The sequence below is a fragment of the Chryseobacterium sp. HNCC26DJ241 genome, from assembly GCF_057180505.1.
The window spans coordinates 57,672-115,342 of the sequence record NZ_JBXUGL010000002.1; the positions used below are offsets into that span (position 1 = coordinate 57,672).

Sequence of the window (57,671 nt, forward strand, 5' to 3'; positions counted from 1 at the left end):
AGTGGCTAAACTTACCAATGAACAAAATTTTGACAAACTATTTCTGATTGGGGAAGAAATTACGCAATATCAACATCTTTTTTTATCTGAAACCTACACTTTCGATAATACCAATCAATTTATTGAAAGTCAGCAAATAAATCAAATTGAAAATTCTTTAGTTTTATTAAAAGGAGCAAGAAAATTCGAGATAGAAAAAATAAAAAACTACCTTGAACTCCAAAAACATGATACTGTTCTGGAAATTAATTTAAATGCTATTTTGCACAACATCAACATTCATAAATCTTTGCTGAAACCTGAAACCAAAATGATGGCAATGGTAAAAGCATTTTCTTATGGATTGGGAGGTTACGAGATTGCAGAATTTTTGCAACATCATCACATTGATTATCTTGCCGTTGCTTATGCAGACGAAGGTGTAGATTTAAGAAAAAATGGAATCACTACTCCAATTTTGGTGATGAATCCGGAACAACACAGCTACAATATTGTGATAGATTATAATCTGGAACCTGAAATTTATAGTTTTCGAGTTTTGGATCTTTTTTGTGAGCAACTAAAATTGAAAGGTTTTGATGGAAAATATCCAATTCACATAAAATTGGAAACCGGAATGCATCGTCTTGGTTTTAAGGAAAATGAAATAAATGATCTAATCCAAAAGTTGAATACCTATCCAGTAAAAGTAAAATCAGTTTTCAGCCATTTGTCTACAGCAGATGTTCCCGAAGAAAAGGAATATGTTTTAGAACAAATTAAAAATTTTGATAAAAATTCATCAAGACTTATTTCAGGAATAGAATATCAACCTTTACGGCATATTTTAAATTCTCCGGGAATTGCAAATTTCTCTGATTATCAGTTTGATATGGTAAGAATCGGAATTGGAATGGTAGGAATCTCTGCCAATCCGAAAATCCAAAAATTATTGCAAAATGCTGTACGTTTTAAGACTGTAATTTCACAAATTTCGGAAATAAAGAAAGGAGAATCAGTTGGTTACAGCAGAAGATTTGTAGCAGATGCAGATACAAGAATTGCTACAATTCCTGTCGGTTATGCAGACGGTGTTCCGAGATTGATCGGAAACCAAATCGGAAAAGTGGGAATAAACCATCATTTAGTTCCTATTGTCGGGAATATTTGCATGGACATGATGATGCTGAATATCAAAGATTTACCCGTAAAAGAAGGCGATGAAGTTATGATTTTTAATTCCAACCCTTCTCTTCAGGAATTTGCTGAATACTGTCAAACTATTCCTTACGAAGTTCTTACATCTATTTCGAGGAGAGTAAAAAGAATTTATATAAAAAACTAAATGAGAAAATTTTTTTCCATATTTCTTATTCTATTTGTGATTTTTTCTTTTAAAGCACAGATAAAAGAAGGTTTGGTAATTCCGAAAAATCCAAAAATCGGGCTTTCGCTTTCAGGAGGAGGAGCTAAAGGTTTTGCTCATGTCGGAGTTCTGAAAGTGCTTGATTCTCTGGGCGTAAAGGTAGATTACATTTCCGGTACCAGTATGGGTGCAATTGTTGGCGGATTGTACGCTTCCGGATATACGGCAAAAGATATTGAAAAAATTATTTTAGATACGGATTTTTACACCCTGATTGCCAATGAAAAAACCAGACAGGAAACCTCATTTTTTAGCAAATCTACCGATAAATATCTTCTTACAGTTCCTGTAAAAAACGGAAAAATAAATGTACTTCCAAAAGCCATTTCCAAAGGACAGAAAAATATTTACATGCTGAAAGAGCTTTTCAAAAATGTGTCCAATATTAATGATTTTTCCAAGCTACCTATTCCTTTCATGTGTGTTGCTACAAATTTAGAGAGTGGAAAAATGGAAATTTTTGAAAAAGGAGATTTGGTAAGTTCCATTATGGCGAGTTCTGCTTTTCCATCCTTAATGAATCCTGTAAAAATTGGCGACAGTCTTTATATTGATGGAGCAATGACGGTCAATTTTCCTTCAAAACCATTAAAAGATAAAGGAATTGATATCGTAATCGGTGTAGATTTAAATCAAGGATTAGCTTCAAAAGAGCAATTAAATTCTGTACTTGATATTCTGAATCAGGTAATTGATTTTGAAATTCAAAAAGAGACTAAAAACCAATATAAATACACAGATATCAACATTCATCCCAATTTAAAAGGGATGTCGGCAACCAGCTATGACGAAAAAGAAGCTATTTTAGATTCCGGCTTCGTAGAAGGAAAAAGATATACTGAGATCCTTAATAAACTTCCAAAAAGAGAAGCGAGTTTTCTAAGAGCTCCCATCAATTCTATATATTCCAACGTTTATAAAATAGACAGCCTTGAGATTGCTAATAATAAGATCTTCAATAAATCGTACATTCAAGGAAAAATGGGCTTAAAAATTCCTTCTTTGCAAACGTACGGAAGCATCAATAAAATGGTTGATAAACTATACGCTACCAACAATTACAATTTAATAAATTATGATATTCTTCAGCATAATGACAAGAATTACTTGAAACTTGACGTAGAAGAAGATAATACCCGTGTTTTTCTAAAGTTTGGTCTTCATTATGATGAAATATTCCATACAGGATTATTACTAAATGCTACTGTAAAAAGATTGTTTTTTCGAAATGCTATTATTTCTTTTGATGGAATTATCGGCGATTCTCCAAGATATTATTTCAACTATTTTGTAGATAATGGATATATTCCCGGATTTGGTGTATATTCTTCGGGAATGAATCTCGATTTGAAAGATCAGAACTCTAACATATATGAACAAAGAAATTGGTTCAGAAATGAGGTTTTTATACAATTGGTGTGGAAAGACAGATACGCAATAGGAGGCGGTATAAATCACGACTATTTCGAAAAAAAGAGTAATTCGGAAAAATATTATAATAGCAAAAATTTTATCAATCCTTATGTTTTTATAAAAAGCGATACTCAGGATGATAAAGCATTTCCGACTCGTGGATTTTATCTAAATGCTGAAGGAAAAATCTTGGATTTGTTTAATAAAAAATTAGAGAAAAAGAATTTTCAAGCTAAATCAAGAATAATAATCCATATTCCGGTTTCAAAATTTTTCACTTATACTTTAGATCTTTTTGGAGGATTTACCATTGGAAATTCTGTAGACTATTATTACAAATATGGACTCGGAGGTTTTTTTGAACAAAATTTAGGAAATTTTTCTTCTTTTGAAGGATATGAATTTGGGCAAATCCATTCAGGTAATTTATTGACAGCTTCTAATCGTTTTCAGTTTAAAGTGAATAAAAATATTTTTTTAACAGGAAGTGTGAATCTTGCCAATCTTTTTGATGATATCAATGTAGAAAACGCTTTTAAAATAAATGAATCTTCTGTAGGAATTACAGCAGGTTACAAATCTCCTTTCGGGCAAATAAAAGTAAATTATGGTTCCTCTCTTAATAATGGTAACGGAATTTTTAATATCGTTCTTGGTCACTGGTTTTAGAATATGATACAGTTTTTTTTTGAAAGTATTGATAAAATAGAAATCAACCCTTCAGTTTCCCAATGGTTGGAAAATCTTATATTCTCTGAAGAAAAAAAAGTAGGAGAAGTTAATTATATATTTTGTGATGATGAGTATCTATTAAAAGTAAATCAGGACTTTTTGCAGCATGATTATTATACCGATATCATTACTTTTGATTACGTAAAGGGTAAAACAATAAGCGGTGATATTTTTGTATCTTTGCAGCGCATTTCCGATAACGCTTCTACTCTATCCAAAAATTTTGAAGAAGAACTAAAAAGAGTTTTGGCTCATGGTATTCTTCACCTTTGCGGATATAAAGATAAAACAGAAGAAGAGCAAAAAGAAATGCGGAATAAAGAAGATTTTTATTTATCAAAATTTTAATTTTTTCCTTTATTCATCAGTGATATTCAAAGATGTTCCACGTGAAACATTTTTGAAATATTACTAAAATTAAATATCAAATTTACTTTAAAATGATTAGTGAAATATATGACGTCATTGTTGTAGGTGGCGGACATGCAGGTTGCGAAGCTGCTGCTGCTGCTGCCAATCTTGGTTCCAAAACTTTACTGGTAACCATGAATATGCAGACTATCGGACAAATGAGCTGTAATCCTGCAATGGGAGGAATTGCAAAAGGGCAGATCGTTCGTGAAATTGATGCAATGGGCGGTTATTCCGGAATTATTGCTGATAAATCTGCCATTCAGTTCAAAATGCTCAATCTTTCCAAAGGACCTGCAATGTGGTCTCCAAGAACTCAAAACGATAGAATGTTGTTTGCAGAAGAATGGAGATTAGCTCTCGAAAACACCCAAAATCTTGATTTTTTTCAGGATATGGTAAAGAGTTTAATTATTGAAAATCATAAAGTTGCAGGTGTTGTTACTTCATTAGGAATAGAAATAAAAGGAAAATCTGTTGTTCTTACAAATGGTACTTTTTTAAATGGATTGATTCATGTTGGAGACAAACAATTAGGAGGTGGAAGAATGGGAGAACCAAGAGCTTTCGGAATTACTGAACAATTGGTTTCTCTCGGATTCGATGCAGGAAGAATGAAAACAGGAACTCCTCCAAGAATCGACGGAAGAAGTCTTGATTATTCCAAAATGGAAGAACAAAAAGGAGATGAAAATCCACAGAAATTCAGTTATTTAGATACTCCAAAACTGAAAGAACAGCGCAGTTGTCATATTACGTATACCAACGAAATTGTTCATGATATTTTACGCTCAGGATTTGATAGAAGTCCGATGTTCAACGGAACTATACAAAGTATTGGCCCAAGATATTGTCCAAGTATTGAAGATAAAATCAATCGTTTTGCAGAAAGAACACGCCATCAGTTATTTGTAGAGCCGGAAGGTTGGAAAACTATTGAAATTTATGTAAATGGTTTTAGCTCTTCCCTACCGGAAGATGTTCAGATAAAAGCTCTAAAACATATTCCTGGTTTTGAAAATGTAAAAGTTTTCCGTCCTGGTTATGCTATTGAATATGACTACTTCCCTCCTACCCAACTTAAGCATACTCTTGAAACCAAAATAATTGAAAATCTTTTCTTTGCTGGACAAATTAACGGAACTACAGGTTATGAAGAAGCAGCCGGACAAGGTTTAATTGCAGGAATTAATGCACACAATAAAGTACACGAAAAAGAAGAATTTATTCTAAGTCGTGACGAAGCGTATATCGGAGTTTTAGTAGATGATCTCATTACGAAAGGAACTGAAGAACCTTATAGAATGTTTACTTCCAGAGCAGAATACAGACTTCTTTTAAGACAAGATAATGCAGATATTCGTTTGACAGAAAAGTCTTACCAATTAGGTCTTGCTAAAGAAAATCGTCTGAGAAAAGTAGAAGAAAAAATTAAAAAAAGTACAGAATTGGAAGAATTTCTAAGAGAAACTTCTCTGAAACCAGGAGTTATAAATCCTATCTTGGAAAACAACGAAAGCAATCCTGTTGATCAAGCATACCGTGCTTCTCAAATTTTGACAAGACCAAATATTAATCTGGAGAAACTTTCTGAAATTGATAGTATCAAAGAAAAAATAAATCAATATTCTGTGGAAGTTCAAGAACAAGCTGAAATCAATATCAAATACAAAGGCTACATAGATAAAGAAAGAGAAAATGTAGCTAAACTGAGTCGTATGGAAAATATTAAAATTCCGCAAGATTTCGATTTCCTAAAAGTATCTTCCCTATCATCGGAAGCCAAACAAAAAATGAATCTTGTAAAACCTAAAACCATTGCTCAAGCGTCAAGAATCAGTGGAGTTTCTCCGGCAGATATTAATGTTTTATTGGTATACTTAGGAAGATAATTTTTAAAATGTTTCACGTGAAACATTTCAACTTTGTCAGAGTTTGAAATCTTTGACAAAGTTTTTTAGTAATAAACTATACGTAATGAAAATAAAAGATCATTTTCTTTCTCAAGAAATTTTTGAAATAAAAGAAACCGAAATAAAAGGAATTTATAAAACTTCTCCCCTTCCTGAAAATCTTTCTAAGTATTATGAAAGTACAGATTATATTTCGCATCATCAAGATTCAGGAAGTTTAAAAGAAAAAGTATATAAACTTCTGCAAAAATTTAACCTAAATTACAAATACAATATTCTTTCTAAAAATTTATTTCTAAATGCTAAAGTTTTGGATTACGGTTGTGGAGCCGGAGAATTTCTGAAATTTATAGAAGAAGATTTTGAAACTTTTGGATTTGAGCCAAATGAAAATGCAAGAAATGCGGCTAAACAAAAAACTTCCAAAACTACTTTTATTTCAGATTTAAAAGAAATTGAAGACAATAATTTGGATGCCATTACTTTATGGCACGTTTTCGAACATATTGAAAATCAAGAAGATATATTAAATTTATTTTATAATAAACTGAAATCCAGTGGTTTACTAATAATAGCAGTTCCTAATTGTACTTCTTATGATGCAAAAAAGTACAAAGAATTTTGGGCAGCTTATGATGTTCCGAGACACATTTGGCATTTTTCAAAATCGGGAATGGAAACGTTAATGAATAATCAAAACTGGAAATTGGAAAAAATAAAGCCTCTCCTACTCGATTCTTTTTATATTTCAATGCTGAGTGAAAAATATAAAAAATCTCCTCTTTTTTGGCTTAAAGGTTTCATTTTTGGAGCAATTTCTAATTTTAAAGCATCAAAAAACGATGAATTTTCAAGTTTGATATATATTATCAAAAAAAATTAGAAAATCATTTTTTGATATATTTCTGAAAGTCATTTTTTGATACAAAATGTTAAAATTCTGAAAAAAACATTTCTTAAAATCTGAAAATAAAAAAACCGAAGAAAAAATCTTCGGTTTCATTTTTTATAAAGATAAAAATTTTTTAATTATTAATAGCAGCAACTCCGGGAAGTTCCAAACCTTCTAAACTTTCCAACATGGCACCTCCTCCTGTAGAAACATAAGAAACTTTATCGGTATAGTTATTTTGCTTCACAAAAGCTACACTATCACCACCTCCTACTAAAGAAAATGCACCCAAACTGGTCGCTTCTTCAATGCTATCACCTAAAGATTTAGTTCCTTCAGAAAAATTTTCCATTTCAAAAACTCCGACTGGTCCATTCCAAAGTATTGTTTTAGAATCTAAAATCACATCATTAAAAATTTCTCTTGATCTTGGACCAGCATCCAAACCTTGCCACTCATCAGGAATTTCGGTAATATTTACTACTTTTCTATTTGCTTCATTATTGAAATCATCTGCTGCTATAACGTCCACAGGTAAATAAACTTTTACATTCTGGGATTTTGCTTTTTCCAAAATTTCCAAAGCAAGTTGCATTTTATCATCTTCTACAATAGACTCCCCTACTTTTCCACCTTGTGCTTTTACAAAAGTAAAACTCATTCCACCACCAATAATAAGATTATCTACTTTCGGAAGAATATTTTCTATAATTGTAATTTTTGTAGAAACCTTAGATCCTCCTAAAATAGCTGTGATTGGTTTTTCTCCGGAATGTAAAACTTTATCAATAGCTTCCAATTCTTTTGCCATCAATAAACCGAAAAATTTAGTTGAAGGAAAAAATTCAGCAATTACAGCTGTAGAAGCATGAGCTCGGTGTGCCGTTCCAAAAGCATCATTCACATAAGCATCTCCAAGTTTTGATAATTTTTCGGCAAAATCTTTGTCTCCTTTCTCCTCTTCATTATAAAAACGAAGATTTTCCAGTAGAAGAATTTCTCCGGGATTCAGATTTTCGGCTTCTTTCACTGCACTCTCTCCTATACAATCTTCGGCAAATTTTATTTTTTTTCCGAGTACATTTTCTATTTCATAAATTATATGTTTCAAAGAAAACTCATCACTTGCTTTTCCTTTTGGACGTCCAAGATGAGTCATTAATATAACTGAACCACCATCATTAAGGATCTTATCAATCGTAGGTTTTGCGGCAACAATTCTCGTATTATCCGTTACTTTAAGAGATTCGTTCTGAGGAACATTGAAATCTACTCTTACTAATGCTTTCTTATCTTTGAAATTATAATCGTTAATAGTCTTCATAAAATTTTATTTGTTTCGCAAATGTAAGATTTCTAAAAAGGAAAAAGAATTTTTCGTTTCAAAAATTTCCACCACTTTCCTACCATTCATTAATCAACAAATTTTTTATTTAAAAAAAAGAATAATGTTTAATGGTGTTGAGTGTTGTGAATTATGGGGATAAGTTTTGTTCAGTTTTTTGTAACATTTAATTTTAATTAAGTTCATAAATTGTTCACATTGCAAAGCATTGATTTTTAATTTATTTTAACATTTACCAACATTTGTGAATAACTGTATTGAAAGAAGTTTATTAAAAAACGGATTCTTAAAAACTTTAGGATTTTAGCCTTAATTAAACTCAAAAGAATTTTGGAAGGAAGACCACAAAATATTGCATTATCATTTTTTTGCAATAATGAAAGAGAAATTTTTCTTCACTTTTCCACAATGTTTTCTACATGATTTCACATTTTGTTTAGAATAATTGTTAATTACATAGAAAACAAACATTTATAAAAAGTGAAATAAAATTGAATGTCTGATTTTCAGGTTTTTAAATTTGATATTCCCTGAACAAAAAAGAAAAATAATGTTGATAAAATAAATTCATTATTTAAATGGTAAATTTGTAGTACTAAATAAAAGAAAATGAAAAAAATAGCAATCGCTACAGATCATGCAGGTTTTGATTATAAAGAATACCTTAAAAAACAATTGGAAAGCAAATATGAAATTCAGGATTTTGGAACATATTCTTCAGAAAGTGCCGATTATCCGGATTTTGTACATCCTGCCGCAGAATCTATCGAAAAAGGTGAAAACGAATTTGGAATTCTGATATGCGGAAGCGGACAAGGTGTAGCCATTACAGCAAATAAGCATCAAAAAATACGTTGTGCGCTTTGTTGGATGCCGGAGTTGGGAATATTAGCCAGACAACACAATAATGCGAATATGATTGCAATTCCTGCTCGTTTTATTGCAAAAGAATTGGCTCTGGAAATTGTGGAAAAATTCTTAACCACCGATTTTGAAGGAGGAAGACACCAGAATAGAGTGGATAAAATTTCTTGGTGTTAGAAAACAAGGGGCTTACAGATTTGTGAGCCTTATTTATTTTAAATTTTTTATATTTGCAACAGAATTTTCCAAAAGTTCATTCTGATTTTTCCTTCCAAAATTCTCCCCCCTTTGTTTTTTTGTTTAAATTTAGAAAACTAAATCCGTCATTAGATTTTTATTTTAAAGGAAAAAATGCTGTCGAATAAATTAGAAGAAATCATCTTCTATTACAATGAATTAAAAAAATAAAAATGAAGAAAAAACAAAATAATATGGCAAAAAAATCAAAATACATAAGTCACAAAAACAATCATAAATTGCAGGAAATAGGAAGAAAAATTCTTCAGTTTATGAATCAGAAATCTTCCAAAATCTACAACTACAAACAGATTGCGGATGGAATAGAATATAAAAATCCAAGACAAAGAGAACAAGTAATTCAGGCTCTTCACAAACTTCTTGCTGACGAAAGAATCAAGGAAGTGGAAAAAGGAAAATACATTGTAAACCTTAAAATTGCAGGAACTCTTACAGGAATTATCGATTTCAACCAAACCGGAAATGCTTACGTCAATGTAGAAGGAGTAGAAGAAGATATTTTCATCCATTCCAAAAACGTGAAAGATGCTTTGCAAGGAGATAAAGTTTTGATCGTAACCTACACCTACAAAGGTAAAAAACTGGAAGGCTCTGTTTTGGAAGTTTTGGAAAGAAGCAGAACAGAATTTGTGGGTACTTTACAAGTAGTAGCTTATAAAGATTTCGGATTTGTAGTTTGCGACAAAAAGACCATTAATACGGATATTTTTATTCCGAAAGCGAAATTCAACGGTGCTGAAAACGGAGATAAAGTCATTGTAAAAATGACCGAATGGAAACCGGGAGACAAAAATCCTGAAGGTGAGGTTATTCAGGTTTTGGGAGCTCCGGGTGAGCATGAAACCGAAATTCATTCCATTCTTGCAGAATACGGACTTCCGTATGCATTTCCGGAAGAGGTAGAAAGAGAAGCCGAAAAAATTGATCGGAAAATAAGTGATGAAGAAGCAAAAAAACGTTGGGATATGCGTAATATTCTTACATTCACCATAGATCCGAAAGATGCCAAAGATTTTGATGATGCTCTTTCTTTACGGAAATTAGAAAATGGAAATTGGGAAATTGGAGTTCATATTGCAGATGTTTCGCATTATGTAATTCCGGGAACTTTGCTGGATGATGAAGCATATAATCGTGCAACATCTGTCTATTTGGTGGATAGAGTAGTACCGATGCTTCCGGAAGTTCTGAGTAATGATGTTTGCTCGCTTCGCCCAAATGAAGATAAATACACTTTTTCCGCAGTTTTTGAATTAAATGAAGACGCAGAAGTGGTGAAAGAATGGTTTGGAAGAACAGTCATTCATTCAGACCGAAGATTTACCTATGAAGAAGCTCAGGAACGGATAGAAACCGGAAACGGAGATTTAGCGGAAGAAATTTTAGCTTTAGATAAATTAGCAAAAATTCTTCGGGAACTACGGATTAAAAAAGGAGCGATTACTTTTGACAGAAGCGAAGTACGTTTCAATCTGGATGAAAATAATGAACCGATTGGTGTTTACTTCAAAATGAGTAAAGATTCTAACCATTTGATTGAAGAATTTATGCTTTTGGCAAACAGGAAAGTTTCGGAATTCATTTCATTGAACAGAAAAAAAGAACCCACCAATCTCACTTTTATTTACCGTATTCATGATGATCCAGATCCTGCAAAGCTGGAATCTTTAAGAGAATTTGTTTCCACATTTGGTTATAAAATGAATCTGGCAAATTCTAAAAAAGTAGCCGAAAGCATGAATAAACTCCTGAAAGATGTAAAAGGAAAAGGGGAGGAGAATATGATAGAAACTCTCGCAATGCGAAGCATGAGCAAAGCCGTTTATTCCACCGAACCAATCGGACATTACGGACTTGGATTTGAATATTACACGCATTTTACATCACCAATACGAAGATATCCGGATTTGATAGCGCATCGGCTTTTGCAGCATTATTTGGATGGAGGAAAATCCGTAAGCAAACAGGAATTTGAAGAAAAATCGAAGCATTGTTCAGCAATGGAAAGATTGGCTGCAGATGCGGAAAGAGATTCGATAAAATTCATGCAGGTGAAATTCATGGAAAAACATTTGGGTGAGGAATTTGAAGGTGTGATTTCCGGAGTTGCAGAATTTGGTTTCTGGGTAGAAATTCCGGAAAATGGAGCAGAAGGTTTAATAAAATTACGAGATCTGATGGATGATTCTTATATGTATGATGCTAAAAATCATGCAGTTTACGGAATTCGTCACGGAAAGCAATACCAATTGGGAGATCGTGTAAAAATAAAAGTAATGAAAGCAAATCTTATCCAGAAACAATTGGATTTCAAGATAGTAGATTAATAAAAAAGCCGATAAACAAAATAGTTGAAAGAATTAATTTATAAATTTTTACATTTGTTTAATGCTACAACTCATACTTTCATCAATAGGATTAGGCATAATGTTGAGCCTTGTATTTATAGGTCCAATATTTTTTCTGCTTATTGAGACCAGTTTTTCCAGAGGTCCGCGTCATGCATTGGCTTTGGATTTGGGAGTAATTTCTGCTGATATTTTGTGTATTATTGCTTCCTATTTTGCAAGTGCAGACTTGGTAGATATTATTGATAAACATCCCGGATTTTACAGAATAACCTCCCTTATTATTTTTGTCTACGGAATTTTTATGATCGTTACCCGAACAAAAATGCATCTTCCTAATGAGCAAAAATTTATCAATCAGAATTATGGCAAAACATTTTTGAACGGTTTTCTTTTTAATCTCTTGAATGTTGGAGTTATTTTATTTTGGTTGGTTACCGTTATTTCCGTAAGAAATCAATATCCGAAAACTGAAGATACTATTTTGTATATCGGTTTGGTCATTACTACATATTTGGGAATAGATCTACTAAAGATTTTTCTGGCAAAACAATTTCACAGTAAGCTGACGGATAAAGTTGCAAATACAATCAGAAAAGGAGTGGGTGTGGTTTTACTCGTGTTCAGTTTTTTTATTTTTTTGCAGAGTTTTGCTAAATTCAATCAGTTTGACAAGCGTTTGGAAGAAGCGGAACATAAAGAAGTTAAAAGACGTTGATAATAATTAATAAATTGTAGGAACGTGCCTTTTATGGCACGTTCAATATAATATAACACAAAGAAATGAAAGAAATTATTTTTCCAAAAAAACTTCAAAAAGGAGACAAAATAGCCATCATTTCACCGGCAGGGGCAGTAGAAGAAAGCCAGCTTCAAAAAGGTTTGGAAATGATAAGGTCTAAAGGATTTGAGCCTGTTTTAGGAAAACATCTTTACACTAAATTTTCCAACGGATACAACTATGCTGGAACTGAAAAAGAAAGAATCTCTGACCTCAATTGGGCTTTGAATAACGATGAAATTTCCGCAATTTGGGCTTCAAGAGGAGGTTATGGTTGTCAGCATCTTTTAAGACATTTAAAACTTTCAAAATTCAAGAAAAATCCGAAATGGTATATTGGTTATTCAGACAATACGGTTATACAAAGTTATTTGCTGAAAAACGGATTTGCTTCCATTCACGGACAAACGATAAAAACGGCAAGTTTTGGAGTTTCGGAAGAAAGCTATGATTTGGTTTTTGATATTCTGAAAGGAAAAACTCCAAAATATTCCTTAAAACCGAATGAATTTAACAAACAAGGAAATTGTGAAGGAGAATTAGTCGGAGGAAATTTAGCCTTGATTTATGCACTTTTAGGAACGCCTTATTCTTTTAATTTTCAGGACAAAATTTTGTTCATTGAAGATATTGGAGAGAATTTTTATGCTCTTGACAGGATGTTGATGTCTTTAGATTTAGCCGGAGTTTTCAGGAAAATAAAGGGGCTTATTGTTGGTGGAATGACCAATATGGGCGATGAAAAAGAGAATAAAGACTACGAAGAAAGTTTTGACGGATTTGCATATGAAATCATTTCCCAGAGATTAAAAAAATACAATTTTCCTACTTTATTTGGGTTCCCGAACGGACATATTTTTGAGAATCGACCTTTAATCATTGGTGGAAATGTAAAAATGAAGATTGAAGAAAGTAAGGCTAAGATTGAATTCTAAATATTGCACAAAACATTCTAATTCTTCAATTCTCAAACTCAATTAATGGCCACTCATAACGATTTCGGAAAAATAGCAGAAGATTTGGCGGTAGAATATCTTCAGAAAAACAGCTACAAAATTCTTGTAAGGAATTTTCGTTTTCAAAAAGCCGAAATTGACATTATTGCCGAAAAAGAAAACCTGATTATAATCATTGAGGTAAAAGCAAGATCTACAGATGCTTTTATGCTGCCTCAGGAAGCTGTAAACAAAAAGAAAATTAGATTACTGATTTTAGCGGCCAATCATTATTTAGAAGAATTTAATAAAAATCAGGAAGTACGATTTGATATTATCTCGGTTTTGCCCGATGCAAAAGGAAAATTACAGATTGAACATATCGAAAACGCCTTTGAAATTATAGATTCAGTATAAAATATGTGGAAAAATATAGATTGGGAAACACTTTATTCAGTAGGGTTATATGTTCTAAAAGTTTACCCTCTTAAAATTGTTGCAAACATTCTCGTTTGTGTTTTGTTGGGCATTATTCTAAGTTTAATATATTGGTTTCTGCTCAGAAAATGTAAAGCTCTGAAAAGAGAAAATAAATGGTACAATCGTTTGGTAAAACTTTACATACCAGCGTTTATCATTCTTAATTTATTTTTTTCTGTAAAAATCGGCTTTATAAGAGGAATTTATAAAGGATTGGAAAAAGACAGTTATTCCATTTGCAGCCAATTATACAATTCCGGTTCTCAACAAGTCTTCGAAAGCGAAAAAGACAAGCAAAAAAGCCTTTTAGAACTTCAGGAAATCGTTTCTGAATTAAGTCAAAATAACAAAGATCTCAAGGTAAATATTGTAGAATTTGCCAAAAACTATAATACGCAATTTAAAATTGTCGATAAACCTAAAAACTGGGTTGCGGCAAAATTTGCAGAAAAATACGGAGACCGGATTCACACACTTGCTTTGTACGGATTACTAAACGCTACTCCTCACGCAAATATTTCAGAAACAATATCTTACAGTGAATTTGATGCTATAATTAAAGAATTGGTAAAAATGGATCCGAAAGACCTTGAAAAATCAATTATTACCAAAATACAAAGTTTTTTTCTGGAAATTTTGAAAACCCAATATCAATCAATACTAAAAGGAATATTTTTGATTTGGGGACTTTTATTACTCATTCCGTGGGTAGAATTTATGATTTACTCTTTTATGATAAAAAGAAGAATTTCGACAAAAGAAAATAAGGAATAAAAACCAATGAAAAGAATCATATTAATAACCGGAGCAACTTCCGGAATTGGAAAAGCAACAGCAGAATATCTTGCAAAACAAAGAAATAAAATCATTATTTGTGGAAGAAGAACAGAAATTCTGGAATCACTAAAAAACGAATTATCCAATTTCACGGAAATACGGAGTTTAAATTTTGATGTAAGAAACCTTGAAGAAGTAGAAAACGCCATCAATTCGCTTCCGGAAAATTGGAAAAGCATAGATGTTTTGATAAATAATGCCGGAAATGCGCATGGTTTAGATCCTATTTCGGCAGGAAATACAGAAGATTGGGATGCCATGATGGACGGAAATGTGAAAGGAATTTTATACGTTTCTAAAATGCTCATTCCAATAATGAAAGAGAAAAATTCCGGACATATTGTGAATATAAGCTCTGTTGCGGCAAGACAAACCTATGCAAATGGAGTAGTGTATTGTGCTTCTAAAAAAGCAGTAGATGTAATTTCCGAAGGAATGCGACTGGAACTTACAGAATTTGGGATAAAAGTAACTAATATTCAGCCGGGAGCTGTGGAAACTGATTTTTCGTTAGTACGATTCAAAGGAGACAGTGAAAGAGCAGCCACCGTTTATGCAGGATATGAAGCTCTGAAAGCCGAAGATATTGCTGATGCTATCGCTTATTGTATTAATGCTCCGAAACATGTTACCATTTCAGACATGACTATTTACCCGAGCGCACAAAGCGAACCAAGAACGATTTACAGAAAATAAATAATTCATAACTTTGGATTTGGGAAAGAGTAGAGGTGAGATCATCGATTTATCAACAAAATTATCTTTATTTTTGTCATGCTGAAAAGAAATTAAAAGAAAATTGAAATTCTGTAAAATGATAAAAATAAGCTGAATTTATTTAAAAAAATGAAAATTCTCCACATAGAAACCTCCTCAAAAAACTGTTCGGTAGCCATTTCAGAAGGCGAAAAATTACTGTGTCTTTGCGAAGAAGTTTCAGACAATTATAAACAATCTGAAAGCCTTCACACCTTTGTAGAATGGGCTTTGGAAGGAGCAGAAATTTTTCTGAAAGATATAGAAGCGGTTTCTCTTGGAAAAGGACCGGGTTCTTACACCGGTCTCAGAATTGGTGCTGCTTCTGCAAAAGGCTTTTGTTACGGATTGAAAGTTCCGCTAATTGCCGTAAATTCTCTTGAAACGATGATAGAGCCTTTTTTAGGCCAAAACTACGATTGTATAATTCCATTGATCGACGCAAGGAGAATGGAGGTTTATACAGCGGTTTATGATGGAAATTCAGGGGAAATGATTTCGGAGACGGAAGCTAAAATTTTGGACGAACATTCTTTTCAGGAATTTCAGGGGAAAAAAGTTCTTTTTGTGGGAGACGGAGCAAAAAAGGCAAAAGACATTCTTTCTCTCGAAAATGCAGAATTTAAAGAAGATGTTTATCCTTCCGCTCAATATTTGATAAAACCAACTTTAGAAAAAATACGGAACCAGGAATTTGAAAATGTGGCTTATTTTGAACCTTTTTATCTGAAAGATTTTCATGGAGTAAAAAAGAAAAAAAGCGGAGATTAAATTCTCCGCTTTGCTTATTTTATTTTTTTCCTTGATGGTGCAGGTTCGTTTTCTTTAATTTCATTCATCATTTTTGGATTATCTATATCCGAAGGATTAGGAAGACCTATTCTGTTTTTTTCTTTCCTATCTTCTTCTTCTTTTATTTGCTCTTCAGTTTCAGAAGGTTTTTTATTATTCTGAATAGTATTTCCGGAGTCGTCAGTCATTTCTATATTCAGGTCGCTTTTCAGAAATTTAAGCATTTCTTTTGCTTTTATTCCTTCGAGAGTTTTGGCATAGTTAAGAGCGATTTGTTCCAGTTGTAGAATCATAATTTCTTTACCCACTGTTTTTCCGGCATTGAAGGCATTTAATAATGCAAATTTTGGAACCAAAGCATCTTTAGGATATTTCTGGATAGCTTCATCAATCATTTTTTTACTTTCTTCAAATTTTTCAGATTCATACAAGGCAAAAGCATCGGTATATGCTTTTACAACCTCTTCTGAAGATTGATTGAAGGAATTGTTTTTAGGATTTTTTACAAATTCTGCATAAGAAGTATAAGGATATTCTGTCAGAATAGTTTGTTTTGCTCTTTCTGCGGCAGAAGGATTTTTCTCATAGTTCATTGCAAAAATTTGGTAAAGAGCCTGAAGTTTTACCTCTTCTTCAGGTTTTACATCTACAAGATCATAAAGAGTTTTGGTAGCCAAAGGAACATCATTGAAATATTCCGAATACATTCTACCTAAACCTAAGCTGGCAGTATCACGATCTTTTTTAAGACCTGCAAGAAGTTTTTCATCAGTTGGAATTTTCTCAATATAAAAGGCAGGATCATGTCTTCTCGGATCTGGAGCAGAGGTCAATCCCAATGCTTCATTTTTAATATCCTCTAAAGATGCAGAACGTGCAGAAAATCTCCAGTTATCTGCCAAAGAACGATTTCCCCAAATTTGTTGGAAATTAGCTTGTCCTTTGGAAACTGTATTTTGGTTGGCAAAATAAAAACCACCCTTATTTCCATTATTTGAAAAATCTTGGAAACCGCTTTTATTATTAGCAAAAATAGAATTTGCAGAATAATCTCCGGTATCAAAACCTTTGCTTTTTTCTTCTCTTTTTTTGATGAGTTCTTCTTCGGCTTCTTTAGCTTTCAGTTTATCAATGTATTTATTAAAATATGCAATTCTTTCAGCTTCAGACATTTTTGCCAGTGCAAGAATACTGTCATTCTTCTTGATGAGATAGTAATTGACAGAAACTTGTTTTATATTTTTTGTTTGCTCGGTAAGTAAAACCTTTGAAGGTTCGTATGTCATTACAGCAAGGGCAGAATCATAAAAAGCTCCGGCTGAAAGATAATCACTCTTATCGAAATAAGATTTTCCTATTTCATAATAATTCATACCCCGAATTTGAGGATCGGATACTTTCTCCGTTAAAGATTTTCTGAAATAAGCATCGGCTTCGTCCATTTTTCCGGCTTTTTTTGCCATTAAACCAAGAGCATAGTAAAATTCATTTTTTCGGGAAGCATACGTTCCTTTTTTACTGATTTTTTCAAGATATTCTTTTGCTCCTTCATAATCATCAGAAGATCCGTTAAATGTTTTGGCAATTTCTATTTGAGATTTAACTTCAAATTCAAAATCATTAGCATATTTATAAGCAGCAGCAAAACTTTCTCTTGCTTCTTCGCCTCTGCCAAGTTCAGCGAGGATCTGTCCTCGAAGAAATGCGATTCTGCTTCGTAATTCACGGTTTTTATTTAATTTAAATGCCTCTTCCAATTCCGCAATGGCTTCATCTTTTTTCCCGGAATGGAGAAGCATTTCAGAGTAATAGATGCTTAGAAGTTTTTTGTATTGCTTCTTCATCTTTTTCTCATTTTTCAAATCACTAAAAACCTCATTTGCTCTGTAATAGTCGCCCATTTTGGCCAATGCTTGTCCCTGATAAACCTTTGCTAATGGCATTCGTTTATCTTTTCGCATAGTGCTGAAAATAGAATTGATAGCATCAAGAGCTTCCAAAGGTTTATTCTGATAAAGGCGAGATTGTGCAAGCAAAATATTAGCGTCAAATATTTTTTTGTTTTTTTCTACTCCATTTTTCATAACAGAGTATTTATCTATAGCTTTCAGAGCTTTAGCTTCCGCAATCTGGAGAGAAGAAGCCCCTTTGTTTTCAGGTGTTCTTCCGTTTCCTGGACTGTTCGGACTTTGAGGCATACCTTCACTGAAAAGCGAATTGCTTCCGAATTCAGTTCCTAAAGGTTGTTCGTCATATTTTAAAAGCTGAATATAAGGAGCATAATAATTGTCTTTGAACGATTTTTTACGATTATTAAGTTCTGTTTCCAAAGCATCTTTGCTATTGAAAAGAGTATTGTAATAGGTATAAAAACCTTTCATAAAAGTAGAGGTATTCTTCTTTTTTCTGGAAGAACACGAACCTAATAAAACAATAATGGATAAAAAATATATGGTTTTTTTCATTGTTACATAATAACTTATCAATCTGCATTTTATTATACTAATGCAAACAATATTTTTGTAAAAATACTAATTTTGGTTTAGTATGGAAGGAAAGTTTTAAGAATCTCATAAATAAGATGCGTTGGAAGTCCCATAATTGTATAAAAACTTCCTTCAATTTTTTTGATTTTTGCCATTCCGAGCCACTCTTGTATTCCGTAGCTTCCGGCTTTGTCGAAAGGTTTGAAAGTAGAAAGATAATATTGTATTTCCGAATCCGAAATTTTATCGAAAAATACATTGGCCACATCGGTTTTTGTAAAAATAGAGGAGCAGGATTTTACAGTGATTCCTGTGTATACCTGATGTACATTTCCCGAAATTTTTTTTAGCATTTGTCGGGCTTCTTCAATATTTTTTGGTTTTCCTAAAACCTCATTTTCCAAAACCACAATAGTATCGGCTGTTATTAAAATTTCTTCGTTACTCAGTTTCCGGAAAGAATTTGCTTTCAATTCTGATAAATATCCTGCAATTTTCGAACGTTCCAGAGATTCAGGAAATGTTTCATCACAATCAATAGAAACAACATTAAAATCGTATCCTAAACTTTGCAAAAGTTCTTTCCGTCGAGGAGAATTTGATCCCAATAAAATATTCATTATCAAACGCTTTGAGTATTATCTTCCGTCCATTTTCCCTGAACTTTCATTACTTGTTCTATCACATCACGCACAGCTCCTTTTCCTCCCGAAATTGGCGAAATATAATCCACCATTTCCTTAATTTCCGGAACGGCATTTTCCGGACAACAGGCAATTCCCGAAACCCTCAAGATTGAAAGATCCGGAATATCGTCTCCCATTGTTAGGATTTCCTCATCTTTAAGATGATATTTTGCTTTAAAATTTTCGAAATCATTCAGTTTATTGTGCGATTTCGGATAGTAATCATGTATTCCCAAATAATTGATTCGGTGTTTTACCATTGCATCATTTCCGCCGGTAATTACACCTATTAGATAGTCGTTTTTCAGGGCTTTTACTACGGCATATCCGTCCAATACGTTCATTACTCGGCACATATTTCCTTCAGGAAGGAGATAGACGCTTCCATCGGTAAAAACGCCATCAACATCGAAAACAAACGCTTTAATATTTTTTAATTTTGATAAATAACTCATATTTTTTTAATTGTCAATCGTAGAGTTGTTTGTTGTGGATTCGTTTAATCATTTTTACGACTTGACAACTTTGCAACTCAAAAACCTTACTTCAAATTATACATTTTTTTAATAGAATGATTCAGGGTTTTATAAATTTTCAGATGTTCTTCATCCGAAATTAATTTTTCATGGAGTTCCAACACTTTTTCATCATTACGAATAGCAGGTCCGGTTTGGGCAATTTTAGGCTCTATTTCGTGAATTTTGTTGGTGGTTTCATCAATCAGAGGAAGAAAATAATCAAACGGAATATTTTGCGAATCCGAAATTTCTTTTGCTCTTGCATAGAGATGATTGACAAAATTGCAGGCAAAAACCGCAGTAAGATGAATGTATTTTCGTTTTTCATCATCCGCAAAAAGAACCTTTGATGAAATTTTCCGAGCCAGATTTTCCAATACATTTCTATCCTCATCATTTTCTGCATCAATGAAAAAAGGAATCTCAGAATAATTCAATTTTTTAGATTTAGAAAATGTTTGAAGCGGATAAAAAACTGATTTTCTGTAATTTCCTTCCAATGTGTCACGTGAAACCGAACCGGAAGTATGGGCAACAATTGCATCGGTTTTCTTAATTTTTCGGGAAACTTCTGCAATAGAAGAATCATTTACAGCAATAATGTATAAATCAGCATCCTCAATACTTTTTGTAGAGTAAGGAATTTTTAATTCGTTGGAGATTTCTTTTAAATTCTTTTCGTTTCTTCCATAAATTTGTAATACGGGAATGGCGTTTTCTACAAAGGCTTTAGCCAAATGATAGGCTACATTTCCGGAACCGATAATTACAATATTCATCTAACAAAAATAAGAAATAATAGGGTTTGGAGTAAAAATTGTTTTATCGTTTTTAACTTTTATCTAAATTTACTATCCAACCAAGGAAAGCATCTCCATGAAGAATAAGGATTCAGAAATTATTGAACTGATGCGGAATGAGCGAACCCATGAAAAAGGGCTTCGTTTGTTGATGGATGCTTATCAGAGCAGGTTATATTGGCATATTAGAAGAATGATTGTAGATCATGATTTGGCTCAGGATGTTTTGCAGGAAACATTTATAAAAGCCTATCAGAATTTTCATCAATTCAAGCAGGACAGTCTTTTGTATACATGGCTTTACAGGATTGCCACAAATGAATCACTGCAACAGATTAATAAAATAAAGAAAATGCAGAAAAGCGATGAAGATGCTGAATATCATTTGCAAAATCTGATGGCAGAAAATATGGAAAACGATGCCGATGAAATTCAGATTTTGCTACAAAAAGCCATTCATAGCTTGCCGGAAAAACAGAGATTAGTATTTACAATGAGGTATTATGATGATCTGCCTTATGAAGAACTTAGCAAAATTTTGGATATGTCGGTTGGAACTTTGAAAACCAATTATCATTATGCTAAGCAAAAAGTAGAAGATTATATAAAAGAAAATTACGAAACATAATTTTTTCTAAAAATGAAAAATTTTGATATTGAAAAACTTGAACGAAAAAACATCTATAAAACACCTGAAAACTTTTTGGAAAAGGTACAGAATAATGTTTTGTATAATGTAAATCTTGTTCAAAAACCAGAGGAAAAGAAAGCAAAAATATTTAAGCTAAATTGGACTTATGCTGTAGCGGCGACATTAGTTTTGCTTTTCGGAATTGTAACTTTTTTTCAATTGAATGATGAAAATCCTATTCAGAATAATACAATTTCTAAAGATGTTTTAGCCAATGTACCAAAAACGGAAACCAGCAGTAATGAAGCAATGGCAGCGTATGAAACTTTAGTGAATGATATTGAAAAAGTGGAGAGAAGTGAAAATAAAGCCGAGAACGAAATTGTAAAACCTGAAAGCATGAAAATGCATTCAAAAGAAAAAATAGCAATCAAATCTCAGGAAAGTAATTCAGCAAATACGGAGGTTCAATTGGAACAGATTATGGCAGAACTTTCCAATACTGAAATTGCTGATATGGGAAAAGCTACGGAACAAGATGTATATTTAGATCTTTATAACTAATACCAGAACTCATTAAAATGTTGAAAAAAATGAAAAAAAATATTATACTTTTTCTTGCTCTATCTTTCGGAACCGTTTTTTTTTCGGCTCAGCAATTTGGTTTCAATCCTTCAGATACCACTCAGAAAGAATACGACTGGAAAAATATGACACCTGAACAAAGAAAAAAAATCATCAACAATATGTCACCTGAAGAAAGGATGGCTTTGTTGAAAGAATTTAAGCAAAATATGATTCTTAAAGAACTGGATATTCCTAAAGAAAACCAAGAGCAATTTAAATCATTGTATACCGAATATCAGGAAAAACAAAAGGAGATTAAAAACAGATTTCAGCCATCACAAAATTATGATAGCATGAGTGATGATGAAGCGAAGAAGCAACTCAATCAAAGTTTTGATATTGGACAACAATTATTGAATAACAGAAAAGAGTATTCCGAAAAATTTATGAAAATTATTCCTCCACAAAAAGTACTGAAAATGTACAATACAGAAGGAATGATACGAAGCAAAATTATTGATATGAAAAGAGAGGGAGGCAAAAACCCTCCTCCAAAAAGGAGACCATAATAGTTTATTTTTTTAATGTTGGACAAGCCTTACAAAGTATTTTGCAAGGCTTGTTTAGTTTTAAAGAAGCAATGAAATATAAAAATTCATTATAAAAACCTTAAATTTGCACTTTACATAAAAATTTTAATGAAAAACATACGAAATTTTTGCATAATCGCTCATATCGACCACGGTAAAAGTACTTTGGCAGATCGCCTTTTAGAATATACCAATACAGTTTCGCAAAGAGAATTGCAGGCACAGACATTGGATGATATGGATTTGGAGAAAGAACGCGGGATTACCATAAAATCTCACGCTATTCAAATGGATTATGAATATAAAGGAGAAAAATATATTTTAAATCTTATTGATACACCGGGACACGTAGATTTTTCTTACGAAGTTTCCCGTTCAATTGCCGCTTGTGAAGGAGCTCTTCTTATTGTAGATGCTGCGCAAAGTATTCAGGCACAAACAATTAGTAATTTGTATTTGGCTCTGGAAAACGATCTGGAAATCATCCCGATTCTTAATAAAATAGATTTACCTTCTGCTAATCCGGAAGAAGTAACCGATGAAATTGTAAATCTTTTAGGCTGCAAACCAGAAGATGTGTTGAGAGTTTCCGGAAAAACAGGAGAGGGAGTTCATCATTTATTAGAGCAAATTGTAGAAAGAATTCCAGCTCCGGTTGGAGATCCGGATGCTCCGCTTCAAGCCTTGATTTTTGACTCTGTTTACAATCCGTTCCGTGGAATTGAGGCCTATTTTAAAGTAGTAAACGGAAGCATCAGAAAAGGACAGAAAGTAAAATTTATGGCGACTGATAAAGTATATGAAGCGGATGAAGTAGGGACTTTAAAACTAAAACAAGCTCCGAAAAAAGAAATTTTGACAGGTGATGTTGGTTATATAGTTTCAGGGATAAAAGATGCGAGAGAAGTAAAAGTAGGAGATACCATTACATCATCCGAAAAACCGGCTTCTGCACCAATTGAAGGTTTTGAAGAAGTGAAGCCAATGGTTTTTGCAGGTATTTATCCTATTGATTCTGAAGATTTTGAAGAGCTAAGATTTTCATTAGAAAAATTAAGACTGAATGATGCTTCTTTGGTTTTTGAGCCGGAAAGTTCTGCGGCACTTGGTTTTGGTTTCCGATGCGGATTTTTGGGAATGCTTCACATGGAAATTGTTCAGGAACGTTTGGATAGAGAGTTTAACATGAATGTTATTACCACGGTTCCGAACGTATCGTATCACGGATATTCTAAAAAAGATCCCGAAACGGCTATTTTAATTAATAATCCTTCGGAAATGATGGATCCTTCGATCATGGACAGAGTGGAAGAACCTTTCATCAAGGCTTCTATCATTACAAAATCTGATTTTGTGGGAGCTGTAATGACTTTATGTATCGAAAAAAGGGGAGAAATTGTTAATCAGAGCTATTTAACAACGGATAGAGTAGAATTAATTTTTAATATGCCTCTTTCTGAAGTTGTTTTTGATTTTTATGATAGATTAAAATCCATTTCTAAAGGATATGCTTCTTTTGATTACCACCCGATTGGTTTCCGAGCTTCGAAATTGGTAAAGATGGATATTCTCATAAACGGAGATATGGTAGACGCTCTTTCTTCGTTGATTCACGATAGTAATGCATACAATATCGGTAAAAAAATGTGTGAAAAACTTCGTGAATTGATACCAAGACAACAATTTGATATTGCGGTTCAGGCAGCTTTAGGTACGAAAGTTATTGCAAGAGAAACCATCAAGGCTTTAAGAAAAGATGTTACCGCAAAATGTTATGGAGGAGATATTTCCAGAAAACGTAAACTTTTGGAAAAACAAAAAGAAGGTAAAAAGAAAATGAAACAGATTGGTAGGGTAGAAGTACCGCAATCGGCGTTCATGGCGGTATTAAAGTTGAACGATTAACAAATAAAAGAGGCTGTTTCAAAATGAGACAGCCTCTTATTTTTCACATGTTTCGCTGTTTCTCAACGAGGTTTCCCTGAACAGTTAAGGCTGCAATGCCCAGAATGACTTCAGCAATTCCTAAAATTCTTACAAGATTTAGTCCACATACAATACATTCTGGTTCGGGGAATGGTTTTTTCCCTACAATAATAATAATTACTCCGCCAATAATAATGATAATTACGATAATGGCTCTTAATAGTGCTTTCATGGTTATATAAATTAGTTTTTGATGCCTACTCTTTAAGGTTTTCGGCTTTATCCTTTAGAATTATTATACTTTACAGAAAGATACAAGATCATAATAAGATTCCAGATTACCATCTCCTGTAGTAAGTAATGCAGTGGCAGAAATAGAAATTGTATAAGCACAAGGTAATAAATCTGCGACAGTATCAGTAGGTGGTGTGAATACCAATTGTGTAGATCCGAATGTTTCAGGAGCAGGCATAATAGCTATAGGATCGAATCCAAAACTTTGCCCCGGTTTGTGAGGTCCCACAATAGAAAGACTTACACTTCCAAGATTTTCGTTTCTTGCCCCATATTTTACATGCAGATCAGTAGTTATTTTACTACATCCACTACTTCCGGAAACAATTTCCTGAAGATCTACTGATAAAGCTATTCTTTGGCTACTTAATGTTGTAGGTGCCCAACTTCCGTATTTGTTTACATTATTATAAAGAACATTAAAAATAGCAATAGGTTTAGATGTTCCGGCTACAACTTCTGTAGCGGCATTACCCATTTCTCTCTGTCTCATTCTGATTGCAAAATAACGGTTTGTGGTATGTGGTCTTGCAGGAGACACAGTTGCGCTGCCAATATCGGAAGTAGGCATGCTCATATCTATTGTTACAACACCGGTAAGTTTTTCGGTATTAAGTTTTAAAATTTCTGCATCTACATGTGCTGCAAAATTAGAATCTTGAGGTACTTGTATCCAGTTTCCATTAAAAGTTACGGTTTTTTCTGTACCAGTTCCGTTGATGTAATATGGTTCGTAAGCAATAGGATTAGAAGGATCACCAGTAAATGTCCATAAATATCCGATAACGGTTTTATCAATCATATTAGGAACAACGGGACTCCATCCAGCAGGATTTAAGGCATCAGAAGGATTAGCTACTTCTTGAAATTCAAAAAGATACTCCATTTGCTGGGAATTTATTTTTTTGGTTATTGTTCCCACCATATTTACTGACGAAAAGAAGGCATATCCTGCCAATGTTTTTCCGGTGGCAATAGTAATACCTGCTTGAATAGGAATATGTTGTGTAAGTCCAAAATGCGTGAAAGACGGCGGAATGGAAGGTTCTATAGGAATAAGTTCTTTAGAACAAAGGTTTACACAGAGACAATATCCTACATTATTCCTACGATCTGCTTTTGTTTCTAAAGCAAAACGCTGTCCACCATATTCTAACTGAAAATAAACATCAGGACCACTGGCAAAAGGAGGTATTACATCTGTTTCTATATTAATGATGGGAGAAAGAAAAGTTTTTTTAAATTCTACAGAAGTATAATAGATTTTAAAATGTCCGGTACTATCTGTAACATCGCTTCCAAGCTGGTCATCTGTAATAAAATCAGCATCCATAGCAATTACGGTAACTCCTTCAAGAGGACTTCCGGTTTTACAATCGGTTAATCTTCCGCAAATTGTCCATACATCAAAATAACGTCCTTTTATTAAACACCACCATTTTTCAGGAATGATGTAGGAAAAGTTGGCAACCCATACCTGTTCTTCCTTAGTTTGTTTCCACTGAGGAATAAACGTTGTAAGATGAAATTGTCTTGGTCTTCCCTTTTTAGGAGGAAAAGGAGGACGAGGTACAGAGCCACAATAGAAATCTATTTCCAAGGCAGAACGGCTGTAGTTTTCACTAATTTCTACAGAAAAATTTCCGTTCATATCGGTTTCGGTTTCTACAATAAGTCTGTTTTCTTTTGCTTCAACTTCTTCTTCTGACAGTTCTTTGAATGTATCTTTAATCTCAGCCGAAGAAACGGCGGCTATATTAATATCGGATGGAGGGGCATAAATACGGACTTTTACCTGACTTAGGTATTCTGAACATTCTCTGCATAGATATGCTGCAAGATTTCCTTTAATAATGTGACTCATGATTTTTTGGTTAATTAGTTTGTGCCTACTTTTTAGGGTTTTCGGCTTTTCCCTTTATTAAGCAAATTTGAGTATAATTATCAGAAAATCAGCATGTAAATCACGATTTATCTTCGGTGATTTAACCCTATTTATTAGAAAAAAACCGCTTTACAATGAAGCGGTTCAGTTATTATTTTTTGCGGGTGAATTTTATTTCCATTGTTTTAAATTCTTTACCGGTTTTAGGATCTGCTCCATACATTTCCATTTTTTGATTATTATCATCAATAAAGGTGTAGACTTCCCTTACATCACAATCTTTTCCTGAACGGGTAGGATCTGTCATTTTTCCTTTAAATTCTATAAATTTTGTTGAGGCGTTCCAATCGCCTTCCATATTCATGATGCCGGTTCCCATATTGTCAATCCAAGTGCTTACAAATTTCTTTTTACTGTTATCGTAGCCAGTAATGGCCATTCCTTCAAAAGGCATTCCCATAAAATTTCCTTTATGGTTGCTTATTTGATAGCGCCCGTCAAAAACCATTTTGTTGGTGCATTCAGAAGTACTTTTCATCGCTTCACCACCTTCATTCATCCACATTGTATTTTCTCCTGTCCAGCTTCCGTCAGATTTTGCGAGCATTTTGTGTAGATCTCCTGGTGTGGCAAATTCCATCCATGCTTTGGTTGCAGTTGCAGAATCTACAGGTTTCCATTCTTCATTCGCAGTAGCCGTAGAATCCGTTTTGTTGGAATCTTTGTTTGCATCTGTTTTTCCTTTTTCACAAGCAACCAGTAAAAAAACGATGCTGATTGCACATAATAAATTTTTCATAATTGTTTATTTTTAAGGGAGTTATATTTCACAAATTAAATATAAGCAATTTTACTGATGTATAAATTGTTTTTTACTTTTATTATAAATTGTACCTTTGTGTATTGGCAACACAAACGAATTATGCAAAATATAAAAGTAGCAGTAGACGCAGTTATTTTCGGATATTTTGATAAAAAAGACCTCCAACTTCTTTTGATTAAAAGAAATATTGAGCCTTTTAAAGGAGATTGGGCACTTCCGGGAGGATTGGTTTTGGATCACGAAAGTTTAGATGATGCCGTGAAAAGAGAACTGAAAGAAGAAGCAGGGGTTGAGCCAGATTTTCTTGAGCAATTATATTCTTTTGGTGAACCGAACAGAGATCCTAGAAACAGAGTGGTTTCTGTGACCTATTTCGGGTTAGTAAATCCTAATTACCATCAATTAGAGGCTTCTACAGATGCAGACGATGCAAAATGGTTTCCCGTAAACGAACTTCCTAATTTATCTTTTGATCATCAGGAAATTTTGGATAAGGCGTTGCAAAGACTTCGCACAAAAATTCAGTATCAACCCATTGGTTTTAATCTTTTGAAAAAAGAATTTCCTTTTTCGGATTTAGAAAATTTATACAAAACCATTCTAGGACAGGAAATAGACCGCAGAAATTTCAGAAAAAAAATGATGAGTTTTGGTCTTTTGGAAGAAACCGACAAAATCCATCAAGAAGGAAGCGGAAGACCAGGAAAACTTTTCAAATTCAACACCCAAAAATACCGAGAACTAGAAAAATCAGGTTTTTATTTTGAAATCAAAATGGGGTAAAAAGTTTTTTAAAAAAATCATAAACAAGCATTTAGTTTTAAAATTATTGTTATCAATTTTGAATATTGCATCCTCTAGCAATATATTCTAAAAAAAATATTTTTCTGTAATTATTTTATTTTCAATTATTTATAAGTAAGAAATCTCTTTTTTTGAATATTTAGTGTAATTTTTACACAAAATATTTGGAGGGAGAGTTGTTTTCGTTTTATATTTGCGTAAAATTAACGCAATAAAAAATGAAAACAATTAATATTAACACACAGGAAAGAATAAAACTGCTTGTTTTCCCAGATCAACAACCTCACGTTAATGTTTTTGATGTTGAAGAAAACGACGAAGTAAGAGTGGTTTGTTCTATTGCAAACAGTGTTTTGTTGATGCAGTTATTGGAGTGTTCCAACGCTTTAAATAATCTGTTCGCAAAAAAGAAAGAATTGGTAATTCCGTATCTGTTGGGAGCAAGATTCGATCGGTTGATGCAAAAAGGCGACAGTATCGATCTAAAAGTAATTGCAGATCTTATTAATTATTGCGGATTCGAGAAGGTGTATTTGTATGATGTGCATTCGGATGTAGCCACTTTGTTGATTAAAAATTGTGTGAATATCAACAATCGGTTTCTGGTGGAAAAATATTCCCAAGAAAATGCGGTTTTAATTTGTCCGGATGCGGGAGCAAGCAAAAAAATTCCGAAATATCTGGAATGGAATCCAAATTTTTCAGAGGTGGTTTATTGTAGCAAAACAAGGGATTTATCCAACGGAAGATTAAATTTAACCGTATTAGAACCCGAAAAATGCAAAGACAGAAACTGTGTAATTATCGATGATATTTGCGATGGAGGAGGTACTTTTTTAGCAATTGCATCTCTGATTGAACCCAAACATTTAACCCTGATTGTTACCCACGGAATTTTCTCCAAAGGTATTGCCGTTCTCGAAGAAAAATTTGATGAAATTATCGTTTCGGACAGTTACGGTAATAACAAAGAAGGGCAAAAAATAACAACAGTAAACATCAATTATTAAAAAATAAAACAATGAAAACCAATCCATTTCTTCTAACAGATTTTTATAAAGTTGGTCACGTTTTCCAATATCCAAAAGGAACGACTTTGGTGTACAGCAATTTAACCCCAAGAAAAAGCCGATTGGATGGAATTAACGAAATGACTTTCTTCGGATTGCAATATTTTATTAAAGAATATTTAATTAGCTATTTCAACGAAAATTTCTTTCAACTTCCGAAAGAAAAAGTAATGGAAGAATACAAAAGAAGGATAAAAACTTCTTTAGGAGGAGATTTGCCGACTTACGAACACCTCGAAAAACTGCATGATCTGGGATATTTACCCATCGAAATTAAAGCCTTACCAGAAGGAACAAGCGTACCAATGAGGATACCGGTTTTAACCATTGTAAATACCATGCCGGAGTTTTATTGGTTGACCAATTTTATGGAAAGTTTGTTAAGCGCCATTATTTGGCAACCTTCTACCAGTGCAACCATTGCGAGAGAATATAGAAAAATTCTTAATCGGTTTGCGATAGAAACAGGGATGCCGCAAGATTTTGTACAATGGCAAGGTCACGATTTTTCTTTTCGGGGAATGAGCAGTTTAGAAAGTGCCACACTTTCAGCAATGGGACATTTGCTTTCTTTTACAGGAACAGACACCATTCCTGCAATTGATGCTTTGGAAAAATATTACAACGCCAATGCAGATTTAGAATTAATCGGCGGAAGCGTTCCCGCAACAGAACATTCCGTAATGTGTAGCGGAGAAAAAGACGGCGAAATAGAAACCTTCCGAAGACTGATTACAGAAGTCTATCCAGCAGGAATTGTAAGTATTGTTTCAGACACTTGGGATCTTTGGAAAGTTTGCACCGAATATTTAGTTGAATTGAAAGACGAAATTTTAGCAAGAGACGGCAAAGTCGTAATCCGACCAGACAGCGGAAATCCAGCCGATATTATTTGCGGAAATCCTAACGGAAAAACCGAAGCTGAAAGAAAAGGAGTGATAGAATTGCTTTGGGATGTATTCGGAGGAACGGTTACAGAAAAAGGCTACAAATTGTTGGATAGTCATATCGGAGCAATTTACGGAGACAGCATTACGTTGCAAAGAGCCGAAGAAATCTGCAAAAGGTTGAAAGAAAAAGGATTTGCTTCTCAGGTGGTTTTTGGAATTGGCTCTTACACCTACCAATACAACACGAGAGACACTTTCGGATTGGCAATGAAGGCAACGTATGTAGAAATTGACGACGAAAAAAGGGAAATTTTTAAAAACCCAATAACTGACGACGGAACCAAAACTTCTGCAACAGGTTTGCTTTCTGTTATTAAAGATGAAGAAGGCTACATGCTTTTGGACAAAGCAGATTGGGAACAAGAAAAACAGGGAGAACTGAAAACAGTCTTCAAAGACGGAAAATTAATTATCGACCAAACGCTTGCCGAAATAAGAGAAAGAATAGAAGACTCTATTAGCAAAGAAAAATATGTTTTGAATCAGTAATTTTATAGAGAATAAGAGAGAAACGATAATTTTAGTTGAGAGAAATAAAAGCTGAATAAACCCATAAAAGATTATCAAAAAAGGGCAACCAATCAAAAAAATTAATTAAAAAACAACACAATGAAATATAGTTTAGAACAATTAATCTCCGAAACAAAACCGCAAGAATTTTTATTCTTTTGGGGGCATCAACCGTCCAAAGACGGTATAATTACCAAAAGTTGTTTCAGCCAGTGGTGGTTGTCTTCATTTGTATTTGAAGAAATTACCTATCCTTCCGCAGAACATTGGATGATGGCAAAAAAAGCAGAATTGTTTGGCGACGAAGAACAACTTGCAAATATTTTAAAAGATCCAAGTCCGGCAAATGCCAAAAAATACGGACGAAAAGTGAAAAATTTTGATGCCGAAATTTGGGAAGAAAAAGCCTATAAAATTGTGGTTGAAGGCAATTATCATAAATTCTCTCAAAATCCGGAGCTTAAAGAATTTTTACTATCAACGGAAGAAAAAGTAATTGTAGAAGCCAGCCCATTTGATAAAATTTGGGGAATCGGAACACAAAAACACGAAACCAACCCATCTTTATGGAAAGGAGAAAATCTTTTAGGTTTTGCATTAATGGAAGTGAGAGACGAATTAAGAAAATCCTAAACATAACTTTGTTTTACAAGAATAAGTTTTACGCCTTTGTAAACTTAAAAATCAGTTGAATTATTGGAAAGAAACCTTGCTGACTTTGCGGTAAAAAGATTATCAAACATTTAAATTTAAAAAAAATCGATGAAAACAATACACTTTTTAAAAGGAGACGCAACAAATCCTCAGATTGAAGGAAATAAAATCATCGCTCATATTTGCAATGATATCGGAGGTTGGGGAAAAGGTTTTGTAACAGCAATTTCCAAAAAATGGAAAACCCCTGAAAATGAATATAGAAAATGGTTTCAAAGTGAAGAAAATTTTAATCTTGGCGAAATTCAAATGGTTAAGGTTGAAGAAAATCTTTGGGTTTGCAATATGATTGGTCAGCATAAAATTATTACCAATTCGAAGGGAATTCCACCAATACGATATGAAGCCGTTGAAAAATGTCTGGAAAAACTGGTGAATGAAGCCTTACAAATCAATGCAAGCATTCATATGCCGAGAATCGGCTGCGGTTTGGCTGGAGGAAAATGGGAAGAAATAGAACCGATTATTGAAAGAACATTGTTGCAAAATAATGTGGAAGTATATGTTTATGATTTTGAATAAAATAATAATTTCATCAATAGGAATGGGCTTTAGCCCATTTTCAACAAGAAAGAAACAAAAGGCTATAGCCAAAACCTAAATCTAAAAAACAATGATGAAAATCAAAACATTATACAGACCCGTCGGAGAAAAAGAAATGATTTTAATTATCGAAAGTAATTACAAGAAATTTCCGCCAAGACTAGAGTGGCAACCGATTTTTTACCCCGTTTTAAATGAAGATTACGCCTCCGAAATTGCCGAAAAATGGAACGCAAGAGACGAAATGGGAAATTATATGGGTTTTGTAACGAAGTTTCAGGTTTTGGAGGAAGAGTTTAATAAATATCAAGTCCAAAATGTAGGAGCAAAAAATCATAACGAAATTTGGGTTCCTACAGAAAATTTGGAAATTTTTAATCAGGCTATCGTTGGGAATATTGAAGTGATAAAAGTATTTTCGGGAGAAAAATTCAAAAAATTCGAGAGTACAGAAATAGAAAATTTAATTTTAAAGTTACAACAATGAAAATTGAATTAATAAAAGGCGACATTACCAAAATAGAAGCAGACGCTATCGTCAACGCTGCCAATTCCTCTTTATTAGGAGGAGGCGGTGTGGATGGAGCCATTCATCGGGCAGGTGGAAAACAAATTTTGGATGAATGCATTGAGATTAGAAATAAACAAGGGAAATGCAAAACAGGAGAAGCTGTTGTAACTACTGCCGGAAATCTTCCTGCAAAATATGTCATTCACACCGTTGGTCCGGTTTGGAATGGAGATGAAGAAAAAAGCTCGAAACTTTTAGCAAACTGTTATAAAAATTCCTTGAAATTAGCAGAAAGTCTTGAAGTAAAAACCATTGCTTTTCCGAATATCAGTACAGGAATTTACAGATTTCCTAAAGATTTAGCAGGAAAAATAGCAGTTGATGAGGTGAAAAATTTCAAATCAGAAGTTATAGAAAAAATAATTTTCGTTTGTTTTGATGAAGAGAATGAAGAAATTTATAGAAAATTATTTGAAGAATAAATTAATGCTCATTTGCTGAGTGAAACGCCTTTGCGAACGAAAATATACAAGATAATTTTGAAACAAAATCTTTGCGAACTTAGCGTTTAAAAAATAACAAACAAATGAAAAAACTAACGATATTAACCGGTGCAGGAATCAGCGCCGAAAGCGGAATAAAAACTTTCAGAGACGGAGATGGTCTTTGGGAAAATCATAATATAACAGATGTGGCAAGTCCACAAGGATGGAAAAAAGACAGAGCTTTGGTTTTGGAATTTTACAACGAACGCCGCAGACAGCTCCACGAAGTAGAACCCAACGAAGCCCACAAATTATTGGCAGAATTAGAAAAACATTTCGATGTTCAGATCATCACCCAAAACATTGATGATCTGCACGAAAGAGCAGGTTCTTCCAAAATATTGCATTTGCATGGAGAATTGTTCAAGTCGTGTTCTTGCAACAATAAAAACCTTATTTATGAACAAAAAGACGACATTAATATCGGAGACAAAGCCGAAGACGATGCTCAATTGAGACCTTTTATTGTTTGGTTCGGAGAAGATGTTCCATTGATGAAAGAGGCTACAAAAATGGCAAAAGAAGCCGATATTTTTTTGGTAATCGGAACATCTTTGCAGGTTTATCCGGCAGCTGGATTGCTTCACAACATCAAAGATGATTGTCTTCTCATTGTCATCAATCCCAATGAAACCGGCTTCGGATACGGTCAAAGAGCCGTAGTAATGAAAGAAACCGCAACAAAAGGAATGAGTCTGTTGTTTGATAAATTAGTAAATCTTGCCTGATGGAAAATTTGGTAAAAGCTGGAATTTTGAAAAAATTATGTAATAAATTACAAGCCAAATTAAAATAAAACCTAATAACCATGAATAAAAACACAATAGAATATCTTGCTTATTTATTAGATAAAGCACATAAAGAAGAAGGCAAAGAAAAAGCAATAGTTTTTTTGGGAGCAGGTACTTCTGTATCTGCAGGTATTCCTTTAACTAATGTTATTGTTAGGCATATTAAAAAAAAGTTTCGGAATAATCCAATAATAAAAGATTTTTCAAAAAAAGGAGAAGATGATTATTATAAATTAATGGGAGCTTTGACCGCAGATGAAAGACGTGATTTATTTCACTTTTATGTAACCAGAAAAAGAGTTAAACTTAACATCGCTAATATATATTTAGCACAGCTTTTAAAATTGGGATATGTAGATTATATCGTAACAGTAAATTTTGATGATTTAATTCTAAAAGCATGTACTTTATATAATTTTTTACCTCCTGTTTATGATATTTCCAATATCAAAACAATTACAACTACAGATATTCGGAAAAATTCTGTAATCTATTTACACGGACAATATTTTGGACAATGGTTACTAAATAATCCCGATGAATTGGCAAAAGTCGAAGATGAGGTATTACAATTATTTAATGCCATAAAAACCCGAAGAACTTGGATTGTTATCGGATATAGTGGCAATGATGGAATTTTTGATAAAATAAAATCTTTAGGAAGTTTTTCCAATGAATTATTTTGGGTAAAAAATAAATTTACTGATTCTGATAAAAATGTCACAGAATTTATAGAAACCCCAAACATAAACGCACACAAAATAGAAGGATATTATGCCGATTCATTTTTTTTAAAATTACACGCTGAACTTTCTAAACAGGATGAAAATCTAAAAGCTCCGGAAATCATTAGCAAACCGTTTACTTTTGTAAAATCTGTTTTACAAAGCATTAATGAAATTAAAGAAGATGATGAACTGAATGATAGCGTTAAAAAAATGCTGATAAACTGCAATGAAAGAATTGATAAAGTAATAGCCGAATATGAGGGTGAAGGAACAGAAGAAAACTTAAAACAGAGGATTATTGATGCTCTGCTAAAAGAAAATTTCAATGAAGAACTGGCGGTATCTTTTGAAAATGAAATGAAGCAAAAGGGGTATAATAATATTTCAGAATTGTCTTGGTATTATAACAATTGGGGAAATGCTTTATCAAATTTAGCCAGACTAAAAAATGACGAAGTCTTATTTAAAGAAAGTTTCGAAAAGTATCAACAAGCATCAGAAATAGACCCTAAAAGCGCAAATGTTTTTAATAATTGGGGAAATGCTTTATCAAATTTAGCCAGACTAAAGAATGATGAGGAATTATTTAAAGAAAGTTTAGAAAAGTATCAACAAGCATCAGAAATAGACCCTAAAAACGTAAATGTTTTTTACAATTGGGGAACTGCTTTATCCGATTTAGCCAAACTAAAAAATGACGAAGTTTTATTTAAAGAAAGTTTCGAAAAGTATCAACAAGCATCAGAAATAGACCCTAAAAACGTAAATATTTTTTACAACTGGGGAACTACTTTATTTTATTTAGCCAAACTAAAAAATGATGAAGTTTTATACAAAGAAAGTTTCGAAAAGTATCAACAAGCATCGGAAATAGACCCTAAAAACGTAAGTGTTTTTTACAATTGGGGAACTGCTTTATTTGATTTAGCCAAACTAAAAAATGATGAAGTTTTATACAAAGAAAGTTTCGAAAAGTATCAACAAGCATCGGAAATAGACCCTAAAAACGTAAGTGTTTTTAATAATTGGGGAACTGCTTTATTTGATTTAGCCAAACTAAAAAATGACGAAGTTTTATACAAAGAAAGTTTCGAAAAGTATCAACAAGCATCGGAAATAGACCCTAAAAACGCAAGTGTTTTTTACAATTGGGGAACTGCTTTATCCGATTTAGCTAAATTATTAGATGATAGCGACTATTTTAAGCAGGCATTAGAAGTATCTCATAAAGCATATGAATTAGGAGGTAGTCCATACAATATGTCTTGCGCTTTTGCATTATTATCCGATAAAGAAAATGCATTAAAGTATCTAAAGGAAACTCTGGATAAAAAACTCATAACAATCGAACATATTAACGAAGACGATGATTGGGACTCTCTTAAAAAAGATGAGGACTTTGTCAATCTATTAAGTCAATATCAATAAAAACATAAACTATGAACGAAGTACAAAAGAAAAAAATAAGCAAATACCTAAGCTTGGTGCTTAGACATAAACCCGAGGTCATCGGGCTGAATTTAGACGAAAACGGTTGGGCAAATGTTGAAGAATTACAGGAAAAATGTGCAAAACAGAATAGAGGTTTCACTTTGGAAGAATTAGATGAAGTAGTAGAAACCAATGATAAAAAACGTTTCATTTTCAGTGAAGACAAAACCAAAATACGGGCAAATCAAGGACATTCTATTGACATAGATTTGGCTTTAAAACCAAAGCAACCTCCCGAATTTCTCTATCACGGAACGGCAGAAAAAAACATTCCTTCAATCTTAGAAAAAGGAATTGAAAAAAGAAACAGACAACACGTACATTTAAGTTTAGATAAAGAAACCGCCACAAAAGTCGGAATGCGTCACGGAAAACCAACAATTCTTACCATCAGAACCGGGAAAATGCACGAAGACGGAGTATTATTTTACCTTTCCGAAAACAAAGTCTGGCTTACGGATTTTGTGGATGCAAAATATATTTCGAAATAAAAAAATGAAAAGAACATTAGCAATAGGTGACATTCACGGAGGATTTAGAGCGTTGAAACAAGTTTTGGAAAGAGCCAATGTTACCGAAAACGACACTTTAATTTTTCTTGGTGATTACGTTGATGGTTGGAGCGAATCTTCCCAAGTTATTCAATTTTTAATTGAACTTTCCGAAAAGCAGGAATGCATTTTCATCAAAGGAAATCACGATGTATGGACGGAAGATTGGCTTTCTTTCGGCAATGCTCCCGATGTATGGCTTTTCAACGGTGGAAAAAGCACGGTTGAAAGCTATTCCGGATATCCTTTAGAAAATTTAGAAACTCATCTTGAATTTTTCCAGCGAATGAAAAACTATCATATAGATGAAGAAAACCGCTTGTTTATTCACGCAGGTTACTCTTCTATGCACGGTCCTGAAAAAGAGGTATATTCCAGCAATTATTCTTGGGACAGAACACTTTGGGAAACTGCCGTTGCAATGGACAAAAAATTATCTAAAAATTCAGAATTATATCCCAAAAGATTGCTTTTGTATAATGAAATTTACATTGGTCATACTCCGACTTTATATTTGGGAATAAAAGAACCTGTTAATAAAGGCAACATTTGGAATTTGGATACAGGTGCAGCTTTTACAGGAGCATTATCTATTATGGATGTTAATTCAAAAGAATTCTGGCAAAGCGATCCCCTTCCGAAACTTTACCCAAACGAAAAAGGAAGAAATTTTTATTAATCAAAAAAGACGTTTCATAAGTGAAACGTCTTTTTATATTTTATTTTGGTAATCCTTTTTTGAGGGCATAATTGGCTTTTTCCACAGCTTTTCTTTCCTTCCAATCCATATATCTTTTTTTGTAGCGAGCCTTCATAAAATTATCAAATTTTCTTTGCACAGTAAGATTCCATAAAGAATGAGCTTTTACACCCCAAGATTTGTCCCAAGCTCTTAACGAAATTGAAAAACTACCGTCAAGATATTTCATCCAGTGCCACCAGCCTGTCGGCATAAATAATGTATCGCCGTGCTCCAGAAAACATTCAATGCCTTCTACTCCATCTAATGCCGGAAATTTTGAAAAATCCGGATTTTCTATATCGTAATCTTCCAAAGCATAAGTAGCATAAGGAAGTTTGTAAAGACGATCCTTCCATTTATAATCAAAAAGGAGAATATGTTTTCTTCCATTGAAATGCGTATGGAAAATATGAGCCATATCAATATCAAAGTGGAGAAATGTAATAGAGCCTTTTCCACCAAAAAACATATTAGGGTATTTGTCTAAGAATCCGCCCATTAAATCTTTAGGAGAAATATAATCGTCCAAAAGTTTCGGAGCATATTTAATAGGATCAAAAAGAAAAATTCTTAAATCTGTTGGTTCTCTATCAATAAGATCAACATAGTCTGCAAATTTCATTTTAGCAGCAGAAGCATTGATTGGAGCAGCAGGATCGGCTTTGGAAGAATCATACAACGGAACTTCTACATCACCTACTACTTCTTTCATATATTCCAAAGTCCACTTCTGATAGGCAGGCCATTTTCTTGCCATATTCTTGATGACGACCGGTATTCTAGGTTTCAGATATTTTTCTAAAAACTCTTCTTTTGTGATATCATCTACGACATCAATTGGTTTTAATAGTAAACCCATGATAAAATGAAATTATTGCGCAAAATTAAAAAATTATTAAATGTAATAATCAACGTTAGCAGATTTTTATGATATAACTCATAAATTCTGGATTTAACCAAAATCAATAAACCAAGTGCTATATCAAGCAATTTGTAACAAAGATTGAAATTTCTAAACTAATATTTTAAAAATTTTTATGAAGCGAGGATTATTTTTATTTTTTATGACATTTTTTGTAGTAGTAGCGTATGCACAAACTACGGTTACAGGAAAAATAACCGATTCTGATGGGCAGCCTGTTCCCAGTGCATCGGTTACTATTGAAGAACCTGGGAAAGATGCAATCATGGCATATTCTATTTCCAATTCCAAAGGAGAATATAAGGTTACTTTTTCCACATCCGAACCCAATGTTGATTTGAAAATAAAAGCATTCAATCATAAACCTCTTACAAAAAGTATAAAAAGTGAAACTCAAAATCTGAATTTCAGCTTAGAGTCCGACGCTACGGAAATCAAAGAGGTAAAACTCAAAACCAAACTTATCACTAAAAAAGGAGATACTATTTCCTACGATCTGAAAGCGTTTGAAAGCAAAGCCGATCGTACTTTGGCAGATGTTCTGAAAAAAATTCCGGGAATTCAGGTAAATAGCGACGGAACTGTTCTTTACCAAGGTGAAGCCATCAATAAATTTTACGTAAATGGCAAAGATTTGATGGAAGGAGGCTATGGAACAGTCAATAATTCGCTTCCGAAAGATGCTGTTCAGAAAGTGGAAGTCTTGGAAAATCACCAACCAGTAAAAATACTTCAGGATAAAGTACCTTCCGAAAATGCCGCAATTAATGTAAAATTAAAGAAAACCGTTACCATGACAGGTCGTGGAGAAGTCGGAGTTGGTATGGATCCTCTTCTTTGGAATGTAAAACTGACACCTATGTTTTTTGGGCAAAAAAATCAATGGGTGATTAATTATAAAGCGAATAATAATGGTGAAAGTGTAGAAAAAGAAGGAAACCTGCTGTCTTTTGGAAATCGTTGGGAAGGAAGAAGAACACAGGCTTCTCAGAAAAATTGGATAAATTTGGAAACAGCCGATACGCCGAATGATATTCCTGAAAAACGATATTTGCTGAATAATGTTCATTTCTTTTCTGCGAATTTGCTTACCAATCCTTTTAAAAATAAAGAATGGGAACTGAAAGCCAACACAAGCTACACCAATAATGCTATTGAAAGGCAGGATACAAAAATTGACGTTTATCAAGTAAATTCTCCAAGATTACCATCAGGAGGAACATTGACGTCTTATACATCCAACAATTTTTATACAAACGCAGCAAAAGGAGAATTGATCTTTACGAAAAATGCAAAAAAAGGATTTTTCAAAAATGTAACCACTTGGAACGGTTTCTGGAATGATAGCAACGCCGAAACCAATCGAGAGTTTCTAAAAGAAGTAAGCCAAAATAACTTTGAACAAAAAAAATATTCTTCTGCGCAGAATCTTGATTCTCCTTCATGGATGATTCAAAACTCACTAAGTACCATTTTGCCTTGGAAAGAAAAACTTTTCAATGTAATGAGTTATGTCAGTTATCAAAAAGACACTCAGAACCTTAATTTTAATCCGGGTAGTTATGCTAATATGGAAGGAGGTTTTTCTTTGGCAGAAAACTATAACCAGCTAAAACAAAATGCAAATTCTCATACCTTAATGGCCAATCATTCTGCTTCAGTGGGATTTTCACACAAAAAATGGACATTCACTCCGGAAATAGGTCTGAATATGAGTTTTAATAATTTGAAATCTTCACTTTTCGGAGAAAACAATGGTATTTATACAAGTTTGGGAAATAGCTTTGAAAATAATATTGATTGGAATGAAGTGCAACCATACACTCAGGTCGGAGTAAATTATAAATCCAATCAATTAAACCTGAATGTCAATTTACCACTTAATTTTTACGGAATCACTTACAAAGATAATTTAAGAAATAAAGCTCTGGAAAATAACAAATTAGTATTTGAACCAAGTTTATTCGCTTCCTACGATTTTGCTTCATTCTTCAAATGGTGGGTTTTTGCAAACCAATCGTATGATTTTGGAAACTTTGGATTTTTGTATGGTGGAAATCTATTGACATCACCACTGAGTTTAACGAAAAGATTTGATGAAGACAGTTCATTGATGCCGGAATATCTTTCCAGAAATTTAGGAACCCGTTTGGAATATAGAAATCCATTGAACAACCTTTTCTTCAATGTAAGATACGGCTACAATACAACGAAGAAAAATCTTATAGAAGAATATACCGGAAGTGGATTTACATCTTCTCTTTCTTTGGAAACAGGAGATAATACTATGATTTCCAGAACGGAAAGCGCTGAAATAGGAAAATATTTTCCAAAATTTAAAACCAATGCGTCAGTTAGTCTTTCAAATACCAACACAAGCGGATATTCTTTCTTTAATGGAGTTCAGGATACGAGAACAGACAGACAAAGCATGACTGTGAAGTTCAATAATACATACTTTTCTTGGCTGAGTGTAGATTACAATATTTCACTCAACTGGATGAATAATGTGAACAAAACATTCAATAATTCCACTAAAACATCGGGCTGGAATCATAATCTGGCAGCATATATTTATCCATTGGAAAATCATACGATCGGATTTTTCTGGGACGAAAATAATTCTAAGGCAGGAGGTAAAAATTTTAGAAACTCTTTCTATGATCTTTCCTATCAGTATACTTGGTCTAAAAAGAAAATTGATTTTGAAATAAAATGGTTGAATATTGCCAACAGAAAAGTGTTTGAAGATATATCGTACAGTCCTCAATATCTTTTAACAACTACAAGTACAATGTACATCCGTCCAAGTCAGGTAATGTTTACTGTGAAATTCAATTTCAAATAATTCAAAAAATCTGTAACAAAAGATCACTCTTCCGAACTAATGTAATAAAACTCTTTATGAAAAAGTTACTCTCAGTATTTACACTTATTACTTTTTTTGCTGTTCAGGCGCAAGAAACAGCAAACCGATTCTTTTACGAACTTACTTTTAAACCAAAGAAGAGTTCTGAAAATATGGACAAAGTAATGTCTACTTTAGAAATCACAAAAGAAAAATCCATTTATAGAGATTTTACGCTTGCAGCTCAGGATTCTATACTAAAAGTAGAAGTGGAAGCAATGCAGAAATCAGGGACATTTAAGGATTTGAGCAACTCTATCAAAATGCCGAAATTTTCTTATAAGGTTTATAAATTCTTTCCGGATATGAAAATTCAATATTCAGAAAGAGTAGCCAATGGTTTCACACCAATGAACATTGGATATAACGAAGATTTGAAATTCAACTGGAAAATCGAAAAAGACAAACAAAAAATAGGAGAATACAATACGCAAAAAGCAACTACTGAATATGGAGGAAGAAAATGGACAGCATGGTTTAGTGCAGATCTTCCTTTTCAGGATGGACCGTATAAATTTTATGGATTACCGGGATTAATTGTAAAAATTGAAGATGAAGAAAAAAATTATTCATGGGAGCTGAAAGGAAACAAAAAAGTTGAAAACTACTCCGAAGTTACATATGCAGAAAGCGTATCTCCAGGTGGTGGCGGTGGAAAAGTTGTAGAAGTATCGCGTGAAAAATTTGATAAGACATTTAATGATTTCAAAGCAGATCCATTGGCAACAGCAAGACCTTATCTGAAGCCTGAAGTTTTATCTCAAAAAATGCCGGGAAGCGACATCACTATTGGAGATATGGTAAAAAAACAGGAAAAAATGATGAAAGATTTCTATGAAGCAAATGACAATCCAATTGAAGTTGCCAGTACAACTACAGATGTAAAAAAGAAAAAGTAAGAAGCATTCATTTTTAATTTAAATATTCAAAGAACCGGAATTGAAAAATTCCGGTTTTATTTTTTGAAACGAAGTTATTTAGATTTAATATAAATAAGTATATTTGCAAACTAATTGTTTGATGTGAAAAAAGAACTGTGCAACAAACTTTGCTGCTTTCCCCAAAAAACAAAAGGAATAATCTGTGGTTATGAAAATGACCATCTGAAGATGCCTACCAAAATTATTGAAATGGGACTTTTGCCGGAAACGGAATTCGAAATTCTTTATCAGGCTCCATTTCAGGGACCTTTGTATATAGAGTTTGGCATAGAAAAAAGTAGAATTGCACTAAGACAAAAAGAAGCAGAATATATTATTGTAGAAAAAATATCTTAATTCACACCAACTTTTTACAGAGAATAGTAATCGGATGCAAGTTCAATCCCCAAAAAAGAAAATCCTTTTAGTAGGCAATCCCAATGTCGGAAAATCAACCGTTTTCAACTGCCTTTGCAACAAAAAGCAAAAAACTGGAAATTATGCAGGAGTTACGGTAGCCAGTCATTCCGGAAATTATTTTTACGAAAATGAAGAAGTAGAGGTAATTGATTTGCCGGGTTCTTACAGCATCTATCCCAGTTCTGAAGATGAAGCTATTTTTTCCAAATATTTAATAGATGAAGCTCAAAATTATTCGGGAGTAGTATATGTTTTGGAAGCTCTAAGTATTAAAAGAGGTCTGCTTCTTTTTCAGCAAATTCAGGATTTGGGAGTTCCGGTTTTAGTGATAGTTAACCAAATAGACCAAGCGAAAAGAAGGGGAGTTACGATTGATATTACAAAACTCGAAAAACACCTGAAAGCAAAAGCAATTGCCACAAATGCTAAAACCAATATCGGAATTGACGAACTGAAAAAAGCTATTGCCCATAATTGTTTTAAAATTTCTACAGAAAACACTTTTGATATTCCCTTGGAACAGAAAGGCATTATCCAAACTCTTCTGAAAAACTCTTCTGAAAAAAATCCGTACAAAGTATGGACGCTTCTTTCTTCCGATTCGTATTTAGGGAAAATAAATTCCGTACATGAACAGCTTAATGTTGATGATTCCAAATGCATAGTTCCCAAAAGATTACAAACACAGGAAACAATCAGACGCTATCAAAATATTGATAAAATTATTTCGGAAACTATTTCTAAAAAGCAACAATTCAAAGAACTATTGACAGAAAAATTAGACAAAATTCTAGTGCATAAATTCTGGGGATATGTATTCTTTTTATTGGTGTTGCTGTTTATTTTTCAGATGGTATTTTATATTGCGGCGTATCCGATGGATTGGATTGATAATGGCACAATCTGGCTTTCAAATTTTGTTGAAAATACTATTCCGAAAGGTCCTATCAATTCTCTTATTTCTCAGGGAATTATTCCCGGAGTTGGAGGTATTGTCATCTTTGCACCGCAGATTGGGATTTTGCTGTATTTTCTATATATGTTGGAAGATTCCGGATATATGGCAAGAGTTGTTTTCCTGATGGACAGACTTTTGCGACCTTTCGGACTGAACGGAAAAAGCATTGTTCCTTTAGTTTCCGGAACAGCATGTGCAATTCCGGCAATCATGTCTACCCGAAATATTGAAAACGTAAAAGAAAGGCTCATTACGATTTTGGTAACGCCTTTTATGACGTGTTCTGCAAGACTTCCCGTTTACAGCATTATTATTGGACTAATTATTCCGGACAAATATTTTGGAGGCATTAGTTATAAAGCGTTAGCACTTTTGGCAATGTATTTATTAGGATTTTCTACGGCACTTTTAGCTTCTTTAGTTTTGAAAAAAAGTATTAAAAATAAAGGGAAAACGTTTTTGGTAATGGATATGCCCACTTACAAAACGCCTCTTTTTGGATATGACTTCAAGCTGATGCTGGAAAAAGTTTGGGAATTTATAACCGGAGCCGGAAAGATTATTTTTATAGTAAGTATTATTATCTGGGTTTTGGGTTATTTTGGCCCACCAAAAGATTCAAAAAAAATAATCGCTGCAGATGTAAAATTGGATCATTCCTATCTTGCAAAAATGGGAAAAACCATAGAGCCGGCAATTGCACCACTCGGCTATGATTGGAAAATGGGAGTTGGAATTATTACGAGTTTTGCTGCAAGAGAAGTTTTTGTTGGGACGATGTCTACACTTTATCGTTTGGATGATTCTGCTCCGGAAGAAAAAGTAATTGACAAAATGCGTCGAGATGTGAAACCGAATGGAGAGAAAGTATTCAGTTTTGCAACCGGACTTTCCGTATTGGTTTTTTATGCATTTGCGATGCAGTGTATTTCTACTATTGCTGTTGTGGTTCGGGAAACGAAATCTTGGAAATGGGCTATTCTTCAAATTATAGGAATGTCGGGCTTGGCATATATTGCTTCATTGGTCGTTTATCAGGTTTTTAAATAATTTGAAAATCAATATATTAATAATGAAAGTTCGTATCTTTACTAATCAATATTAAAGTATTTACGATGAATTCTTTAACCATACAATATATCATTCTGGCAATTATTTTTGGGTTTGCTTGTTACTCAATTTTTAAGTTGATTAAAAAGAATTTTGTTCCAAAAAAATTCAGCAGCAAAAGAACACATTGTGATAAGGATTGTGGATGTTCATAAAGCAATAATTTTCTGAGAAAAAAATTAAAAGTTCAGACATTTCCTTAATTTCGTAAAAATTTTAAATTTAATATGTCACTAATAAAATCAATCTCCGGAATCCGTGGAACAATAGGCGGAAAAGTAAACGATAATCTTACACCACTTGATGTGGTAAAATTCGCTTCTGCATTCGGAACATGGCTTCAAAATAATAAAAACAGGAAAGATCTTACACTGGTTATCGGAAGAGATGCCAGAATTTCAGGACAAATGGTTTCATCATTAGTTACAGCTACATTGCAAGGATTGGGAATCAATGTTATCGACTTGGGACTTTCTACAACGCCAACTGTGGAAGTGATGGTTCCAGAGCTGAAAGCCGATGGTGGAATTATTTTAACAGCTTCTCATAATCCGAAACAATGGAACGCTCTAAAATTGTTAAACGAAAAAGGCGAATTCATCAATGGAGAAAATGGAGCGGAAGTTCTGAAATTAGCAGAAAATGAAGATTTTAACTATGCAGAAGTAGATGATCTTGGAAGTTACGAAACCAGAGAAGATGCTTTTGATATTCATATTCAGAAAATTTTGAATCTACCAATGGTGGATGCAGAAGCCGTGAAAAGCAAGAAATACAAAGTGGTTTTGGATGCTGTTAATTCTACAGGTGGAATATCCATTCCACCACTTTTGGAAAAATTGGGTTGTGAAGTAGTGAAGCTATATTGTGAACCAAACGGACATTTTCCCCACAATCCGGAACCTTTGAAAGAACATTTAACGGATATTTGTGAATTGGTAAAAAAAGAAGGAGCAGATTTAGGGATTGTAGTAGATCCTGATGTAGACCGATTGGCACTGATTGACGAAAACGGAGAAATGTTCGGAGAAGAATATACTTTGGTTGCAGTTGCAGATTACTTGTTGAGACACAAAAAAGGATCGGCTATTTCCAATCTTTCTTCTAGCCGTGCTTTGAGAGATGTTGCTAAAAATTTAGAATCTGAATATTTTGCAAGTGCAGTTGGAGAAGTGAATGTAGTTACTTTGATGAAAGGAAAAAATGCAGTAATCGGAGGTGAAGGAAATGGTGGAATTATCTATCCTGATCTGCATTACGGAAGAGATTCTTTGGTGGGAGTTGCACTATTTTTAACTCATTTAGCAAAAGAAGGAAAAACGGTTTCTGAGCTCAGAAAAACATATCCTGCTTATTTCATGGGCAAAAAGAAAATTGAGCTGACTCCAGAGATTGACGTAGATGCACTTTTGGAAAAAATTCAAGATGAATATAAAAATGAGGAGGTTTCGACAGTTGATGGCGTAAAGATAGATTTTCCGGGAAATTGGGTACATCTTAGAAAATCAAACACAGAACCAATTATCAGAATCTATACTGAAGCAAAATCACAGGAGGAAGCAGATAAAGTGGGAGATGAAATGATAGAAAAAATTAAAAGTTTAATCTAAAAAATCAGGAACGGTTTTTATCAGTTTCTTATTATTGATGGTAAATAGAGGTGGTTTTCATATTTTTTTTGAAAAATATTTTGCGCAATATGATAATTGAATGATTTTTTTAATATCTTTATGTTGAAAAAAAATTAAAACTTTGCATTAATTTTGCAGAGTTTTTTAATCAACAGATTTGTAGAATTAAAATAGTTTTCCAAAGTTTGCAAGCTAATTTCGGACATTGGAATAACAACTGAAAAAAAAATTGGAAGAATTTTTTGAAAACGAACTTGCCAGAAAGTTCGAAGAAATGCTTGAAAATAATGAAGAATTCTATTTTGATACAGACGAATTAGAAGAAATTATTATTTATTATCTGGAAATTGGTGATATCACCTTTGCCGAACAGGCTGTGCAATATGCCTTGAAACTTCATCCAAATTCTTTGGAAGTGAAGACTAAAAAATTGGAAGTTCTTTTGGAATTGGAAAACTATGTAGAAGCAAAAAGAATTATAGACGAATTGAAGATATCTTCTATGGAAGATACAGACTTTTTAGTATGTTGTGCTAAATATTATTCTAATTTGGGAAACTCCAAAAAAGCGATTGAGTATTGCAAAAAAGCGCTGGAACTTCATGAGGAAGAAAACTTCTTGCATAATTTTATTGCTGACGAATTCGTGAATTTGGAAGATCCTTTCTCTGCACTTGAACATTATAAAAAAGCGTTGAGTTTTGATCAGAACGATGATTATGCTTTAGAAAATGTAATGTCTTGCTATAGTAGATTAAAGAAAAACAAGGAAGCGATAGATTTTCTTAATTCATATCTGGATAAATTTCCTTTTTCTGAAACAGCTTGGTTTGAATATGGACAATTCTATTTTAACCGAAAAAATTATGAAGAAGCCATAAAAGGATTTGATTATTTATTAGCAATCAATTCAAGTGCTGTAAGTGTATATTCCAACAAAGCGTCCTGTTATGAAGCAATGAAAGACTGGAAAAAGGCAGTTGAAGTATATGAAGAAATGCTGGAACAGGAATATACCAAAGCCTTTACTTTCTATAGAATAGGACTTTGCTATAAAGCGTTGAAACAACCTATTAATGCAATGAGTGCTTTTCAGAAGTCTCTTCGTGAAGATCCGCAATTTTATCTTGCTATGATGGAGCAATCCTATATTTATGAGGAAATGGGCGGAATGAAAGAAGCTCTTCATTTTGCAAAAGAAGCAACAGCTCTTAATGAAAGCAATTTAGATTATCAGAAAAGACTTGCTTTTCTATATATAGATGCCGGAAATTTTGAAGAAAGTATTAAATGTTTGAAAAAATTGGTAGACTCCGAGCCAAGTCGCTTTTACAATTGGTATGCTTACACTGAAGTTTTAATGCTTTTAGGCGAATATAAAGATGCAGTAATTGTTTTAAAGGCTGCAATCAAAAAGCATAAAAGAGCCGAACTTTTTTATCAATTGAGCAACTGCTATTTTAATTTGAAAGAAGATGCAGCAGCAAAAGAAATGCTAAATAAAGCTCAGGATCTTGATGCAACACTATTAGAAGATATGAAACAAAAATATCCACATTTGAAAACGGATTCCAAAAAAGGAAAGATGGAAAAATAATTTAAAAAAAATCACCAAACATTTGGTGATTTTTTTTTGGGGTTTTATAAAATATTGATGACGGGTGTTTTAAATAAGATTGGATAACCTATAAAACTATTTGTTAAAGGTTTATCCAGATAAAATTTGTTTCCATATGCGCAACCAACAATTTTATAAGTTGTATAATTACCAGAACCATTTGTATCAGAATTGATCTTAACATATTGTCCAACTCTTAATTTTCTTGAGTCATAATTAGACGTGGAATCAAGATAATTTTTACCAGCAGTTCCAGATGCTAGAACTCCACTCTGACTTGGGTCACTACTATTATCACCAATAGTTCCACTATCTGTTACTATATTAAATTTTCCTGAAGTATCTACAAACGTTTGTCCTTTTTCAAATGTTCCCACTTTATTCACCATATTTGTTTTCATATAATAAGGTAAAATTTTAGGATTATCTTCATCCATTGTAAAATATGTAACATCTGATGCTACTAAAACATTAAGATTTCTTAGGTTGTTATCTGCATTATTATATACAGTAAATCCAGCTGAAAGTTTATTGGAAGAAGAATTATTATTTGGGAAAAGCATGCCATTTTTATTTGGTAGTATAGCAACAATGATCGATTCGCCATTCGTTTGGTAAAGTGTACTTAAAACATTTTTAATTATACTCGTATTTGGTGTATTGATAAAAGATTGTTGAAGATTAAAGAAAAAATCAACAATTGCAATCCCCATTCTTTCTTTTACTTTAAAAGCAGCACCAAGATATTTTGGGTTGTTTTTAAAGGCTAGATTATAATCACTAGAAAATGTTTCAGAAGTCGCGGAATCTTGTCCTATACTTCCTATACTTTCAAATTGTTCTCCATCTATCAGCAAAGACTTTGAACTGGTAACTGATTTTACAGCATTATAATTCTCTAAAGTATTGTTAAAAAGATATGAGCCACTATCAAATTTATAGAATTTAATGGCTGTTCCATGATCTTTTGCATAAGGATTTAAAAAAATATTAGGAGAAGGACAAAGGTTTTCTATAATTTCACAGGCATGTACAAAAAGTTTAAAATTGTCTTTGTTAATAACCTGCACTCCGGATAAATCAAATGTTCTGTAATTAGGAGTATTAATCATATCATCCATATTATTACCAGAAATTTCAACTTTATTCTGATTAGAATAAGCAGTGGTAGGAGGATTAACATTAATATCTATATATTCTCCATTACTTTTTTTAAGGAGAGAAGAAATGTATACAGCATGACTCTTCATTCCTTCGAAATGATTACCAAAAAATTGTACTGTACAGTTACTTATTTCTATGTCTACAGCATAATGATCCGGAACATTATAGCTATTTGAAGTAGAATGATTGATTGTTCCTTCAAAATTATTGCTCACTATTTTCACCAAATCTTTTGCAAAACTCCCATAAATCACCCGGAAATTTTGATGGCATTTGTTGTTTTCAAAAACAAATCCCCAAGAGTTATTACGTCTGTCATTATTATGATTGTTATTGTCTACAACTGCGTAATCAAAATATACACACTCATCATTATGCCAAAAAGCACAGGATGTAATTTGGATAAAAGCGACATTATATGGATTATTGCTATGGAAATTAATAGCTTTGTTAAACCCGTTAAAATGACAATCCCTAATAATGAAAGGCCAGGTTGGTCCTATATATTCGGATTGAAAGTCTATCGCATATGTTGTTCCTATTGTTCTTCCTTCTTTTGCCAAAAATTGAATAGATTCTATATGAATGGGATCCGAAACTGAAGAAATTATAACTGAATTAACAATCTTATTCCCATAAATGATAGCTGTCTTGTTTTTGGGAACAATTAAAGAGCAGCCATAGGAAGAAGAAGGAGAATTTGCGGCAACACTTTCTTCTCTCAACAAGGCACCAGAACCAAGTAGTTTTAACCCTCCTTTAAAAATTTTCAGCGGCTTATCAAGATAATAATCACCAGGAGGAAAAAATAAGGTTTTTTGAAAGGTGCTTTCACAAAAATCGATTGCTTTTTGAATGGCATCAGAGTCAGGAGTTGTTCCGTCACCAACCGCACCAAACATTTTCACGGTGATGTAGTCATTCAAGACCCTTTTGTAATATATATTATTTTGTCGAATATATACAACACCATCAACATATTTATCAGGATCTGGGTCGCTATTCATAAGGGTTGTATTGTCATACCATGTTGTAGTTGATACATATTTGCACTGTTCGCCAGTATTTGGGTCAGTAATTAATAAATTGCTCATAATTGATTTTTAAAAAAAATTTTACAATAAATACACAATTCTTCTGCAGAATGAATTGAAGTTTAATAAAGCGAAGATATAGTGAGGTAGCGACAGAACTTGACGTATTAAAATTTTATAAGAGAATTTTTTTAAAAAATGGTTTAGTATGAAAATGAGTCAGCAACACTATTAGAAGATATGAAACAAAAATATCCACATTTGAAAACGGATTCCAAAAAAGGAAAGATGGAAAAATAATTTAAAAAAAATCACCAAACATTTGGTGATTTTTTTTGTTTATTTAAAATTTTCTGCCCAAAGCTCCATCTTTCTTTCTAGGACATCTAAAGGTAAACATCCCTGATTCAGAATTTCATCATGGAATTGTGCAAGATTAAATTTAGTACCTAATTGTTTTTGATATTTATCACGAAGTTCACGGATTTTCAAAGAACCGATTTTGTAGCCCAATGCTTGTCCCGGAACAGCCATATAACGTTCTACTTCTGCGGTTGCAGCAGCTTCATCGTAAGCAATATTGCTTAAAAAATAATGAATAGCTTGTTCACGCGACATTTTCCCACTGTGGATTCCCGTGTCTACAACCAGACGAACAGCTCTCAACATCTGATCACTAAGATATCCCATTTTTTGATAAGGATCTGTATATAAGCCAAATTCAGGACCGAGGGTTTCACAATAATGAGCCCAACCTTCTCCATAAGCTCCGAACCATCCGAATCTCATAAATTTTGGAAGAGCCATATTTTCCTGCTGTAAAGAAATTTGATAATGATGTCCCGGAATTGCTTCATGTAAAAACAGAGATTCCATTCCGGAAGTTACATTGAATTTTTTAGGATCGGGAAGAGGAACATAGAAAATTCCGGGTCTTTTTCCATCAGGAGTTCCGGGTATATATTCTGCGCTGGCTGAAGCCTCCCGAAATTTCTCGGTTTGTCTAATTTCAAAAGGCGTTTTTGGTGTTACGGAAAACATGGTTTTCAGTTTGGGAGTAATTTTGGAAAGAACACCGTTGAAAGCATCTAAAACTTCTTTCGATGTTTTATAAGGCATAGCATTAGGATCATTGGTTTCATGCTTTATGAATTCTTCCAAAGTTCCTTTAAAGCCTACTTGTTGTTGCACTTTTGCCATTTCTGCTCTCAACATTGCTACTTGCTCCAATCCGATTTTATTGATTTCTTCCGGAGTTTTTTTAGTGGTTGTCCAGCTTTTTACATAATAATCATAAATTTCGCTTCCATTAGGTAGAGCGTTGTATCCGTCTGTATTTCTGGATTTTGGCAAATATTCTTTTTCAAGGAAATCCCCCATTTTTGTATATGCGGGAATTATATTCTTAGCAATGGACCCCCGAAACAGTTTGGTATATTTTTCTTTTTGTGCAGCCGAGAAATTTTTTGGAAAGTTCAGAATTGGTTCATAGAAAATATTTTTTTCAAATTTTGGAGTAATAATTTCCTCCGCTTTCATTTGAGGAATCATCTTTATCACCAATTTTTTAGGAAGAACAGTTCCTGTAGAGATTCCCGTTTTGAAATTTTCTTCAGCCTGAATCATCCAGGTTGGGAATTTTTCCATTCTTTTCAGCCAATTATCATAGTCTTTCTCCGTATTGAACGGCTGAATCCCTTTTCCGCTTCCCATTACAGGAAAATCCAAAGGAAGCCCTCCAAACTGTGTAAAGGGGATGTATTCCGGATGATAGGCATAGTTTTCAATTTTATCTTTCAGTATGTAATCCAAAACGTCATACACTACTTTTTTATCATCAGAAAGTTCTTTATACTCTATTTTTTTTAGTTGATCGTTTACATTTTTATAAAAAATGATCTCACTGGAAATAAATTTTTTATCAATATTTACAGGAAGCAGATCGTTGTAGCGATTATCACCTTGTGCAGTGGCTTCAAGAGGATGAAGTTTCAGATAATCTTCATAGTATTTTGAAGCAATAGAATCCAGATTTGTAGATGTAGCTTCACTCATTGAAGAGTCTTGTTTTTTACATGAAAAGGAAGAAAATGCAATACCAAGAGCAATAAAACTTCCCAAGAAAACGTTTTTCATTTCAAATTTTTAGAAAGACTAAATTACTAATTTTATGCTATCTGAAAATCACATTTTTGCCTTGAAAATAATTTTAAAATATCTTGGAAAAATCAATCTATTTTTTATCTTTGTTGAAATAAGTTTAAAATCAATTATTTATAATTTTCTTTAACTCAAATGAAAGGGATTTTAAAAATTTATCACCCCGACGAAACTTTAAAATACAATATTAAAAGCACTTATTGTAAAGCTGTCTATAGCAACAAGCAACATTTTCTGGAAATAGAGATCATCACAGATGATGGTTTGGATCATGTGGATGACGATTCTTTACAGTATAATTTTCCGCAACTTTCCTTAGATATTTTTGATTTCCCGATTGATTCTTCCGATATAGAAGGAAAGATATTCCAAATCAACGATTCTGAAGACGAAACCTTTACAGAGGTGGATCTGTTTGATGATGAAGAAGCCTACATTTATAACAATGAATTGGAATTTGATAAAGATGAAAACGGCGAACTTCAGCTTTTCTGGAAGGGAAGTATTGATGATTTCTACACCGGCTCTGAAGAACCAATTACCTTTAAATTGAAATGCAATTTCAAACAGGATGATATTAATGTGGAGGAAGACTAAACGTTTTTCAGGCTAAATTTTAATAATACAAGTTGTTGTAAAAAAGAGCATAACAATATTCAACTATATTTTTCGTTATAAACCATAATAAATATACTATTAATGGCATTTTTGGAAATATCAAATCTTTTGTTCATACAAGCACAGACTCCCGTTCCTGAAGTTACTGTTCAGGAGTTTTCTTTCTGGAAAATCATGTTCCACGGAAATATTTTTGCGAATATCGTAATGATTACGGTACTCTGTCTTGGGATTTTCTCTTTATATATTTTTCTGGAACGGTTGTTCTATATTAATAGACAATTGAAAATCAATGATTTGAACATGATGAACAATATCAATGATTTACTGAAGGACGGAAAATTACAAAGTGCAATAGATTATTGTGAAAGACAAAACACACCCGAAGCCAGAATTTTGGAAAAAGGAATTACAAGGATTGGAAGACCGGTTTCTGATATTGTAAGCGCGATGGAAAGTCAAGGGCAAATAGAAGTTTCCAAATTAGAAAAAAACCTGAATCTTCTCGCTTCAATTCCAAGTATAGCTCCAATGTTGGGACTTTTGGGAACGGTAATCGGGATTATTATGGCGTTTTTCAATATGGCGAATATGGAAGGTTCTTTTTCCCCGAAAACACTTTCTGAAGGAATTTATACAGCACTTGGACAGACCGCAACAGGTTTGGCTGTTGCAATTCCTTCCAATTTTTTCTACAATCTTTTGCTTACGAGAATTGATAAGTTTATACTGAAAGTTCAGAATCTTTCGGTAGATTTCTTAGATATCATCAATAAACCATAAGCATGAATCTAAAAAGAAGAAATAAAGCCAATCCGGAATTCAGTCTGGCAGCAATGGTGGATGTTATTCTGCTTTTGTTGATATTCTTTATGGTGACTTCTGCTGCTTCCAATATCAGTGCAATTGATGTAAAACTTCCGAAAGGCGAAGTGGAAAATCCTAATGTTCCTAACGAACTTTCGGTAAGTATAAAAGAAGATGGCTCTTATTTTGTAGATGATAAATCTATAAAAAAAGAATTGCTGGAAAGCGTAATCGTAAACAGATTACAAAAAAGGCAAAACCCGTCATTCACAATTCGGGCAGATAAAAATTGCCTGCACAAAGATGTGGTATTCGTGATGGAAATTGCCGAAAAACATAAATACAATATTGCAATTGCAACAACACAAGAAGAGTAAAATCGAAAATGAACTTTTATAGTGTCAATAAAAAAGAAGAACAAAGCGACCGAATAAAAAGCGGTATTATTACTGCAATCATTTGGTCTCTTTTGCTTTTATTTGTCTTCTTATATAAGTTTCAAAATACCATTCCGAAGCAGAAAGAAGTGGTTTCTGCCATGCTCATTAATTTTGGAGACAACCGAAACGGAAATGGACAAGAAGAACCTGCTAATCAGGAAGGTTCTCTTGCTGAAAAAGCAGAAATTCCAAATCCTGAACCTGCTGCCCAACCAAAAGAAGCAACAATTCAACCGGAAACTTCTGTAAAAAAAGAATCTTCAAAAGACAAAATTTTAACGGGAACAGATTCTAAAAATTCAGTTAAAAAAATTGAAAAAACAGATCATTCTTCCAAAAATGTAACCTCAAAAAAGGCAAGTGCTGCAAAAAATACAAGCAAAAGCAGTACAGCAAATGCTAAGTCTTCCAACTCCACATCAGGAAATGGGGACGGAAAAGGAAATGCAGCGATTGGAAATCTGATAAAAGGAAGAGGTACAAAACCCGGAACTCAAGGAAATGGAGGAACTACAGGAAATGCGGGAGATCCACTTGGAGGTGACGGAAACGGAGATAGCAAAATAGGTATAGACCGAAAATTGATCGCTTTTATTCCCGGAACTATGGGAAGAGGTGGTGCACAACCGCCTCATAATTGTAGCGCTTCCGGTTCCATTACCATTTCTTACACCGTGGACAAAGCAGGAAATGTAATTTCTGCAAAACGTTCCGGAGGAATTTCCGATCCATGCGTTGTAAGCACTACAACAGCTTGGGTGAAAAAATATGTAAAAGCAGAAAAAGCCGGAGTAAGCTCTACTGGAAGTTATAAAATTACGTTCTAAAAATTCTTTAATTCCTATTTTTTTGACAATTTTGCAGCATGACACAGCAGCAATATCAAGAAGCCGTTGAATGGCTGTTTTCTCAAGCTCCGAATTACCAGATTGATGGCAAAAAAGCCTATAAACCTGGACTTCAGAATATTACGGCTCTTTGTGATTTTTTTGGAAATCCACAAGATAAAATCAAAACCATTCATATTGGAGGGACAAACGGGAAAGGTTCTACGTCCAACATGCTTGCTTCGGTTTTGCAGGAAGCGGGATATAAAGTAGGACTTTATAATTCTCCACATTTAATAGATTTCACAGAAAGAATAAAGGTAAATGGAAAAAATTGTGATAAAGAATTTGTTTATGATTTTATTAAAAAATTAAAACAGCTTCCTGAAAATATTCAGCCCTCTTTTTTTGAGTTTACAACCATCATGGCGTTTGAATATTTTTATCGGCAAAAAGTGGATTTCGCCATTATTGAAGTCGGTTTGGGAGGAAGATTGGATTCTACCAACATCATTCATCCTTTGGTTTCTGCAATTACGAATGTGGATTTGGATCACATGAATATTTTAGGAAATACGATTGAAGAAATTGCAATAGAAAAAGCGGGAATTATAAAGCCCAATACACCAATTATTTCTGGAGATGAAAATGAAAAGGTAAAAAAAATAATTTCGGATAAAGCACAAAAAGAAAACGCCCTTTTTATAGACGTTACAAAAATTGAAACTCATTTCGATTCGGATTTAAAAGGAAATTATCAGCGAAAAAATATAAGGGTTGTTCAAGGGATTATTAATGAATTAAAACGTCAAGAAATCAAAATATCTGATTTAGCAATTGAAAACGGACTGTTGAATGTTTATCAAAATACAGGTTTTATTGGAAGATGGTTTGAATTTTCTAAAAATCCATTAACGATTTGTGATACGGCACACAATCAGGCAGGATTGGAAATGGTTTTTGAACAATTAAATGAAATTCGGATGAAGAAGCATATTGTTTTAGGATTTGTGAATGACAAAAAAATTGATGAAGTTTTACAAATTTTACCTGAAGATGCAGCTTACTATTTTGTAAAACCATCCATCAATAGAGGTAGAAATCCTGAAACCTACGAAGATCTTTTGAAAAAAAGGAAAATTAATTACAAAATTTTTCAAGATGTGCAATCCGGCTATCTTTCTGCAAAACAAAATGTTAAACAAAACGAAATGATTTTTATTGGAGGAAGCAACTTTGTAGTGGGAGATTTTTTAGAAAAAAGTTTGCAGAAATAAAAATTTGCCGTATATTTGCCACACCAAAAACAAGGGTTCTTAGCTCAGTTGGTTCAGAGCATCTGGTTTACACCCAGAGGGTCGGGGGTTCGAATCCCTCAGGACCCACAAACTCCTCAAGAAATTGAGGAGTTTTTTTATTATATTTTCTTTATCTCTTTGTAGAAAAGGTTTTTTAAGGGTTTTCTGTAGCTTCATTATTATTTCAAATTACTATTAATTTCCCAAAAATTTAAAGATTAGGGTGTGCTTTTAGGTGTGCAATATTTTTCTCAGGTGTGCATTCTAAACTCCCTATTCATCAACCTTTCTAAAATCAAATACAATGAACATTAATAAGATTAGTATTCTATTCTTAATTGCAAGAAGTAGAATAAATTCATTAGGTAAATGTTCTATAAGGTGTAGAATAACCTATGAACACAAGAGATATGAGTTCTCAACAGGAATATTCATAAATCCTGATAACTGGAATGCCCCTAAACAAAAGGCATTTCCACCCAATACAGACCACAACCAAATCAATACTCAACTAAGCCTGATTAAACAAGAAGTTAATCAGGCTTTTTTATTTCTACAAGTCCAAGACAAGAACTTTGATGTAGATGATATTTACAGACAATACAAAGGAGAAAACATCAAGCAGGATAAATCTATTATGGAGATGTTTAACTTGCATATTGCTAAACAAGAAAGACTGATAGGAATAACTACAACTGCTGTATCTGTAGCCAAATTCTATCAAACTAAAACTCATGTAAAATCCTTTGTAAAATATCAGTTCAATAAATCAGATTTTCTTCTGAGAGATATGACAATGGCTTTCATTACAGAATTTGAATTTTACCTAAAAGCAGAGAAGAAGTTTCAACAGAATACAATTCATAAGACTTTGCAAAGGTTTAAACAAATGGTAAAATTAGCTGTAGGTTTGGATTATTTAGCCAAAGACCCATTTCTTTTACACAAAAATAAGAAACCTAAAAAGCAGGTTGTATTTCTTTCCATTGAGGAACTCAAAGAAATAGAAAATCATCATTTTGCTTCTGAAAGATTACAGCAAGTAGCAGATATGTTTATTTTCTGTTGTTATACAGGTTTAGCCTATACTGAAATGGCAAATTTGAAAATATCTGATATTAGAATTGGATTTGATGGCAATAAATGGATTCATATTCACAGGCAGAAAACAAGCAAGAAATATGAAATTCCATTACTATCTAAAGCAGAAGAAATATTGAAAAAATATGAAGAATTGGAAACTATGTTACCAATAATTTCAAATCAGAGATTCAATGCCTATCTAAAAGAAATAGCTGAAATTAAAGGAATTAAAAAGAATCTAACCCATCACTTGGCTAGGAAGACATTTGCATCAACTATTCTACTTTACAATGACATTCCAATGGAAATTGTATCTGAACTTTTAGGGCATTCTGAAATTGGGATTACTCAAAACCATTATGCTAAGGTGGTGAAGAAGAAAGTAGGAGAACTGATGGAGAAACTCAATAATAAGCTGAAGTAATTTTTCTATTT

Annotated in this window: 51 protein-coding genes and 1 tRNA gene (1 of these 52 only partly in view); 41 read left to right on the forward strand and 11 right to left on the reverse strand. The window is 33.1% G+C overall.

Annotated features, from left to right (window positions below; genetic code table 11):
* The 5 genes from AC2A1C_RS02810 to AC2A1C_RS02830 all read left to right on the forward strand — a co-directional run.
* Window positions 1-1,324, forward strand: the 3' portion of a protein-coding gene (locus AC2A1C_RS02810; RefSeq protein WP_484023257.1) for a bifunctional UDP-N-acetylmuramoyl-tripeptide:D-alanyl-D-alanine ligase/alanine racemase. 1,124 nt of this gene lie to the left of the window's left edge; 1,324 of the gene's 2,448 nt are visible here — the last part of the coding sequence; its start codon lies off the left edge, out of view; its stop codon occupies window positions 1,322-1,324.
* Window positions 1,325-3,487, forward strand: a complete 2,163-nt coding sequence (locus AC2A1C_RS02815) for a patatin-like phospholipase family protein (protein WP_484023259.1) — start codon at window positions 1,325-1,327, stop codon at window positions 3,485-3,487.
* Window positions 3,488-3,490: 3 nt separating this feature from the next.
* A complete protein-coding gene (ybeY, locus tag AC2A1C_RS02820; RefSeq protein ID WP_484023261.1) occupies window positions 3,491-3,898 on the forward strand; it encodes an rRNA maturation RNase YbeY in 408 nt (135 codons plus the stop codon).
* A gap of 92 nt (window positions 3,899-3,990) precedes the next feature.
* A complete protein-coding gene (gene mnmG / locus AC2A1C_RS02825; RefSeq protein WP_484023263.1) occupies window positions 3,991-5,853 on the forward strand; it encodes a tRNA uridine-5-carboxymethylaminomethyl(34) synthesis enzyme MnmG in 1,863 nt (620 codons plus the stop codon).
* A gap of 85 nt (window positions 5,854-5,938) precedes the next feature.
* Window positions 5,939-6,757, forward strand: a complete 819-nt coding sequence (locus AC2A1C_RS02830) for a class I SAM-dependent methyltransferase (RefSeq protein WP_484023265.1) — start codon at window positions 5,939-5,941, stop codon at window positions 6,755-6,757.
* A 142-nt stretch (window positions 6,758-6,899) separates the two neighbouring features.
* Here the strand turns inward: AC2A1C_RS02830 and AC2A1C_RS02835 are convergent, their stop codons facing one another.
* On the reverse strand, window positions 6,900-8,090 hold the full coding sequence (locus tag AC2A1C_RS02835) for a phosphoglycerate kinase (protein ID WP_484023267.1): 1,191 nt from the start codon (window positions 8,088-8,090) through the stop codon (window positions 6,900-6,902).
* 630 nt (window positions 8,091-8,720) lie between these two features.
* On the opposite strand from AC2A1C_RS02835, the gene rpiB reads away from it, so the two are divergent.
* The 8 genes from rpiB (at window position 8,721) to tsaB (ending at window position 16,141) form a co-directional block, all read left to right on the forward strand.
* Entirely contained in the window at window positions 8,721-9,152 is a 432-nt protein-coding gene (rpiB, locus tag AC2A1C_RS02840) for a ribose 5-phosphate isomerase B (protein ID WP_484023269.1), read from the forward strand.
* Between the two features lie 254 nt (window positions 9,153-9,406).
* Entirely contained in the window at window positions 9,407-11,560 is a 2,154-nt protein-coding gene (gene rnr, locus AC2A1C_RS02845) for a ribonuclease R (RefSeq protein WP_484023404.1), read from the forward strand.
* Window positions 11,561-11,621: 61 nt separating this feature from the next.
* Entirely contained in the window at window positions 11,622-12,299 is a 678-nt protein-coding gene (locus AC2A1C_RS02850; protein ID WP_484023271.1) for a LysE family translocator, read from the forward strand.
* A 65-nt stretch (window positions 12,300-12,364) separates the two neighbouring features.
* A complete protein-coding gene (locus tag AC2A1C_RS02855; protein ID WP_484023273.1) occupies window positions 12,365-13,297 on the forward strand; it encodes a S66 peptidase family protein in 933 nt (310 codons plus the stop codon).
* A gap of 45 nt (window positions 13,298-13,342) precedes the next feature.
* Window positions 13,343-13,714, forward strand: coding sequence for a YraN family protein (locus tag AC2A1C_RS02860; protein WP_484023275.1), 372 nt, complete (start codon window positions 13,343-13,345; stop codon window positions 13,712-13,714).
* Window positions 13,715-13,717: 3 nt separating this feature from the next.
* Complete coding sequence (locus AC2A1C_RS02865) at window positions 13,718-14,551, forward strand: hypothetical protein (protein ID WP_484023277.1); 834 nt, start codon at window positions 13,718-13,720, stop codon at window positions 14,549-14,551.
* A 6-nt stretch (window positions 14,552-14,557) separates the two neighbouring features.
* Entirely contained in the window at window positions 14,558-15,310 is a 753-nt protein-coding gene (locus tag AC2A1C_RS02870; RefSeq protein ID WP_484023279.1) for an SDR family NAD(P)-dependent oxidoreductase, read from the forward strand.
* 150 nt (window positions 15,311-15,460) lie between these two features.
* Entirely contained in the window at window positions 15,461-16,141 is a 681-nt protein-coding gene (tsaB, locus tag AC2A1C_RS02875; RefSeq protein WP_484023281.1) for a tRNA (adenosine(37)-N6)-threonylcarbamoyltransferase complex dimerization subunit type 1 TsaB, read from the forward strand.
* A 14-nt stretch (window positions 16,142-16,155) separates the two neighbouring features.
* Here tsaB and porW read toward each other — a convergent pair whose 3' ends face one another.
* From porW to AC2A1C_RS02895, 4 genes are all read right to left on the reverse strand, one after another.
* Window positions 16,156-18,627 (reverse strand): type IX secretion system periplasmic lipoprotein PorW/SprE, encoded by a 2,472-nt coding sequence (gene porW / locus AC2A1C_RS02880; RefSeq protein WP_484023283.1) that lies wholly within the window; start codon window positions 18,625-18,627, stop codon window positions 16,156-16,158.
* 77 nt (window positions 18,628-18,704) lie between these two features.
* Window positions 18,705-19,268 (reverse strand): Maf family nucleotide pyrophosphatase, encoded by a 564-nt coding sequence (locus AC2A1C_RS02885; RefSeq protein WP_484023285.1) that lies wholly within the window; start codon window positions 19,266-19,268, stop codon window positions 18,705-18,707.
* A 2-nt stretch (window positions 19,269-19,270) separates the two neighbouring features.
* Window positions 19,271-19,789 (reverse strand): KdsC family phosphatase, encoded by a 519-nt coding sequence (locus AC2A1C_RS02890; protein WP_484023287.1) that lies wholly within the window; start codon window positions 19,787-19,789, stop codon window positions 19,271-19,273.
* 86 nt (window positions 19,790-19,875) lie between these two features.
* A complete protein-coding gene (locus tag AC2A1C_RS02895) occupies window positions 19,876-20,631 on the reverse strand; it encodes a Rossmann-like and DUF2520 domain-containing protein (RefSeq protein ID WP_484023289.1) in 756 nt (251 codons plus the stop codon).
* A 97-nt stretch (window positions 20,632-20,728) separates the two neighbouring features.
* Here AC2A1C_RS02895 and AC2A1C_RS02900 point away from each other — a divergent pair, with 97 nt between their 5' ends.
* The 4 genes from AC2A1C_RS02900 (at window position 20,729) to lepA (ending at window position 24,345) form a co-directional block, all read left to right on the forward strand.
* Window positions 20,729-21,280 (forward strand): RNA polymerase sigma factor, encoded by a 552-nt coding sequence (locus tag AC2A1C_RS02900; RefSeq protein WP_484023291.1) that lies wholly within the window; start codon window positions 20,729-20,731, stop codon window positions 21,278-21,280.
* A 12-nt stretch (window positions 21,281-21,292) separates the two neighbouring features.
* Window positions 21,293-21,847, forward strand: a complete 555-nt coding sequence (locus tag AC2A1C_RS02905) for a hypothetical protein (RefSeq protein WP_484023293.1) — start codon at window positions 21,293-21,295, stop codon at window positions 21,845-21,847.
* Window positions 21,848-21,876: 29 nt separating this feature from the next.
* Window positions 21,877-22,419, forward strand: a complete 543-nt coding sequence (locus AC2A1C_RS02910; protein WP_484023295.1) for a hypothetical protein — start codon at window positions 21,877-21,879, stop codon at window positions 22,417-22,419.
* A 129-nt stretch (window positions 22,420-22,548) separates the two neighbouring features.
* A complete protein-coding gene (lepA, locus tag AC2A1C_RS02915) occupies window positions 22,549-24,345 on the forward strand; it encodes a translation elongation factor 4 (RefSeq protein WP_484023297.1) in 1,797 nt (598 codons plus the stop codon).
* Between the two features lie 43 nt (window positions 24,346-24,388).
* Here the strand turns inward: lepA and AC2A1C_RS02920 are convergent, their stop codons facing one another.
* The 3 genes from AC2A1C_RS02920 to AC2A1C_RS02930 all read right to left on the reverse strand — a co-directional run bounded on the left by AC2A1C_RS02920 (window position 24,389) and on the right by AC2A1C_RS02930 (window position 27,344).
* Window positions 24,389-24,598: a hypothetical protein gene (locus AC2A1C_RS02920; RefSeq protein WP_484023299.1), complete on the reverse strand. Its 210-nt coding sequence runs from the start codon at window positions 24,596-24,598 to the stop codon at window positions 24,389-24,391.
* Window positions 24,599-24,661: 63 nt separating this feature from the next.
* The gene (locus tag AC2A1C_RS02925) at window positions 24,662-26,524 is read right to left on the reverse strand and encodes a transthyretin-like family protein (RefSeq protein WP_484023301.1); all 1,863 of its coding nucleotides are present in this window, start codon (window positions 26,522-26,524) and stop codon (window positions 24,662-24,664) included.
* A gap of 172 nt (window positions 26,525-26,696) precedes the next feature.
* Window positions 26,697-27,344 (reverse strand): DUF1579 domain-containing protein, encoded by a 648-nt coding sequence (locus AC2A1C_RS02930; protein WP_484023303.1) that lies wholly within the window; start codon window positions 27,342-27,344, stop codon window positions 26,697-26,699.
* Window positions 27,345-27,467: 123 nt separating this feature from the next.
* Here AC2A1C_RS02930 and AC2A1C_RS02935 point away from each other — a divergent pair, with 123 nt between their 5' ends.
* From AC2A1C_RS02935 to AC2A1C_RS02985, 11 genes are all read left to right on the forward strand, one after another.
* Entirely contained in the window at window positions 27,468-28,151 is a 684-nt protein-coding gene (locus AC2A1C_RS02935; protein WP_484023305.1) for an NUDIX hydrolase, read from the forward strand.
* Between the two features lie 239 nt (window positions 28,152-28,390).
* The gene (locus tag AC2A1C_RS02940) at window positions 28,391-29,182 is read left to right on the forward strand and encodes a ribose-phosphate pyrophosphokinase-like domain-containing protein (RefSeq protein ID WP_484023307.1); all 792 of its coding nucleotides are present in this window, start codon (window positions 28,391-28,393) and stop codon (window positions 29,180-29,182) included.
* 11 nt (window positions 29,183-29,193) lie between these two features.
* Window positions 29,194-30,681 carry a nicotinate phosphoribosyltransferase gene (locus AC2A1C_RS02945; RefSeq protein ID WP_484023309.1) on the forward strand — a complete coding sequence of 496 codons (1,488 nt, stop codon included), beginning with the start codon at window positions 29,194-29,196 and terminating at the stop codon, window positions 30,679-30,681.
* 120 nt (window positions 30,682-30,801) lie between these two features.
* On the forward strand, window positions 30,802-31,335 hold the full coding sequence (locus tag AC2A1C_RS02950) for an NADAR family protein (protein WP_484023311.1): 534 nt from the start codon (window positions 30,802-30,804) through the stop codon (window positions 31,333-31,335).
* A 129-nt stretch (window positions 31,336-31,464) separates the two neighbouring features.
* The gene (locus tag AC2A1C_RS02955) at window positions 31,465-31,938 is read left to right on the forward strand and encodes a macro domain-containing protein (RefSeq protein WP_484023313.1); all 474 of its coding nucleotides are present in this window, start codon (window positions 31,465-31,467) and stop codon (window positions 31,936-31,938) included.
* Between the two features lie 91 nt (window positions 31,939-32,029).
* Window positions 32,030-32,446 (forward strand): ADP-ribosylation/crystallin J1, encoded by a 417-nt coding sequence (locus AC2A1C_RS02960; protein ID WP_484023315.1) that lies wholly within the window; start codon window positions 32,030-32,032, stop codon window positions 32,444-32,446.
* The gene (locus tag AC2A1C_RS02965; RefSeq protein ID WP_484023317.1) at window positions 32,443-32,952 is read left to right on the forward strand and encodes an O-acetyl-ADP-ribose deacetylase; all 510 of its coding nucleotides are present in this window, start codon (window positions 32,443-32,445) and stop codon (window positions 32,950-32,952) included. The genes AC2A1C_RS02960 and AC2A1C_RS02965 overlap by 4 nt, the downstream gene beginning before the upstream one ends.
* A 104-nt stretch (window positions 32,953-33,056) precedes the next feature.
* Complete coding sequence (locus AC2A1C_RS02970; protein ID WP_484023319.1) at window positions 33,057-33,743, forward strand: SIR2 family NAD-dependent protein deacylase; 687 nt, start codon at window positions 33,057-33,059, stop codon at window positions 33,741-33,743.
* A gap of 80 nt (window positions 33,744-33,823) precedes the next feature.
* Window positions 33,824-35,962 (forward strand): TPR end-of-group domain-containing protein, encoded by a 2,139-nt coding sequence (locus tag AC2A1C_RS02975; protein WP_484023321.1) that lies wholly within the window; start codon window positions 33,824-33,826, stop codon window positions 35,960-35,962.
* Window positions 35,963-35,973: 11 nt separating this feature from the next.
* Complete coding sequence (locus AC2A1C_RS02980) at window positions 35,974-36,516, forward strand: RNA 2'-phosphotransferase (protein WP_484023322.1); 543 nt, start codon at window positions 35,974-35,976, stop codon at window positions 36,514-36,516.
* 4 nt (window positions 36,517-36,520) lie between these two features.
* Window positions 36,521-37,255: a metallophosphoesterase gene (locus AC2A1C_RS02985; RefSeq protein WP_484023324.1), complete on the forward strand. Its 735-nt coding sequence runs from the start codon at window positions 36,521-36,523 to the stop codon at window positions 37,253-37,255.
* Window positions 37,256-37,295: 40 nt separating this feature from the next.
* Here the strand turns inward: AC2A1C_RS02985 and AC2A1C_RS02990 are convergent, their stop codons facing one another.
* Entirely contained in the window at window positions 37,296-38,177 is an 882-nt protein-coding gene (locus tag AC2A1C_RS02990; RefSeq protein WP_484023326.1) for a cupin-like domain-containing protein, read from the reverse strand.
* 178 nt (window positions 38,178-38,355) lie between these two features.
* Here AC2A1C_RS02990 and AC2A1C_RS02995 point away from each other — a divergent pair, with 178 nt between their 5' ends.
* The 6 genes from AC2A1C_RS02995 to AC2A1C_RS03020 all read left to right on the forward strand — a co-directional run bounded on the left by AC2A1C_RS02995 (window position 38,356) and on the right by AC2A1C_RS03020 (window position 47,784).
* Window positions 38,356-41,088 (forward strand): carboxypeptidase regulatory-like domain-containing protein, encoded by a 2,733-nt coding sequence (locus AC2A1C_RS02995; protein ID WP_484023328.1) that lies wholly within the window; start codon window positions 38,356-38,358, stop codon window positions 41,086-41,088.
* 56 nt (window positions 41,089-41,144) lie between these two features.
* The gene (locus AC2A1C_RS03000) at window positions 41,145-42,047 is read left to right on the forward strand and encodes a GLPGLI family protein (protein ID WP_484023330.1); all 903 of its coding nucleotides are present in this window, start codon (window positions 41,145-41,147) and stop codon (window positions 42,045-42,047) included.
* Between the two features lie 123 nt (window positions 42,048-42,170).
* Window positions 42,171-42,425 (forward strand): FeoA family protein, encoded by a 255-nt coding sequence (locus AC2A1C_RS03005; RefSeq protein ID WP_484023332.1) that lies wholly within the window; start codon window positions 42,171-42,173, stop codon window positions 42,423-42,425.
* Window positions 42,426-42,459: 34 nt separating this feature from the next.
* Complete coding sequence (gene feoB / locus AC2A1C_RS03010) at window positions 42,460-44,496, forward strand: ferrous iron transport protein B (RefSeq protein WP_484023334.1); 2,037 nt, start codon at window positions 42,460-42,462, stop codon at window positions 44,494-44,496.
* Window positions 44,497-44,783: 287 nt separating this feature from the next.
* Complete coding sequence (gene glmM / locus AC2A1C_RS03015) at window positions 44,784-46,166, forward strand: phosphoglucosamine mutase (protein WP_484023336.1); 1,383 nt, start codon at window positions 44,784-44,786, stop codon at window positions 46,164-46,166.
* A 250-nt stretch (window positions 46,167-46,416) separates the two neighbouring features.
* Window positions 46,417-47,784, forward strand: coding sequence for a tetratricopeptide repeat protein (locus AC2A1C_RS03020; protein WP_484023338.1), 1,368 nt, complete (start codon window positions 46,417-46,419; stop codon window positions 47,782-47,784).
* A gap of 44 nt (window positions 47,785-47,828) precedes the next feature.
* Here the strand turns inward: AC2A1C_RS03020 and AC2A1C_RS03025 are convergent, their stop codons facing one another.
* Both AC2A1C_RS03025 and AC2A1C_RS03030 read right to left on the reverse strand, forming a co-directional pair.
* Window positions 47,829-50,063 carry a glycosyl hydrolase family 28-related protein gene (locus tag AC2A1C_RS03025; RefSeq protein ID WP_484023340.1) on the reverse strand — a complete coding sequence of 745 codons (2,235 nt, stop codon included), beginning with the start codon at window positions 50,061-50,063 and terminating at the stop codon, window positions 47,829-47,831.
* Window positions 50,064-50,342: 279 nt separating this feature from the next.
* Complete coding sequence (locus AC2A1C_RS03030) at window positions 50,343-52,139, reverse strand: DUF885 domain-containing protein (RefSeq protein WP_484023342.1); 1,797 nt, start codon at window positions 52,137-52,139, stop codon at window positions 50,343-50,345.
* 159 nt (window positions 52,140-52,298) lie between these two features.
* On the opposite strand from AC2A1C_RS03030, the gene AC2A1C_RS03035 reads away from it, so the two are divergent.
* The 7 genes from AC2A1C_RS03035 to AC2A1C_RS03065 all read left to right on the forward strand — a co-directional run bounded on the left by AC2A1C_RS03035 (window position 52,299) and on the right by AC2A1C_RS03065 (window position 57,660).
* Entirely contained in the window at window positions 52,299-52,760 is a 462-nt protein-coding gene (locus AC2A1C_RS03035) for a hypothetical protein (protein WP_484023344.1), read from the forward strand.
* Window positions 52,761-52,862: 102 nt separating this feature from the next.
* Window positions 52,863-53,564 carry a MotA/TolQ/ExbB proton channel family protein gene (locus AC2A1C_RS03040; RefSeq protein WP_484023346.1) on the forward strand — a complete coding sequence of 234 codons (702 nt, stop codon included), beginning with the start codon at window positions 52,863-52,865 and terminating at the stop codon, window positions 53,562-53,564.
* A gap of 2 nt (window positions 53,565-53,566) precedes the next feature.
* Window positions 53,567-53,965 carry an ExbD/TolR family protein gene (locus tag AC2A1C_RS03045; protein WP_484023348.1) on the forward strand — a complete coding sequence of 133 codons (399 nt, stop codon included), beginning with the start codon at window positions 53,567-53,569 and terminating at the stop codon, window positions 53,963-53,965.
* A gap of 8 nt (window positions 53,966-53,973) precedes the next feature.
* The gene (locus AC2A1C_RS03050) at window positions 53,974-54,855 is read left to right on the forward strand and encodes a ferric siderophore ABC transporter substrate-binding protein (RefSeq protein WP_484023350.1); all 882 of its coding nucleotides are present in this window, start codon (window positions 53,974-53,976) and stop codon (window positions 54,853-54,855) included.
* 38 nt (window positions 54,856-54,893) lie between these two features.
* Entirely contained in the window at window positions 54,894-56,132 is a 1,239-nt protein-coding gene (locus AC2A1C_RS03055) for a bifunctional folylpolyglutamate synthase/dihydrofolate synthase (RefSeq protein ID WP_484023352.1), read from the forward strand.
* A gap of 33 nt (window positions 56,133-56,165) precedes the next feature.
* Window positions 56,166-56,240 (forward strand) — tRNA-Val (locus AC2A1C_RS03060).
* A 217-nt stretch (window positions 56,241-56,457) separates the two neighbouring features.
* Window positions 56,458-57,660, forward strand: coding sequence for a site-specific integrase (locus tag AC2A1C_RS03065; RefSeq protein WP_484023354.1), 1,203 nt, complete (start codon window positions 56,458-56,460; stop codon window positions 57,658-57,660).
* The last annotated feature ends 11 nt before the right edge of the window (window positions 57,661-57,671 follow it).

What these genes read in the sequence shown, in the direction of transcription:
- AC2A1C_RS02815 (WP_484023259.1), top strand. Translation starts at nt 1,325, where the DNA reads ATGAGAAAATTTTTTTCCATATTTCTTATTCTATTTGTGATTTTTTCT.
- ybeY (WP_484023261.1), top strand. Translation starts at nt 3,491, where the DNA reads ATGATACAGTTTTTTTTTGAAAGTATTGATAAAATAGAAATCAACCCT.
- mnmG (WP_484023263.1), top strand. Translation starts at nt 3,991, where the DNA reads ATGATTAGTGAAATATATGACGTCATTGTTGTAGGTGGCGGACATGCA.
- AC2A1C_RS02830 (WP_484023265.1), top strand. Translation starts at nt 5,939, where the DNA reads ATGAAAATAAAAGATCATTTTCTTTCTCAAGAAATTTTTGAAATAAAA.
- AC2A1C_RS02835 (WP_484023267.1), bottom strand. Translation starts at nt 8,090, where the DNA reads ATGAAGACTATTAACGATTATAATTTCAAAGATAAGAAAGCATTAGTA.
- rpiB (WP_484023269.1), top strand. Translation starts at nt 8,721, where the DNA reads ATGAAAAAAATAGCAATCGCTACAGATCATGCAGGTTTTGATTATAAA.
- rnr (WP_484023404.1), top strand. Translation starts at nt 9,407, where the DNA reads ATGGCAAAAAAATCAAAATACATAAGTCACAAAAACAATCATAAATTG.
- AC2A1C_RS02850 (WP_484023271.1), top strand. Translation starts at nt 11,622, where the DNA reads ATGCTACAACTCATACTTTCATCAATAGGATTAGGCATAATGTTGAGC.
- AC2A1C_RS02855 (WP_484023273.1), top strand. Translation starts at nt 12,365, where the DNA reads ATGAAAGAAATTATTTTTCCAAAAAAACTTCAAAAAGGAGACAAAATA.
- AC2A1C_RS02860 (WP_484023275.1), top strand. Translation starts at nt 13,343, where the DNA reads ATGGCCACTCATAACGATTTCGGAAAAATAGCAGAAGATTTGGCGGTA.
- AC2A1C_RS02865 (WP_484023277.1), top strand. Translation starts at nt 13,718, where the DNA reads ATGTGGAAAAATATAGATTGGGAAACACTTTATTCAGTAGGGTTATAT.
- AC2A1C_RS02870 (WP_484023279.1), top strand. Translation starts at nt 14,558, where the DNA reads ATGAAAAGAATCATATTAATAACCGGAGCAACTTCCGGAATTGGAAAA.
- tsaB (WP_484023281.1), top strand. Translation starts at nt 15,461, where the DNA reads ATGAAAATTCTCCACATAGAAACCTCCTCAAAAAACTGTTCGGTAGCC.
- porW (WP_484023283.1), bottom strand. Translation starts at nt 18,627, where the DNA reads ATGAAAAAAACCATATATTTTTTATCCATTATTGTTTTATTAGGTTCG.
- AC2A1C_RS02885 (WP_484023285.1), bottom strand. Translation starts at nt 19,268, where the DNA reads ATGAATATTTTATTGGGATCAAATTCTCCTCGACGGAAAGAACTTTTG.
- AC2A1C_RS02890 (WP_484023287.1), bottom strand. Translation starts at nt 19,789, where the DNA reads ATGAGTTATTTATCAAAATTAAAAAATATTAAAGCGTTTGTTTTCGAT.
- AC2A1C_RS02895 (WP_484023289.1), bottom strand. Translation starts at nt 20,631, where the DNA reads ATGAATATTGTAATTATCGGTTCCGGAAATGTAGCCTATCATTTGGCT.
- AC2A1C_RS02900 (WP_484023291.1), top strand. Translation starts at nt 20,729, where the DNA reads ATGAAGAATAAGGATTCAGAAATTATTGAACTGATGCGGAATGAGCGA.
- AC2A1C_RS02905 (WP_484023293.1), top strand. Translation starts at nt 21,293, where the DNA reads ATGAAAAATTTTGATATTGAAAAACTTGAACGAAAAAACATCTATAAA.
- AC2A1C_RS02910 (WP_484023295.1), top strand. Translation starts at nt 21,877, where the DNA reads ATGAAAAAAAATATTATACTTTTTCTTGCTCTATCTTTCGGAACCGTT.
- lepA (WP_484023297.1), top strand. Translation starts at nt 22,549, where the DNA reads ATGAAAAACATACGAAATTTTTGCATAATCGCTCATATCGACCACGGT.
- AC2A1C_RS02920 (WP_484023299.1), bottom strand. Translation starts at nt 24,598, where the DNA reads ATGAAAGCACTATTAAGAGCCATTATCGTAATTATCATTATTATTGGC.
- AC2A1C_RS02925 (WP_484023301.1), bottom strand. Translation starts at nt 26,524, where the DNA reads ATGAGTCACATTATTAAAGGAAATCTTGCAGCATATCTATGCAGAGAA.
- AC2A1C_RS02930 (WP_484023303.1), bottom strand. Translation starts at nt 27,344, where the DNA reads ATGAAAAATTTATTATGTGCAATCAGCATCGTTTTTTTACTGGTTGCT.
- AC2A1C_RS02935 (WP_484023305.1), top strand. Translation starts at nt 27,468, where the DNA reads ATGCAAAATATAAAAGTAGCAGTAGACGCAGTTATTTTCGGATATTTT.
- AC2A1C_RS02940 (WP_484023307.1), top strand. Translation starts at nt 28,391, where the DNA reads ATGAAAACAATTAATATTAACACACAGGAAAGAATAAAACTGCTTGTT.
- AC2A1C_RS02945 (WP_484023309.1), top strand. Translation starts at nt 29,194, where the DNA reads ATGAAAACCAATCCATTTCTTCTAACAGATTTTTATAAAGTTGGTCAC.
- AC2A1C_RS02950 (WP_484023311.1), top strand. Translation starts at nt 30,802, where the DNA reads ATGAAATATAGTTTAGAACAATTAATCTCCGAAACAAAACCGCAAGAA.
- AC2A1C_RS02955 (WP_484023313.1), top strand. Translation starts at nt 31,465, where the DNA reads ATGAAAACAATACACTTTTTAAAAGGAGACGCAACAAATCCTCAGATT.
- AC2A1C_RS02960 (WP_484023315.1), top strand. Translation starts at nt 32,030, where the DNA reads ATGATGAAAATCAAAACATTATACAGACCCGTCGGAGAAAAAGAAATG.
- AC2A1C_RS02965 (WP_484023317.1), top strand. Translation starts at nt 32,443, where the DNA reads ATGAAAATTGAATTAATAAAAGGCGACATTACCAAAATAGAAGCAGAC.
- AC2A1C_RS02970 (WP_484023319.1), top strand. Translation starts at nt 33,057, where the DNA reads ATGAAAAAACTAACGATATTAACCGGTGCAGGAATCAGCGCCGAAAGC.
- AC2A1C_RS02975 (WP_484023321.1), top strand. Translation starts at nt 33,824, where the DNA reads ATGAATAAAAACACAATAGAATATCTTGCTTATTTATTAGATAAAGCA.
- AC2A1C_RS02980 (WP_484023322.1), top strand. Translation starts at nt 35,974, where the DNA reads ATGAACGAAGTACAAAAGAAAAAAATAAGCAAATACCTAAGCTTGGTG.
- AC2A1C_RS02985 (WP_484023324.1), top strand. Translation starts at nt 36,521, where the DNA reads ATGAAAAGAACATTAGCAATAGGTGACATTCACGGAGGATTTAGAGCG.
- AC2A1C_RS02990 (WP_484023326.1), bottom strand. Translation starts at nt 38,177, where the DNA reads ATGGGTTTACTATTAAAACCAATTGATGTCGTAGATGATATCACAAAA.
- AC2A1C_RS02995 (WP_484023328.1), top strand. Translation starts at nt 38,356, where the DNA reads ATGAAGCGAGGATTATTTTTATTTTTTATGACATTTTTTGTAGTAGTA.
- AC2A1C_RS03000 (WP_484023330.1), top strand. Translation starts at nt 41,145, where the DNA reads ATGAAAAAGTTACTCTCAGTATTTACACTTATTACTTTTTTTGCTGTT.
- feoB (WP_484023334.1), top strand. Translation starts at nt 42,460, where the DNA reads ATGCAAGTTCAATCCCCAAAAAAGAAAATCCTTTTAGTAGGCAATCCC.
- glmM (WP_484023336.1), top strand. Translation starts at nt 44,784, where the DNA reads ATGTCACTAATAAAATCAATCTCCGGAATCCGTGGAACAATAGGCGGA.
- AC2A1C_RS03025 (WP_484023340.1), bottom strand. Translation starts at nt 50,063, where the DNA reads ATGAGCAATTTATTAATTACTGACCCAAATACTGGCGAACAGTGCAAA.
- AC2A1C_RS03030 (WP_484023342.1), bottom strand. Translation starts at nt 52,139, where the DNA reads ATGAAAAACGTTTTCTTGGGAAGTTTTATTGCTCTTGGTATTGCATTT.
- AC2A1C_RS03035 (WP_484023344.1), top strand. Translation starts at nt 52,299, where the DNA reads ATGAAAGGGATTTTAAAAATTTATCACCCCGACGAAACTTTAAAATAC.
- AC2A1C_RS03040 (WP_484023346.1), top strand. Translation starts at nt 52,863, where the DNA reads ATGGCATTTTTGGAAATATCAAATCTTTTGTTCATACAAGCACAGACT.
- AC2A1C_RS03045 (WP_484023348.1), top strand. Translation starts at nt 53,567, where the DNA reads ATGAATCTAAAAAGAAGAAATAAAGCCAATCCGGAATTCAGTCTGGCA.
- AC2A1C_RS03050 (WP_484023350.1), top strand. Translation starts at nt 53,974, where the DNA reads ATGAACTTTTATAGTGTCAATAAAAAAGAAGAACAAAGCGACCGAATA.
- AC2A1C_RS03055 (WP_484023352.1), top strand. Translation starts at nt 54,894, where the DNA reads ATGACACAGCAGCAATATCAAGAAGCCGTTGAATGGCTGTTTTCTCAA.
- AC2A1C_RS03065 (WP_484023354.1), top strand. Translation starts at nt 56,458, where the DNA reads ATGAACATTAATAAGATTAGTATTCTATTCTTAATTGCAAGAAGTAGA.